Origin of the sequence: Paraburkholderia agricolaris, assembly GCF_009455635.1 — a bacterium.
Lineage (GTDB): Bacteria > Pseudomonadota > Gammaproteobacteria > Burkholderiales > Burkholderiaceae > Paraburkholderia > Paraburkholderia agricolaris.
The window spans coordinates 457,144-514,814 of the sequence record NZ_QPER01000001.1; the positions used below are offsets into that span (position 1 = coordinate 457,144).

Consider the following 57,671-nt stretch of genomic DNA (forward strand, 5'->3'; position numbering starts at 1 on the left):
GGCGAGAACGTTGTGCAGGCGTCACGTATGGGCAACACGCCGTGCGTGGCGGCTTTCAGGCATTCTGCTGTTTCAGTCTCAGTCAGTGCGGCGCCAGGGCGTGCTGTCCGCCGCCGCTTTTGCCCGCAATTGTCGGAATTTGCCGGGTTTTACCCCTTTCGAACCCTCGTAGCCATGAAAATTGCCATTGCTGGCGCATCGGGCCGTATGGGCCGGATGCTCATCGAAACCGTCCTCAACGATTCCGGCGCGACGCTGTCCGGCGCGCTCGACCGTGCGGGCTCCCCGCAACTTGGTCAGGACGCCGGCGCGTTTCTCGGCAAACAGACCGGCGTGCTGCTGACGGACGATGTCGAACGCGTGTTCGCCGAATCCGACTACCTGATCGACTTCACGCGTCCCGAAGGCACGCTGATGCATCTGGAAGCCGCGCAGCGCCACAACGTCAAAATGGTGATCGGCACCACCGGTTTCGACAACGAGCAGAAAGCGCAACTGCGCGCCGCGGCGGACAAGATCGCGATCATGTTTGCGTCGAACATGAGCGTGGGCGTCAACGTTACGCTCAAGCTGCTCGAGTACGCCGCAAAGCATTTCGCGACTGGCTACGACATCGAAATCATCGAGGCCCATCACCGTCACAAGGTCGACGCACCGTCCGGCACGGCGCTGACCATGGGCGAAGTGATCGCTCATGCGCTCGGCCGCAATCTCGATGAGTGCGCGGTCTATAGCCGCGAAGGCGTGACCGGCGAACGCGATCCGTCCACGATCGGCTTTTCGGCGATTCGCGGCGGCGACATTGTCGGCGACCATACGGTGCTGTTTGCCGGTATCGGCGAGCGCATCGAAATCACGCACAAATCGGCGAGCCGCCTGTCGTATGCGCAAGGCGCGCTTCGTGCGGTACGTTTCCTCGAAGGCCACAAAAACGGCTTCTTCGACATGCAGGACGTGCTCGGCCTGCGCTGAGCGTGTCATGAGGCCACGGGGCCGGTTACGGCCCCGATCGCTCTTTTGCAGCACCCCTGTAATCACTTTCCATCGGCGAGATCAGATGACAGGCAGCAGCGGCATCCTCCATTACCTGGAAACCAGCGACGCAATCACGCATGGCGTCGCGTATGTGCTGCTGGCTATGTCGATTGCGAGCTGGTGCTTTCTGATTGTCAAAAGCTGGATCCTCACACGCGCGAAACGCCAGGCCACCCCGGCCATCACGCAGTTCTGGCAGGCACCCACATTGGCCGAAGGCGTTGCCGCACTGAAGCGCGTGGACCGCGAGCGCGTTTTCACGCCGCTTGCCGAGACTGCGTTGCATGCAGCCGAAGTGGACATTCCCGGTGCGCTGCTCGCTCGCGTCGAACGCGGCGAGCGGGTGCTGCGGGCGCTGCGTCAGGCGCTCAACGTGTCGCAGCGGCGGCTCGAGTTCGGCCAGGTGCTGCTGGCTTCGGTGGGCAGCACGGCGCCCTTCGTTGGCCTGCTCGGCACGGTTTGGGGCATCTATCACGCGCTCGGCAGCATTGCGGCGAGCGGGCAGGCGCAGATCGAGAACGTCGCCGGACCGGTCGGCGAGGCGCTGATCATGACGGCCTTCGGCCTCGTGGTCGCGATTCCGGCGGTGCTTGCCTATAACGTGCTGGGGCGGATGGTGCGGCAGTTGTCGGAAGAACTCGACGGCTTCGCGCACGATCTGCACGCCTATGTGTGCGCGCCGGCGGATCAACCCCGGCCCCAATCCCCGGCGCAGCAAGCTCAGGCTTGGACTCCCGAGGCGCAGCGCTGAGACCGGACGACGGAAGGAGGCGACATGGCATTCGGCGGACTCGAGAAAAAGCAGACGGCCGCGCCGATGGCCGAGATCAACATGACGCCGTTAATCGACGTGATGCTGGTGTTGCTGGTGATTTTCATCATTACCGCGCCTTTATTCACGCACGCGATCCGGCTCGATTTGCCTAAAGTCGCGGCGGCGCCCGCGCGGCAAACGCCGCAAACCATTTCTCTTTCAATCGATGCCGCCGGCAAGCTGTACTGGAACGGCACCGTCATTACGCTGCAGCAGATGCGCGCGCGCTTCGTTGAGGCAGGCAAAGCGGGGCAGGCCGACCAGCCGGAAATCCAGCTGCGCGCCGAGCGCTCCACGCGCTACGAGGTGATCGCGCAGGTGATGGGCGCGGCGCAACAGGCCGGGCTCGAGCGGATCGGTTTCGTGACGGACCCGCCGCCACCGGGCGCGAAGCCATAGCGGTCCTGGCAACACTGCTCCCGCCCAGGCGCAACCCAGCCGAACCCAGGCACCACGCCGCGCGGCGCACCCGTCCGCGAACGGTATAATCAGCCCTTTCCCCCGCAAAAGGGGAAACGAAGCCATTTCATCCAGCAGAGCACCAAAGCGGCCGGTGCGAAAGCACCGAACCAGCGATTCCATCACACCATGCACGAAAAATACGTTCCCTCCGACGTCGAATCCGCCGCGCAAGGGCAATGGCGCGCCATCGACGCGTACAAGACATCGGAAACCACTGACAAGCCCAAGTTCTATTGCGTCTCGATGCTGCCGTACCCGTCGGGCAAGCTGCACATGGGGCACGTGCGGAACTACACGATCAACGACGTGATGTACCGCTATCTGCGGATGAACGGCTACAACGTGCTGATGCCAATGGGTTGGGACGCGTTCGGCATGCCGGCGGAAAACGCCGCGATGGCCAATAACGTGCCGCCCGCGCAGTGGACCTACGACAACATCGCTTACATGAAGAAGCAGATGCAGTCGATGGGCCTCGCGATCGACTGGTCGCGCGAAGTCGCGACCTGCAGCCCGGACTACTACAAGTGGAACCAGTGGCTGTTCCTGAAAATGCTCGAAAAGGGCATCGCGTACAAGAAAACCGGCACCGTCAACTGGGACCCGGTCGATCAGACCGTGCTCGCCAACGAGCAGGTGATCGACGGCCGCGGCTGGCGTTCGGGCGCGCTGATCGAAAAGCGCGAAATCCCGATGTACTACATGCGCATCACGCAGTACGCGGATGAGTTGCTGAACGACCTCGAAGGCCTCGGCTGGCCCGAGCGCGTCAAGATCATGCAGCAGAACTGGATCGGCAAGAGCTTCGGCGTGAACTTCGGTTTCCCGTATGAAATCGACGGCGAACAGAAGCTGCTGCGCGTGTTCACCACGCGCGCCGACACGATCATGGGCGTGACCTTCTGCGCGGTTGCCGCCGAGCATCCGCTCGCCACGCGTCTCGCGCAAGACAAGCCGGAACTGCAGGCCTTCATCGAAGAATGCAAGCGCGGCGGCGTCGCCGAAGCCGACATGGCGACGATGGAAAAGAAGGGCATGGCCACCGGCTTCACCGTCACGCATCCGCTGACGCAGGAACAGGTCGAAGTGTGGATCGGCAACTACGTGCTGATGAGCTACGGCGAAGGCGCGGTGATGGGCGTGCCTTCGCACGACGAGCGCGACTTCGCGTTCGCGAAGAAATACAGCCTGCCGATCAAGCAGGTGGTCGCTGTTGAAGGCAAGGATTACTCGACTGACGTCTGGCAGGAATGGTACGGCGACAAGGACGGCACGCTCGTCAACAGCGGTAAGTACGACGGCCTGAACTACACGCAGGCAGTCGATGCGATTGCGGCCGATCTGAAGGAACTTGGCCTCGGCGACAAGCAGATCACGTGGCGTCTGCGCGACTGGGGCGTGTCGCGCCAGCGGTACTGGGGCACGCCGATTCCGATCATTCACTGCCCGACCTGCGGCGACGTGCCAGTGCCGGAAAAGGACCTGCCGGTGGTGCTGCCGGAAGACCTCGTGCCGGACGGCACGGGCAATCCGCTTGCGAAGTCCGAAGCGTTCGTGAACTGCACCTGCCCGACCTGCGGCGGCGCGGCCAGGCGTGAAACCGACACGATGGACACCTTCGTCGATTCGTCCTGGTACTTCTACCGCTATGCGGCGCCGGACGCGAAAACCATGGTCGACGAGCGCACCGATTACTGGGCGCCGATGGATCAGTACATCGGCGGCATCGAGCACGCGATTCTGCACCTGTTGTACTCGCGTTTCTGGGCGAAGGTGATGCGTGACATGGGCTTGATCGAGTTCGGCGAGCCGGCAAAGAACCTGCTCACGCAGGGCATGGTGCTCAACGAAACCTATTACCGCGAGAACGAAGCGGGTAAGAAGACCTGGTACAACCCGGCCGACGTGACCGTGTCGTTCGACGACAAAGGCCGCCCGGTTGGCGCCGTGCTGAACTCGGACGGCCAGCCGGTGGTGCTCGGCGGCGTCGAGAAAATGTCGAAGTCGAAGAACAACGGCGTCGATCCGCAACTGCTGATCGATCAACACGGCGCGGATACCGCGCGTCTGTTCGTGATGTTCGCCGCACCGCCCGAGCAGCAGCTCGAATGGTCGGGTTCGGGCGTGGAAGGCGCGAGCCGCTTCCTGCGTCGCGTGTGGGGCTTCGGTCACACGAACGAAGCCGCGCTGCGTGCCGGCGGCAAGATCGACCTCGCGCAACTCGGCGAAGTCGACAAGGTGCTGCGCCGCGAGATCTACAGCGTGCTGAAGCAGGCCGATTTCGACTATCAGCGTTTGCAATACAACACGGTGGTGTCGGCGGCGATGAAGATGCTTAACGCGCTCGACAGCGCGAAGGGCGCGCAACCGGCGGTGCTGCGCGAGACGTACAGCGTGATGCTGCGTGTGCTGTATCCGGTCGTGCCGCACCAGACCTTCCAGTTGTGGCAGGAACTCGGTTACGCCGACGAATTTGGCTCGCTGCTCGACGCAGCGTGGCCGAAGGTCGACGAGCAGGCGCTGGAACAGGCCGAAATCGAACTCGTGCTGCAGGTGAACGGCAAAGTGCGCGGCGCACTCACGGTGGCGAAAGATGTGACGCGTGAAGCGATCGAACAGCTCGCCGCCGCGCATGAAGCGGTCGAGAAGTTCAGCGAAGGCAAGGCGCCGAAGAAGATCGTCGTGGTGCCGGGCCGTCTGGTGAATGTGGTCGTTTGAAGCCCTTTGACAGTTTGACAGCCCACCGGGACATGACAGCAGACAAGCGCCGCCGCCTGCGGCAGTGCTTGTCTCTCGCTGCGGAATCTACTGCGAACCAGGAGCCAATGTGACTCGCAGATCGTTATTGACGCTGGTGTGCAGCGTGCTGATGTTGTCCGCCTGCGGCTTCCAGCTGCGCGGCCAGCAGGACTACGCATTCAAACGACTCTATATCTCCGGCGGTTCGGCAGCGGCCGGCGCGCGGCTGACCCGCATCGTGCAGGGCGGCAGCGACACGGTGGTGGTCAGTTCCGTCGCGAATGCCGACGCAACCTTGCAGATCACCGAAGGGCGCGCCGTCAATTCGCTCACGCTGAATTCGCTCGGTGTCGTCGAAGAGTATGCGATGAATCTCTCGATGACCTACACGCTGGTCGGCAAGGACGGGACCGTGCTGATTCCGCCGAGTGTGATTGCGCTGAACCGTGCAATGACCTACAGCGACCAGTACTCGCAGGCCAAGGCCGCCGAAGCCGATATTCTGTTCGCGGACATGGAGAACGACGCGATCGACCAGCTCACGCGCCGTCTGTCGCTGGTGCGCTCGCTGCATCCGGCGCCGGGTCAGCAGGTGCCGGCAGTTGCGCCGCGCGCGCCGTTGCCGCCGCCGCCGTTGTGAGCGTCACGCGTTCGTTTATGCACTCAATCAATCTTGCCGATCGGTAGCCATGCAACTGCGACTTGACGCGCTCGAAGCGCATCTCGCCAAGGGACTCGCTGGACTGTACGTTGTGTACGGCGACGAGCATCTGCTTGCGCAGGAAGCGTGCGACCGGATTCGCGCAACGGCGCGCGCGGCCGGTTTTACCGATCGCTCGGTGTTCACAGTCGAGCGCGGTTTCGACTGGAGTTCGCTGCTTGGCGCGAGTCAGTCGATGTCGCTGTTCGGCGACCGTCAACTGGTCGAGTTGCGCATTCCGTCGGGCAAGCCCGGCAAAGAAGGCGCGGATGCGCTGAAGGCGCTTGCCGCCGCTGTGAATGACGACGTGCTGACGATGATCACGCTGCCGCGGCTCGATGCGGCGACGCAAAAGTCTGCATGGTTCACCGCGCTGTCCGATGCCGGCGTAGCGCTGAAGATCGATCCGGTGGAGCGTGCGCAGTTGCCGAATTGGGTCGGTCAACGGCTCGCGGCGCAGGGCCAGCGGGTTGTGGCCGGCGAAGAAGGGCGTCGCGCGTTGGCGTTCATTGCCGAGCGGGTTGAAGGCAATCTGCTGGCGGCGCATCAGGAAATCCAGAAGCTCGGGCTGCTGTATCCGGCGGGTTCATTGAGCTTCGAACAGATTCAGGACGCGGTGCTGAACGTCGCCCGTTACGACGTTTTCAAGCTGAACGAGGCGATGCTGGCGGGTGATGTCGGCCGCTTATCGCGCATGCTCGATGGTTTGCGCGGCGAAGGCGAGGCTGCGGTGCTGGTGCTGTGGGCGGTTGTTGAAGAAGTGCGGACGCTGTTGCGGATCAAGCGCGGCGTCGCGGCGGGCAAGCCGCTTGCGATGCTGGTGCGTGAGAACCGTGTCTGGGGTCCGCGTGAGCGGCTGATTGGGCCGGCGCTGTCGCGCGTCACGGAAAGCGCGCTTGAGAAGGCGCTCGCTTTAGCCGCGCGGCTGGATCGGCAGGTGAAGGGATTGTCGGGCGGCACGCCGGGCAATCATCGCAACGATCCGCCGCCCGATCCGTGGGATGGTCTGTTTGAGCTGGCGATGACGGTGGCTTCGCCGTCCAAAGCGGCGCCCGTGCCGCCGCCGCGACCTCGTTCGGCGGCAACTGCGCCGGTGCGAAGGCCAGTCTGATCTGGGCGATCGACGTCGGCGGCGCTAAGGATCTCACCTCAGCCACTCGCCCACGTGACAAGCAAAGCTCCGCCACCCGACTTACAATCGTTTCATCTTTTTGCTAATTCTGCCTGTCCGCTGCACTTCGATGTGCGCGGCATCATGAGAATCACCATGGATATCGACCAGTACATGACCGACCTCGGTCGTCGCGCCCGCCACGCTTCGCGCGCGATGGCACGTGCGTCGACTGCGGCGAAGAATGCTGCGCTCGCGGCCGTTGCCGAGGCGATCGAGCGCGATGCCGCGTTGTTGAAAGATGCCAACGCGCGTGATGTCGCTCGCGCTCGCGACAAAGGTCTCGACGCTGCGTTTATCGATCGCTTGACGCTGTCGGACAAGGCGCTGAAGACGATGGTCGAAGGTTTGCGGCAAGTCGCCGCGCTGGCCGATCCGATTGGTGAGATCAGCAATCTGAAGTACCGGCCAAGCGGCATTCAGGTCGGTCAGATGCGCGTGCCGCTCGGCGTGATCGGCATCATCTATGAATCGCGTCCGAACGTGACGATCGACGCCGCCGCGTTGTGCCTGAAGTCGGGCAACGCGACGATTCTGCGCGGCGGTTCGGAGGCGCTCGAATGCAACACGGCGCTGGCGAAGCTGATCGGCGAAGGGCTGGAGGCTGCAGGTTTGCCGCAGGACGCCGTGCAAGTGGTGGCTACTTCGGATCGGGCTGCGGTGGGCAAGCTGATTACGATGACCGAATACGTCGACGTGATCGTGCCTCGTGGCGGCAAGAGCCTGATCGAGCGGCTGATCAACGAAGCGCGCGTGCCGATGATCAAGCACCTCGACGGCATTTGCCACGTGTACGTGGACGATCGCGCCGACATTGCGAAGGCGCTGACCGTTTGCGACAACGCCAAGACGCATCGTTACGGCACCTGCAATACGATGGAAACGCTGCTGATCGCGCGAGGCATTGCCGCCGAAGTACTGCCGCCGCTGGGTAAGTTGTATCGCGACAAGGAGGTCGAGTTGCGAGTGGATGCCGCGGCGCGCACGGTGCTTGCTGACGCGGGTATTGGTCCGCTAGTGGATGCCACCGAAGAAGACTGGCGCACCGAATATCTCGCCCCGGTGCTCGCGATCAAGGTGGTCGACAACCTCGACGCGGCGATCGAACATATTAACGAGTACAGTTCGCATCACACGGATGCGATCGTCACCGAAGATCACGACCGCGCCATGCGGTTCCTGCGTGAAGTGGATTCGGCGAGTGTAATGGTGAACGCCTCGACGCGTTTCGCTGATGGCTTTGAATTCGGGCTGGGCGCGGAGATCGGTATTTCCAACGATAAGTTGCATGCGCGTGGACCGGTGGGGCTGGAAGGGCTGACGTCGCTGAAGTATGTTGTGCTTGGGCACGGTGAGGGTCGGCAGTAGGCAGTAACGGACCGACGGCGGACCAGCGGTGGACATGAGCTGCCGCCAACAGTCGCATTTTTTCGGGAGTGCGCCGACCGGAGGGCGACCTGATACGCCGTCAATACGTTGCAAAAGCTTGAACAAGGATCGCTGATGCTTTGGGTAAAGACGTTTCACATCGTTCTGATTGCCTCCTGGTTTGCCGGCCTGTTCTACCTGCCGCGCATTTTCGTCAATCTGGCGATGGAAACGGAGCCCGCCGCGACGGCGCGACTGTTGATCATGGCGCGCAAGCTGTTCCGGTTTATGACGTTCATCGCGGTGCCGGCGTTGGCCTGTGGGCTCTGGCTGTGGCTTGCGGTTGGCATTGGTCGCGGGCAAGGCTGGATTCACGCGAAGGTGGGCGTGGTTGTACTGCTGATCATCTATCACGCGTATTGCGGCGTGCTGCTGCGGACGTTCGAGCGCGGCGAGAACAAGCGCACGGACAAGTGGTATCGGATGTTCAATGAACTGCCGGTGTTGGGGATGTTGGCTGCGGTGGCGTTGGTGGTGATCAAGCCGTTTTAAGAATAAGAAATCTCTTATTTACTTTTTGCTGATTTATTAATTGTTTCGCGCGGTATGTATCAGTCGCGCTGAAATTAATCTTGTAGTCAGTTATCCTGGCGACTTTGATCGTCGGCGATTCCGGGTTGGCGCATTTCTACGCTAACTATTCTTCCGAAAAAAATCGCGATGTGTTTGACCGGTGCGTTCAGATTGTCTGAATCCGCATGCAGGGCCAATGGCGCGTCAATTGTTGCTTGCGCCAGGTGCGCTTGGCATTGAAGGTTCCGGGTCTTGACACTCGGTGCGGCGATACCTCATCAATCTCGTGTTTATAAAGCGAATCCTCTTACGGACCAATCCGGTTTAAGAGTCATCTGATTCATCGTCCGACAGATAAATCCTACATTGACGTCATCCCAGAAGGATTAATGGGATGGTCCGAGAATCCTTATCGAAACGACCACTTTTTCAATCCTTCTGTTACCGGCTGACGTATGCAGATTTCCTGGTACGCGCCTCTTCAAACACAGATCCTGTTATCAGGAAGGATGAAAACGTGAACAAGTCGTATAAAAGCGTATGGAATGAAGCTACTGGCACCTATGTCGCTGCGCCGGAAGGGGCGAGAAGTCGTGGGAAGAAAGGCTCGAGCAAGATAGCGCTGGTTTTGGCGATGCTCGCGACGGGCTGTGCTGCGGATGCTTTTGCTGCAACGGGGACAGCCATAGGCGGCTGCACCACCAGTACTGTCGATTCCAATATTGCAATCGACGGCGCGAATTCTGCCTATTGCACGAAGGCGACGGGGACGAGTTCTATTGCCATTGGGCCGTCCGCAACGGCTGGTGGAGCGGGAACAGGCACTTCGGTCAACGGTGCCGCAGCGGGAGACTACAATCAGGTCGCCCTGGGGGTGAGCGCCACGGCTTCCGCTGCCAACGCGGTGGCTCTCGGCGCATCGTCGACGGTCAGCGGAATCGGTGCGGTCGGTTTGGGGGGGCTCGCATCCGCGACGGCAAACTCGACTGTCGCCATCGGCGAAGCCGCGGTCGCCTCGCAGCTTGGAGCGATCGCCGTCGGCGCGACGGCAATCGCTCAGGCTGCCAACGCTGTCGCTTTGGGCGCTGGCGCAGTGGTAAGCGGAATCAATTCGGTTGCTTTGGGCGCCAATACGGTTGCCGACCGTGCTAACACCGTCTCGGTCGGTTCGACGACCGCACAACGTCAAATTGTGAACGTGGCGGCGGGTACGCAGAACACGGACGCCGTGAACGTTGCACAGTTGAAGGCAGCAGGCCTGACGACGGACACCAGCGGCAACGTGACGAACGCGTTCGTGGCGTATGACGACAGCACGAAGGCGAAGATCAGCTTGGGCGGAGGTGTGGCGGGCACGACGATCACGAACGTGAAGGCGGGCGCGCTGGGCGCGTCGAGCACGGACGCGGTGAACGGCTCACAGCTGTTCGCGACAAATACGAACGTGACGAATCTCACCAGCACTGTGAACAGCATGGCCACCGGTAATGCGGTGATCAATTCTGCTTATATCAAGACGAATGGCGCCAACGATGGTACGGACAATGCCGTGAACAATGTGTCGGATGGCGTCGTAATCGGTGCAAATGCGAAAGCGGACACTGCTGGCGGGGGTGTTGGAGTGATTGCGATCGGCTCCGGCGCTCACGCGGGAAGCTATGGTTTGACGGGGGCGACGGCGCTGGGTGCCGGGTCGAGCGGCTTGTATAACGGTACCGCGATCGGCTACGGCGCCAAGTCTACTGCACGACAGACCGTGGCCGTGGGGATGAATTCCGCAGCTTCCCAGTCGGAATCCACCGCACTGGGTTTTAATGCCAGCGCAAGCGCTATTGGTTCGAGTGCTTTCGGCAAGGACTCCAGTGCAACCGCGGATCTCGCGGTTGCACTGGGTAAGGGGTCTGTTGCAGATCGTGTGAGCACGGTATCAGTAGGCACCGAAACGGCGCAGCGCCAGATCGTAAACGTGGCTGCCGGTACGGCAGACACGGATGCGGTGAACCTGAAGCAGCTAAAGACAGTGGGTCTGAACGTGGACACGTCTGGCAACGTAACGAACGCTTTCGTGGCATACGACGACAGCACGAAGGCGAAGATCAGCCTGGGCGGTGGTGTGGCAGGCACGACGATCACGAACGTGAACGCGGGCGCGATAGGCGCGTCGAGCACCGACGCGGTGAACGGCTCACAGCTGTACGGCACGGCCAGCAGCGTCGCAACGGCGCTGGGTGGCAATGCATCGGTGAACGCGGACGGCACTGTCCACGCACCGTCGTACGTGGTACAGGGCGGAACATTTAGCGACGTTGGCTCGGCGCTGAGCAAGCTCGATACGGCGACAGCGATGAACACCGGTGACATCACGACGCTGAACACGACGGTCAACAACATCAGCAGCGGCACGGTTGGACTGGTCCAGCAGGACGCGACGACCAAAGCGATAGCGGTGGCAGGTACGACGGCTGGCACGACGGTGGACTTCACCGGCACGGCAGGCGCACGTCAACTGAAGGGTGTAGCAGCGGGAACGCAGAATACGGATGCAGTGAACGTGGCGCAACTGAAGGCAGCGGGCTTGTCGACAGACACGTCGGGCAACGTGACGAACGCGTTCGTGGCATATGACGACAGCACGAAGGACAAGGTAACGCTCGGCGGCGCGGCTGGCGCGACCCTCACGAATCTGAAAGCCGGCGCGTTGTCTGCATCGAGCACCGATGCCGTCGTCGGCTCGCAGTTGTACACGACGAACCAGAACATTACTCAGAACACCGCCGCGATCGCGCAAAACACGACCGACATCGCGAAGAACGCCGGCGATATCACGAATATCGATTCGCGTGTGTCAACTGTCGAAGGTTCGGTGACGAACATCACGAATCAGATCAACAGCGGTGAACTCGGTCTCGTGCAGCAGGACCAGACTTCGCGCAACCTGACCGTAGCTGCGGCGACGGACGGCACACAGATCAGCGTGGCCGGCACGGCTGGCAATCGTGCGGTGACAGGTGTAGCTGCCGGTAGCCTCACCGCGTCGAGCAATGATGCCGTGAACGGTTCGCAGCTCTACGCGACGAACCAGAATGTCGCGCAGAACGCCGCCGCTATTGCACAGAACACCAGCGATATCGCGGAGAATGCAAGCGCCATCACGACGCTCAATACGACGGTCAATAACATCAACAGCGGATCGGTAGGCCTCGTGCAACAGGATGCGACGAGCCATAAAATTACTGTCGCGAACGCGACCGCCGGCACGACCGTGGACTTTGCCGGCACCGCCGGCGCACGCCAGTTGAAGGGTGTGGCAACCGGTATCGCCGACACCGACGCAGTCAACGTTGCGCAGTTGAAGGCAGCGGGTCTGTCCACTGACGCAAGCGGCAATGTGACCAATGCTTTCGTCGCGTATGACGACAACACGAAGGATGCGTTGACCTTGGGTGGCGGCGTGGTGGGTACGTCGATCACGAACCTGAAGGCCGGTGTCCTTTCCGCGTCCAGCACGGATGCAGTTAATGGTTCGCAGCTTTACACGACGAACCAGAATGTCGCGCAGAACACCGCCGCAATCACGCAAAACGAGAGCGACATCGCCCAGAACACGAGCGACATCGCGAAGAATGCTGGAGACATCACGAGCATCGATTCGCGTGTCACGAATGTTGAAGGCTCGATGACCAATATCACGAACCAGATCAACAGCGGCGAATTGGGTCTCGTGCAACAGGATCAGACGTCACGCGATCTGACTGTCGCAAAGAATACGGACGGTACTCATGTCGATTTCGCCGGGACAGCGGGTGCACGTGAACTGCTCGGCGTCGCAGCCGGCACGACCCTCGGCTCGGCTGTGAATCTGGGCCAGTTGAGTCCGGTCGTGGCAGCTCTCGGCGGCGGCGCGCAGGTGAACGCGGACGGTTCGATCATCAGCCCGACGTACCACATGCAGGGCGGCACGCAGACCACCGTCGGCGGCGCACTGGATGCGTTGAACACCAATCTGTCCTCGCTGACCTCGCAGATCAATACCGGCAGCATCGGCATGGTCACGCAGGACAGCACGTCGCGTGATCTGCGCGTTGGCGCGAGCACCGATGGCCTGCGCATCAGCATGGCGGGCACCGCTGGAAATCGCGTTGTGACCGGCGTGGCAGCGGGCGCGGTCAATGCATCGAGCAGCGACGTGATGAACGGTTCGCAGTTGTACGCGAATGCAGGCAGCACGGCCTCCGCACTGGGTGGCGGTTCGGTCGTCAATGCGGACGGCACGATTTCGGCGCCGACCTATAGCGTGGGCGGCACGACTGTGAACAACGTCGGCGCGGCGATCAGCAATATCGATGGCCGCGTCAGCCAGAACACTTCGGACATCGCCAGTCTGCAAACTACGGTCGGCACGATGAGCGGTTCGGTGGCGAACGCGGTGCAGTACGATTCCGCCGCGCACGACAAGGTGACGCTGGGTGGCGTGGACAGCGCGTCGAAGGTGGCGCTGACGAACCTGCAGGATGGCGAAGTATCGGCAACCAGCACGGACGCCGTGACCGGTGCGCAGTTGTGGAACACCAATCAGCAGATCTCCGATCTGAATCAGACGGTGCAGAACTATCAGACCACCGGCGCTGCCGGCATGTCGATCGATAACGGCGGCGCACCAGCGGCCGCCGCGACCGGCAGCGGTTCGATGGCGATGGGTGGCGGTTCACAGGCGAGCGGTGATAATTCGATGGCCATGGGTAGCGGCGCGAACGCAAGCGGCAGCGGCTCGATGGCGATGGGCGCAGGTGCGCAAGCCAGCGCGGACAATTCCGTCGCGCTTGGCGCGGGCTCGGTGGCAGATCAGGCGAACACCGTGTCGGTCGGTTCGCCAGGTAACGAGCGCCGCATCACGAACGTTGCCGACGGCAAGGCGCCGACGGACGCTGTGAACATGCGCCAGTTCCAGTCGGGCATGGGCGCTGTGGCACGCAATGCTTACAGCGGTGTGGCAGCAGCTACTGCATTGACGATGATTCCCGAAGTCGATCCGGCCAAGACCCTGGCGGTCGGTGTGGCAGGTGGCAGCTACAAGGGTTATCAGGCTGCGGCGATTGGTGCTTCGGCGCGTATCACCGCGAACCTGAAGGTCAAAGTGGGCGCGGGTATCAGCGCGGCCGACACGACCTACGGTGTCGGTGCGTCGTACCAGTGGTAAGCCGATGAGGATGGCGGGAAGCGGTGTGGGTGGGCCGCGATTCGCCAGCCAGCCTCAACTATAGCGTTGTGCTGAAGTAGAAAACAAGACGGGCTCCCATCAGGGAGCCCGTCTTGTTTTGCACGCCGATTCAAGAACGACAGACAGATGCTGAGCCGGTTGCCGCGCAAACCAGGCTACTGGCGCGTGGTGCAGCTCGACTACGCGCCTGGATCGATCCGCCGCCGGGTGATCACTTCCTTCGCCTGCGCCATTTTTTCCACCAACTCCGGTCCCCGGCTCAGCGCGACCCCCACCGCCAGAATATCGCCGATCGCGAGGTGCGAAACGCGCGAGGTCATCGGCGAAAAAATATCCGTGTCTTCGTCGACGTTGGCGAACAGGCCGACCGTAGCCAGCCGCGCCAACGGCGAATTGCCGTGCGTGATTGCAATCACCTTGGCGCCGGTCGCAAGCGCGGACTTCACCGCGTCCACGATGTCGCGTGTGCGGCCCGTGTTCGAGATCGCCACCACCACGTCACCCTCTCCAAGCAATGCGGCCGACATCAAAAACGTATGCGGGTCCGAATACGCGACGCTCGGCATTCCCAGCCGGAAGAACTTGTGCTGCACGTCCAGCGCGGCGATGCCCGAGCCCCCCGCGCCATAAAACTCGATTCGCCGTGCGCGGGCCAGCAATTCGATCGCCGCCGCCACGCTGTCCGAAGAAAGGTTGTTGCGCACCTGGATCAGCGCGCCAATGGTCCGGTCCAGCACCTTCGCGGCAACGCCCGGCGCCGGCTCGTCCGGCCGCACGTCGCGATAGACAGCCGGTACTTCCGCGGCAATTCCCTGCGCGAGCCGGATCTTGAACTCGCGGAAACCCGAAAATCCGAGTGCATGACAGAACCGCGCGATGGTCGGCTGGCTGACGCCCGCGCGTGCGGCCACCTCGGTCATCGAAAGATCGAGCACCTCGCGCGGCGCTTCGATCACGTAATCGGCCAGCTTGCGCTCGGACGGGCGCAACTGGTCGCGCATCTCTTCCACCTGAGACAGCATCATCGGAAAACTCGCACTATGCTGAAGAATGCGTGGACTATATCTGATTGCAGAAGAAGGTACAAAAACTACATATTAGAGGCTAGGTGTATTCCCTAGGTTTTGGTGCTTGTGCCGCCAAGGTAAAGCCAGTAAGGAAGTGAGGCTGTTCCGAGATGCCGTGACGCAGCATGGATCGTCGTTGCGATCGTGTAGTTTTTCTACTAAGATTGCGTCGTCGACTGATTCGACATCCCCGCGATACCTGCCTGGCATAGTGCGTGCGCGCCTCAAGCCAGCGACGAAGGAGCTCCGATGGTTTCCCCGCATTCGCAATTGTTGAAGGTCACGCAACGCGTGATCGAGCGCAGCAAACCCACCCGCGAGTCATATCTGGCGCGCATCGAGCATGCCCAAGGCAAATTTCCGGCGCGCGGCGCGCTCTCCTGCGCCAATCTGGCCCACGGTTTTGCCGGTCTCGTCGGCAACGACAAGCTCGTGATCAAGCAGATTCGTGAACCGAACATCGGCATCGTGTCGTCGTATAACGAAATGCTGTCCGCGCACGCGCCGTACAAAAACTACCCGGACATCATCAAAGAGGCCGCGCGGGAAAACGGCGGCGTCGCCCAATTCGCGGGCGGCGTGCCGGCCATGTGCGACGGCGTCACGCAGGGCAACGCGGGCATGGAACTGTCGTTGTTCTCGCGCGAAGTGATCGCGATGAGCACGGCGGTCGCCCTCACGCACAACATGTTCGACGCGGCCCTGTGCCTGGGCATCTGCGACAAGATCGTGCCGGGTCTGCTGATCGGCGCGCTGCAATTCGGCCATCTGCCGACGATTTTCGTGCCGGCCGGCCCGATGGGCAGCGGCCTGTCGAACGACGACAAAGCCAAGACCCGCCAACTCTTCGCCACCGGCCAGTGCGGCCGCGACGCGCTGCTTGAAGCGGAAGCCGCGGCGTATCACAGCCAGGGCACCTGCACGTTCTACGGCACGGCGAACAGCAATCAGATGCTGATGGAAGTCATGGGCCTGCATCTGCCGGGCTCAGCCTTCGTGCATCCGCATACGGCGTTGCGCGACGCGCTGACCGCCCAGGCCGCACGCCGCGTGCTCGATCTGACGGTGGAGCGCGGCAACTACACGCCGATTGGCCATGTGGTCGACGAGAAAGCGGTCGTCAACGGCATCGTCGCGTTGCTGGCAACGGGCGGATCGACCAACCATACGCTGCACCTGGTGGCGATTGCGCGGGCGGCCGGCATCGTGATCGACTGGAACGACTTCGACACGTTGTCGCAAGCCGTGCCGCTGCTCGCGAAGATTTACCCGAACGGCAAAGCCGACGTGAATCACTTCCACGCGGCCGGCGGCGTTGCGTTCCTGGTTCGCAATCTGCTCGAAGGCGGTTTGCTGCATGAAGACGTAAACACTGTCGCGGGCAAGGGGCTCAAGCACTACACGGAAGAGCCGAAGCTGATCGACGGCAAGTTGCAATGGGTGCCGGGCGCGGACAAGAGCGAAGACACGGCGGTGCTGCGCGGCATCAAGGAGCCGTTCCAGCCGGATGGCGGCTTGCGTCTGATGCAGGGCAAGCTCGGTCGCGGCGTGATCAAGATTTCTGCGGTGGCGGCGCAGCATCGCAAGGTGAAGGCGCCGGCCATCGTGTTCGATTCGCAGGAAGCGGTGCAGGCCGCGTTCGACAACGGCGAACTGAAGCGCGATTTCATCGCGGTGGTGCGCTTCCAGGGCGCGCGCGCAAACGGCATGCCAGAGCTGCATCGTTTGACGCCGCTGCTCGGTGTGTTGCAGGATCAGGGTTTCCATGTCGCGCTGGTGACCGACGGCCGCATGTCGGGCGCTTCGGGCAAGGTGCCGGCGGTGATTCATCTGTCGCCGGAAGCGTTGCTGCAAGGCCCGATCGGCAAGGTTCGCACGGGCGACATGCTGGTGATCGACGCGGACGCCGGCGTGCTCGACATCGAGATCGACGCAGCCGAATGGGCGGCGCGGCCGGAAGCGGTGCCGCAGCATCAGGCGGAAAACGAAGTTGGTTTCGGCCGTGAACTGTTCGGCGTGTTTCGCGCGGCGGCGGCGCCGGCGGAGCTCGGTGCCTCGGTATTCGGTCCGATGGTGGGCGAGCGCGCGCTGCACCACGGTGAGCCGGCCCAGGCACGTACCGAAGCACACAGCAAAGCACATACAAGCACCACGCAAGCCAGCTAAACGCTGCAGAAATAAGGAGTCTGACTATGACGTCGAAAACAGTAAGCGAGATTGTGCGCCTCGGCCCGGTGATTCCGGTGCTCGCGTTCGATTCGGTCGAGCAGGGTGTGCACGTGTCGCGCGCCTTGCACGCGGGTGGCGTAAAAGTGCTGGAAATCACGCTGCGCACCGCAGCCGGTCTGGAAGCGATCGAACGCGCGAGCCAACTGGCGGAAGACATCGTGGTCGGCGTCGGCACGATCACGAAGCCCGAGCACTGCGCTCAGGCAAAGAAGGCCGGCGCGCAGTTCGGCGTTTCGCCCGGCCTCACGAAAGACATGCACAAGGCTGCGCAGGATGCGGGTTTGCCGCTGCTGCCGGGCGTGATGACGCCGTCCGACATCATCGCCGCGCTCGAACTCGGCTACGAGATCGTCAAGTTCTTCCCGGCGCAGCAGGCCGGTGGCGTGCCGATGCTGCAGGCATTTCATGGACCGTTCCCGGCACTGAAGTTCTGCCCGACCGGCGGCATTACCGCCGAAACGGCCCCTAACTTCCTCGCACTGCCAAACGTGGTGTGTGTCGGCGGCTCGTGGTTGACGCCGAAAGCCGCGCTCGCCGCGCAGAACTGGGACGAAGTCACGCGTCTCGCGCGTGCCGCAAGCCAGTTGGCTGCACCTGCCCATTGAATTGAAGCGGTCCGTACTTTAGTCCGGTAACCTGGCTCCAGGAAAAAGAGCCTCGTCGAAGCAGCCTGTCAGGTTGTCGCGGCGAGGCTCTTTTCGATATGTGCGCCGGATTCGCACGCGTTTAGCTGCAACAAACAGTAAAATTCAGCGTCCGCGCGGCTTGCCGGGTTTTCTGGCACCGCTGCAGGTCGCCGTGAGACAGGTGCCGGCCGTGTTCCGCACCGACATCAATAACGCAAAGGAGGAGCTTCATGGAAGCTGTCCACGGCAGCACGCTGCTGGTCTTCGCGGTGATCGCCATCGCACTTCTGATCCTGCTGATCACCCGCTACAAGGTTTATCCGTTCCTCGTCCTGATCATCGTTTCGCTGCTGCTGGGTCTCGCATCCGGCATGCCGATCGGCACGATCGTCAAATCATTCGAAACCGGCAACGGCAACACGCTCGGCCACATTGCGATCGTGGTTGGCCTCGGCACGATGCTCGGCAAAATGATGGCCGAATCGGGCGGCGCGGAGCGTATCGCGACCACGCTGATCGACAAGTTCGGCGAGAAGCACATTCACTGGGCGATGATGGTCGTGGCGATCATCGTCGGCTTGCCGGTGTTTTTTGAAGTCGGTTTCGTGCTGCTGATTCCGATCGCGTTCAACGTCGCCAAACGCACCAACAAATCGTTGCTACTGATCGGCTTGCCGATGGTCGCGGGTCTGTCCGTCGTGCACGGTCTGATTCCGCCGCACCCCGCTGCAATGCTGGCGGTGCAGGCGTATCACGCTGACATCGGCAAGACCATTGCGTACGGTCTGATCGTGGGCGTGCCGACGGCAATCGTCGCCGGTCCGTTGTTTTCGCTGCTGATCAGCCGTTACATCAAGCTGCCGGAAAACAATCCACTTTCCGCGCAGTTTCTAGGCGAGGCCAGCAAGCAAAAGGAAGCGCGCGAACTGCCGGGTTTCGGCATCACGCTGTTCACGATCCTGCTGCCGGTGATTCTGATGCTGATCGGCAGTTGGGCCGATCTCGTGTTCGAGCCGAAAACCCTCGCGAACGACCTGCTGCGTTTCGTCGGCAACTCGGACGTCGCGCTATTGATCGCCGTGCTGGTCAGTTTCTGGACCTTCGGCGCGAGCCGCGGCTTCAATCGTGAGCAGATTCAGAAGTTCTGCGGCGAATGTCTGGCGCCGATCGCAGGCATCACGCTGATCGTGGGCGCGGGCGGCGGTTTCGGGCGTGTGCTGATGGACAGCGGCATCTCGAAGGAAATCGTCAACGTCGCAACGGCCATGCATCTGTCGCCGCTGCTGTTCGGCTGGCTGGTGGCCGCGCTGATTCGTCTGGCTACGGGCTCGGCGACCGTGGCGATGACAACCGCCTGCGGCATCGTCGCGCCGATCGCCTCGGCTAGCGGTGTGCAGGTCACGCCGGAATTGCTGGTGCTCGCCACTGGTTCGGGCTCGCTGATTTTCTCGCATGTGAACGACGGCGGTTTCTGGCTGATCAAGGAATACTTTGGTATGACAGTGGGGCAGACCTTCAAGACCTGGTCGCTCCTCGAAACGATCATTTCGCTGATGGGCTTGGGTTTGACTTTCGCGCTCGCGACGGTCGTGTAAGGAGTTTTTGATGATTCTGATCGCAATGGGCGTGTCGGGCGCCGGCAAAACGAGGATTGGTGAAATGCTGGCGGAGCGCCTGCACTGCGCGTTCACTGACGGCGACGCGTTTCACAGCGCTGCCAACAAAGAGAAAATGCACCACGGCATTCCGCTTACCGACGAAGACCGTTGGCCGTGGTTGCAAACCATCCGTGCGGCGATCGAAGAGAAGCAGAGGGCTGGCGAGAAGGCGGTGTTCACGTGTTCGTCGCTGAAGCGTTCGTATCGCGACGTGTTGCGCGGCGGTAGTAATGGCGACAAAGGTGTTTGCTTCGTTTATCTGAAGGGCTCGTTTGAAGTGCTGCGCGAGCGGTTGACGACGCGTACCGGTCACTTCTTCGATCCTTCCCTGCTGCAAAGCCAGCTCGATACGCTCGAGGAGCCGGGTCCGGAGGAGGCGATCACGGTCAGTATCGAACTGTCGCCGGAACAGATCGTCGACGAGGTATTGAGGCAACTGGCAGTGCGCTAAGGCTTCACGGCTGACGCTGCAGATCGACGACCCGGCCGCGCAAGTGGCCGGGTCGTTTCAATTTGAGCGCGATGTGGTTTGTGCATGCGCACCGACGTTTCACTCAGGAAGCGGTGTGCTTTGGGATGTGTCCGATTCTCTTGTTTTCCGCGCTTTGATCCAATCGCAGTCTTTCTGACGGATCGAAACTCAAAGGCGGTGAACATGGTGCACATCGAGGGCGACAGGCTCGACCCAGTCGCAAGCATTTCAAGCTGCAAGATTTGCCGGGGCACGGCGCCGCTTTGCGGCGTGGTCGACTTCAACAAGAACTGCGAAGAACGCCGCGGCCATTTCTTGCCGCTTGCCGCGATCCCGATTTACTACCACCGCTGCGGCGAATGCGGGCTGGTTTTCACGCATGCGTTTGATCGATGGAGCAAGCATGCGTTCGCGAGGCACATTTACAACGCCGCTTATGCAGACGTCGATCCCGACTATATCGCGGCCCGTCCCGCAGCCAATGCAATGGCGATTGCGAATATGGTCGCGCGGGGCGACGGGCTCAAATGTCTCGACTACGGCGGCGGCAATGGGCGGCTGGCCGCGTTGTTGCGTGAACGTGGCGTGGATGCCCACAGTTGGGATCCGATGGAGCAAGCTGGTACCGAACCGTCGCCGGACTCATTCGACCTGGTGACGGCGTTCGAAGTGCTGGAACATACGCCTGAGCCGCGCGTGACGGTTGCGAACGCGCTCAGTAAGCTCAGGCCGCAGGGCGTGATGCTGTTTACAACTTTGACGATCGATACGCTGCCGCCGCGTGCGATGGACCATTGGTACATTGCGCCGCGCAACGGCCACATCACGATTCACACGTGCCGCTCACTGGATGCGCTCTTCGAGGCGTTCGGCTATCGCGTGCATCACCTCGACCAGAATACTCACCTCGCCTTGCGCGAAGTGCCGGACTGGTTGTCTTAACCCGTTTGCGGCGGCTCAAATGAAAAACGCCGTTCAGTGTTCAACTGAACGGCGTTAATTGCGCGGGAGGTTTCCGCGCCGCGGAGTGCTGCCTTAAGCCTTAAGCGATCCGCTTGGCCAGCTCCACAGCCTTGCCGATATACGAACCCGGCGTCATGGCGAGCAAACGGTCCTTCGCATCTTGCGGAATCGCGAGGCCGCTCACGAACGTTTGCAACGCTTCACGCGTGATGCCCTTGCCGCGCGTCAATTCCTTCAATTGCTCGTACGGGTTCTCGATGCCGTAACGGCGCATCACCGTTTGCACAGGTTCAGCCAGCACTTCCCAGCAGTTGTCGAGGTCTTCGTTCAGACGCTGCGCATTCACTTCAAGCTTGTCCAGACCGCGGATCAGCGAGTCGTACGCAAGCAGCGAGTAGCCGAACGCGACGCCGATATTGCGCAGCACCGTCGAGTCGGTCAGGTCACGCTGCCAGCGCGAAATCGGCAGCTTGTCGGCGAGGTGGCGCAGCGTGGCGTTGGCGAGACCGAGGTTGCCTTCCGAGTTTTCGAAATCGATCGGATTGACCTTGTGCGGCATCGTGGACGAACCGATTTCGCCGGCCTTCGTGCGTTGCTTGAAGTAACCGACGGAGATGTAGCCCCACACGTCGCGGTCCAGGTCCAGCAGGATCGTGTTGGCGCGCGACACGGCGTCGAACAGCTCAGCCATGTAGTCGTGCGGCTCGATCTGGATCGTGTACGGATTGAACGTGAGCTTCAGACGCTTCTCCACTACTTCGCGCGAGAACGCTTCCCAGTCGAATTCCGGATACGCGGACAGATGCGCATTGAAGTTGCCGACCGCGCCGTTCATCTTGCCCAGCAGTTCGACCTTCGCGATGCGCTCGATCGCACGTTCCAGACGCGCGGCGACGTTCGCGATTTCCTTGCCGAGCGTGGTGGGGCTGGCCGGCTGGCCGTGCGTGCGGGACAGCATCGGCTGTTCGGCTTGCGCGTGCGCCAGCGCCACGAGGCGTTGGTGCACCGAGCGCAGCGCCGGCAGGATCACGTGTTCGCGTGCGCCCGCCAGCATCAGGCCGTGTGACGTGTTGTTGATGTCTTCCGAGGTGCAGGCGAAATGGATGAACTCGCTGGCGCGTTCCAGTTCTTCCTGACCCTTGACCGATTCCTTCAGCCAGTATTCGACGGCTTTCACGTCGTGATTCGTTACGCGTTCGATGTCCTTGATGCGCGCGGCGTCGTGAGCGGTGAAACGCTCGGCCAGTTGCAGCAGGAATTGTTCTGACGCTTCGGAAAAGCGCGGCACTTCGGCGAAACCGGCGTGCGAGAGCGCAATCAGCCAGTGGATTTCGACCGTGACGCGATTGCGCATGAACGCGGCTTCCGAGAGCCAGTCGCGCAGGGCTTCGGTCTTCGAGGCGTAACGGCCGTCGAGCGGGGAGAGCGCGTTCAGCGCGAACAGGGTGTCGGGGCGGGTGTCGGACATGGTGGAGGCGCGAGTTGTGGCTGATTGGGGCGTTGAGCGTTCGGGGGGCGCTCAATGACCGGTTCTGGAACGGAGGGAAGCGCGAATTTTACCACTGTGCGGCGCGCGGCCCGAAGTTGGCGGCTTTGCCGGTGGTGATCGGAAGGGATTGGGACCGGTACGGGGCGTCGGCGCCTCGCTTGCCGTTCCGGCCGGCAGAATTCCGGGCAATCTTTACAGGTGAGTTCAGTGCAAGCCTGGCGCGGAACCCCGCGCCCTGGCCGCGCGGCTAGAATGCTGACTTCTTCCCTTCCGCTGGCAGCAGGCTTCGCATGGAACTGAAATGGCTCGAAGACTTCGTTTCGCTCGCGGAAACGCGTAGTTTCAGCCGCTCGGCCGAATCGCGCCACGTTACGCAGCCGGCGTTTTCGCGACGGATTCAGGCACTGGAAGCGTGGCTCGGCACGGAACTGATTGATCGTTCGGTGTACCCGACGCGGCTGACGGCAGCGGGACAGGTGTTCTACGAGCAGGCGCTCGCCATGCTGTCGCAGTTCCACGAGGCGCGTGCTCTGCTGCGCGGACACACGGCGACGCCGCAAGCGACCATCGAGTTCGCGGTGCCGCACACGCTGTCGCTCACGTACTTTCCGCGCTGGCTGCAACGCATCGAGGCTCAAATGGGCCCGATCCATACCCGGCTGCGGGCGCTGAACGTGCACGATGCGGCGCTGGCGCTGGTGGAAGGCGGCTGCGATCTGATGATGGCCTATCACCATCCGAGCCACCCCATCGCCCTCGATCCGGCACGCTACGACATGCTCACGCTCGGCAACGAGCCGATCAGTCCATTCTCGGCGCCAGGCCGCGCCGGCCGGCCGCGACACACGCTGCCGGGCACGGCGCAGAACCCGACGCCCTATCTGACCTACACACCGAACGCGTACCTGGGCCGGATGACCGAAGTGATCCTCGCCAATGCGCCAGAGCGTCTCTATCTCGACCGGCTGTACGAAACCGACATGGCCGAAGGGCTCAAGGCAATGGCGCTGGCCGGTCACGGCATCGCCTTTCTGCCCTACAGCGCGGTGGAAGACGCGGTTGCCGACGGCAAGCTGATTCGCCTCGATCGCGCCATGCGTGGCACGCCCGAGGGGCAGCTCACGCTGACCATGGAGATTCGCCTCTATCGCGACAAGCTGGCTGCGAAAGGCGACGATGCGCGGCAGATACTCGTGCGGCAGTTGTGGGATGTGGTGTCGGAGGAGTTGGCGCAGGGCACGGGTGCTACCTGAAAACCTGCGTCCCCACGACGTGAATTTGCGGCTTCTTGATGGTTATGCAAAAAAAACATAACCGGATAAGGAAACGGCATTGGATTTCAAAACGGCGTTTTTCGACAATGCTGTTATTCGATCAACGCCGGAGCGTTCATGTCATCCCAGCAACAAGCCGCACAATCCGCATCAACGTTGCAGTCCGTTCCTTCCTACCTCAATAAAGACGACCTCGGCCCGTGGGGCAACTACCTGCGTCAGGTCGACCGCGTCGCGCCGTACCTCGGCTCCCTGTCCCGCTGGCTCGAAACCCTGAAGCGCCCGAAGCGCATTCTGATCGTCGACGTGCCTATCGAACTCGATAACGGCACGGTGGCGCACTTCGAGGGCTATCGCGTGCAGCACAACGTGTCGCGCGGTCCGGGTAAGGGCGGCGTGCGCTATCACCAGGACGTGACGCTTTCGGAAGTGATGGCGCTGTCGGCGTGGATGTCGGTGAAGAACGCGGCTGTGAACGTGCCGTACGGCGGCGCGAAGGGCGGTATTCGTGTCGACCCGCGCACCTTGTCGCGTGGCGAGCTGGAGCGCGTGACGCGCCGCTACACGAGCGAAATCGGCATCATCATCGGACCGAACACCGACATCCCCGCGCCGGACGTGAACACGAACGAGCAGATCATGGCGTGGATGATGGACACGTACTCCATGAACCAGGGCCAAACGGCGACGGGCGTCGTGACCGGCAAGCCGATCGCGCTGGGCGGTTCGCTGGGCCGTCGTGAAGCGACGGGCCGCGGCGTGTTCGTGGTGGCTTCCGAAGCGGCGCGCCGCATCGGCGTCGACATTGAAGGCGCGCGTATTGCCGTGCAGGGCTTCGGCAACGTGGGCGGCATTGCCGCGCGTCTGTTCCAGGAAGCGGGTTCGAAGCTGGTGGCGGTGCAGGATCACACCGGCTCGCTGTACAAGTCGACCGGTATCGACGCGGTCGCGCTGGCGGATTACGTGGCGAAGAACGGCGGCGTGGGCGGTTTCCCGGAAGCCGATGCAGTCACGAACGAAGAATTCTGGACGGTCGAATCGGACATCCTGATTCCGGCCGCGCTGGAAAACCAGATCACCGAACAGAACGCCGGCAAGATCAAGACGAAGATCGTCGTGGAAGGCGCCAACGGCCCGACCACCACGGCAGCGGACGATATTCTGCACGACCGCGGCATCCTGGTGATTCCGGACGTGGTGGCCAATGCCGGCGGCGTGACGGTGTCGTACTTCGAGTGGGTGCAAGACTTCTCGAGCTTCTTCTGGACTGAAGACGAGATCAACCAGCGTCTCGAGCGCGTGATGCGCGAAGCATTTGCCGCCGTATGGCAAGTGTCGAGCGAACAGAAGGTGTCCGTGCGGACCGCGGCGTTTATCGTTGCGTGTAAGCGGATCCTCGAAGCGCGCGAACTGCGCGGCCTGTACCCCTGATCTGATTGCGTGAAACGGCGGGTCCGCTACCTCGCGGGCCTGACCGATCCTTGCTTCAACGCGGTTCAAAAGACCGCGTGTTCGACCCGGCGGGCGGCATCGTATCGATGCCGCCCGCCTTCGTATGTCCGGAAAGGTTGACCGACCGTCCCGGAAGCGCCGCCTGGAGCGACAAGCCGCGTAACGGCGCGCCGACGCGCAAGCGCTTTGGGCGACACACAACAACATGGTTTATAGCAATACTTTCAGAATAATTACTTTGCTAAACTGGCGCCGGTTCTTGCCAAGGAGATCACCACATGAAGGTTAAAAAAGCTGCGCTGCTGCTCGCGACTCTCGGACTGTTCACGGTCGGCGCGCACGCGCAAGACGCTGGTACGCTGAAAAAAATCAAGGACACGGGTGTCATTTCGCTGGGCCACCGCGAATCGTCGATCCCGTTCTCGTATTACGACGACAAGCAGAATGTCATCGGCTACTCGCAAGAATTCGCGCTGAAGGTGGTTGAGGCGGTCAAGCAGAAGCTGAATATGCCGAACCTGAAGGTCAAGCTGACGCCTGTCACGTCGCAAAACCGGATTCCGCTGGTGCAGAACGGCACCGTCGACATGGAATGCGGCTCGACCACGAATAACGCCGAGCGCCAGCAACAGGCTGCCTTCTCGAACACGATCTTCGTGATCGGTACGCGCCTGATGACCAAGAAAGACTCCGGCATCAAGGACTGGGCCGACCTGAAGGGCAAGACAGTCGTGACCACCGCCGGTACGACGTCCGAGCGCCTGCTTCGCAAGATGAATCAGGACAAGAGCATGGGCATGAACATCATCAGCGCGAAAGACCACGGCGAGTCGTTCCTGACGCTCTCCACCGGCCGCGCTGCCGCATTCATGATGGACGACGCGCTGCTCGCAGGCGAGCGCGCCAAGTCGAACAACCCGGGCGATTTCGTGATCGTCGGCACGCCGCAATCGCATGAAGCTTACGGCTGCATGATTCGCAAGAACGATCCGGAATTCAAGAAGGTGGTGGACGACGCGATCGCGAAGGTCGAAACTTCGGGCGAAGCCGATCAGATCTACAAGAAGTGGTTCGAATCGCCGATTCCGCCGAAGGGCCTGAACCTGAACTTCCCGGAAAGCGACGACATGAAGGCGCTCTTCAAGAGCCCGAATGACAAGGCAATCGATTAAACCTTAGCCGTTTTTTTGAAACGCTGAACGAAACGGAAGGGGCCACGCGCTTCTTCCGTTTCTTTTTGCTGGAGTCTTGGTCATGTCATATCACTGGAACTGGGGCATACTGCTGAGTCCCGTCTCCACCGGCGAGCCGACCACTTATCTGGGCTGGCTGATGTCCGGCTTCTGGGTGACGATTACCGTGTCGCTGTCGGCATGGGTGATCGCGCTGATCGTCGGCTCGTTTTTCGGTGTGCTGCGCACGGTGCCGAACAAATGGGCGTCAGGTATCGGCACGCTGTATGTCGCGATTTTCCGCAACATCCCCCTCATCGTGCAGTTCTTCATCTGGTATCTGGTGATACCGGAGTTGCTGCCGGTGTCGATCGGCAACTGGTTCAAGCAACTGCCGCCGGGCGCGCAGTTCTTCTCGTCGTCGATCCTCTGTCTTGGGCTGTTCACTGCCGCGCGCGTCTGCGAGCAGGTTCGCTCGGGCATCAACGCGCTGCCGAAGGGCCAGCGCGCCGCGGGTCTGGCCATGGGGTTCACGCAATGGCAGACGTATCGCTACGTGCTGCTGCCGGTGGCGTACCGGATCATCGTGCCGCCGCTTACGTCCGAGTTTCTGAACATCTTCAAGAACTCGGCGGTTGCGTCGACCATCGGTCTGCTGGACCTGTCCGCGCAGGCGCGGCAACTGGTCGACTACACGTCGCAGACGTATGAGTCGTTCATTGCGGTCACGCTGGCCTATGTGCTGATCAACCTGGTCGTGATGCAACTGATGCGCTGGGTCGAGCACAAGTCCCGGTTGCCCGGCTATATCGGAGGTAAGTGATGCATCATTTCGACTGGAGCGGTATTCCGGGCGCACTGCCTACGCTATGGACCGGCGCTATCGTCACCATCAAGATCACGCTGATCGCGATCGTGATCGGCATTATCTGGGGCACGATTCTCGCGATCATGCGGCTCTCGCCGTTCAAGCCGTTCGCATGGTTCGCGAAGGCTTACGTCACGATTTTCCGTTCGATCCCGCTGGTGATGGTGCTGCTGTGGTTCTTCCTGATCGTGCCGCAGGTGCTGCAGAACGTGCTGGGTTTGTCGCCGGATATCGACATCCGGCTGGCTTCGGCAATGGTCGCTTTCTCGCTGTTCGAGGCTGCGTACTATTCGGAGATCATCCGCGCCGGCATTCAGGCAGTGCCGCGCGGGCAGGTCAATGCCGCGTTTGCGCTCGGCATGAGCTACCCGCAGGCAATGCGCCTCATCGTGCTGCCGCAGGCGTTCCGCGCGATGGTGCCGCTGCTGCTTACGCAAGGTATCGTGCTGTTTCAGGATACGTCGCTCGTCTACGTGATCAGCCTCGCCGACTTCTTCCGCACCGCCACGAATATTGGCGACCGTGACGGTACGAATGTCGAAATGGTACTGTTCGCGGGCGCGTGTTATTTCGTGGTCTGCGTGATCGCGTCGAGCCTCGTCAAAGGTCTTCAGAAAAAGGTCGCAAGATGATCTCTATCAAGAATGTTTCGAAGTGGTACGGTCAGTTTCAAGTGCTGACCGACTGCACGACGGAAGTCAAAAAAGGTGAAGTGGTGGTGGTGTGCGGGCCGTCTGGCTCGGGCAAGTCCACTCTGATCAAAACCGTCAACGGCCTCGAGCCGTTCCAGAAGGGTGAGATCGTCATCAACGGTCAATCGCTGACCGATAAGAAAACCAATCTGTCGAAGCTGCGTGCGAAGGTCGGCATGGTATTCCAGCACTTCGAGCTGTTCCCGCATCTGTCGATTGTCGAGAATCTCACGCTGGCACAAATCAAGGTGCTCGGCCGCTCGAAAGACGAAGCTACGGCGAAGGGGCTGAAGCTGCTCGATCGCGTCGGTCTGCGCGCGCATGCGGATAAGTTTCCTGGGCAGTTGTCGGGTGGTCAGCAGCAGCGTGTGGCGATTGCGCGCGCATTGTCGATGGACCCGATCGCGATGCTGTTCGACGAACCGACTTCCGCTCTCGATCCGGAAATGATCAACGAAGTGCTCGACGTGATGGTCGAACTCGCACAGGAAGGCATGACGATGATGTGCGTCACGCACGAAATGGGCTTTGCCAGGAAGGTCGCGCACCGCGTGATCTTCATGGACAAGGGTTTGATCGTGGAAGACGACAAGAAGGAAGATTTCTTCGCGAATCCGAAGTCGGATCGCGCGAAAGACTTTCTGGCGAAGATCCTGCACTGAGCTTGTTGCTAGGTCACGTCGATTAGTTGGCGTGGTCTGGGCAGAAAAAAAGCCGCTTCGGAAGAGGCGGCTTTTTTTGTATCAATTTAGGATCAGGACTCGAACGCGGCGGTATCGTCCGCGGCTTCAAGGTCAAGCTCGGCCGCGCCTGTCGCCATTATCTCGACCGAAGCCGCGATCGTGGTTGCCGAAGCCGACGCGTCCAGCGCCGGATTGCGCAGCTTCTCCAGCACCGAAGCCGGCACCGGTACGTTGACCCGGCCAATCACTTCGCCGTGCTGGAACATCAACAGATCGCCCGGGTTGAAGGCGGACCACACTTCGTTATCGGTCAGCGGCTTGGTCGCGATTACGGCGACGCGGTCTTCCGGCGTGGTGTATTTGGCGAAATCGATCGACACGTCCGCATCGACCAGGTGCGCGGTCGAAAACGGCCAGCGCCGCACAATGTAATGCAGATGTGTCGAGCAATGCGCGAACAACGCCTGGCCGTTCGACATCAGAAAATTGAACACGCCGAATTGCGTGATCTCGCGCGTGAGCGTTTCGAGCGCCGCGAACAGTTCTTCCAGCGGCGGCTGGCAGCCCGGAAAAGCCTTGCGTAAGCCTTGCAGCAGCGCGCAGAACGCAAGCTCGCTATCGGTTGTGCCGACCGGTTGATAGACGCCGGTCAGCGCCGGCGAGTAGTCTTTCAGATCGCCGTTGTGGGCGAAGATCCAGTGGCGCCCCCACAGTTCGCGCATGAACGGATGGCAATTTTCGAGCAGGATGTGCCCTTGCGTCGCTTTGCGAATATGCGCGATCGTGTTCTTCGATTTGATCGGGTAGCGCTTGACCATCTCGGCGATCGGCGAGGTTGCCGAAGATTGATGGTCGATGAACAGGCGGCAGGCTTTATCTTCGAAGAAGGCGATGCCCCAGCCGTCTGCGTGGTGATCGGTGACGCCGCCGCGCGCCGCAAAGCCGGTGAACGAGAACGTGACGTCCGTTGGCGCGGCGCAGTTCATTCCGAGAAGTTGGCACATGTTGCAGGTAAGCCTGTGAACGGGGCGAGCCGTTACAATGATGATTTTCCAAGCATATCACCGAGCCAGAAGCGCCAAATAGCAAAATTGACGTGTGTTTAGGTCCTAGCGCTGCGATTTGCTGTGATTTGTACCGCTTTGAGCATGCTGATCTGCTTTTTTGCCGCCGAATCTCGCCCCCTTCTCGCCATGACCGCTTCCAACGCTCCTCTCGATTCCGTCGACTCCATCGACTCCGTTACGCTCGCCCGCCCGGACGACTGGCACCTGCACGTTCGCGACGGCGAGATGCTCGCTGCGGTGCTGCCGGACACCGCGCGCCAGTTCGGCCGCGCGATCATCATGCCTAACCTGAAGCCGCCGGTCACCACGACCGCGATGGCGCAGGCGTACCGCGAGCGCATCGTCGCCGCGATCCCGGCCGGGGCGAAGTTCGAACCGTTGATGACGCTGTACCTGACCGACAACACGCCGCCCGACGAAATCCGCCGCGCGCGTGAAAGCGGCTTCGTGCATGGCGTGAAGCTGTACCCGGCGGGCGCGACCACGAACTCGGACGCGGGCGTCACCGACATCATGAAGTGCGCCAAAACGCTCGAGGTGATGCAGGAAACCGGTATGCCGCTGCTGGTGCACGGCGAAGTGACGGATTCGTCGATCGACCTGTTCGACCGCGAGAAGGTGTTTATCGACCGCGTGATGACGCCGCTGCGCCGCGCGTTTCCGGCGCTGAAAGTAGTGTTCGAGCACATCACCACGAAGGATGCCGTCGACTACATCCGTGAAGCCGGCGTGGCGCCGGGGCTGCTGGGCGCGACGATCACCGCGCATCACCTGCTGTACAACCGCAACGCGATCTTCCAGGGCGGCATCCGTCCGCATTACTACTGCCTGCCGGTGTTGAAGCGTGAGACGCATCGCGTGGCGCTAGTCGATGCGGCGACCTCGGGCAATCCGCGCTTCTTCCTCGGCACCGATAGCGCGCCGCATCCGAAGGGTTTGAAGGAACACGCCTGCGGCTGTGCAGGTTGCTACACGGCGCTGCATGCGCTTGAGCTCTATACGGAAGCCTTCGACAAAGCCGGCGCGCTGGACAAGCTTGAAGGCTTCGCCAGCTTCTTCGGCGCGGATTTTTATGGTCTGCCGCGCAGCGAAGAGAAGGTCACGCTGCGTCGTGAGGAATGGACGCTGCCGGCTGAATTGCCGGTTGGCGACACGCCCGTGGTACCGCTGCGTGGCGGCGAGTCGATTGGCTGGCGGCTCGTTTGAGCTTGCGTTAGATGCAGGACCAAGAGGCGACGCGCGTGAGCTTTGGTTTCGCCGATATCGATTGGTCGAAGCCGTGGTTCGCGCAGTTCGCGGCACGCGGCGAACGCTGGCAGCAGGCCGCGCTTCAAAGCTATGCGGCCTTGCTTGCCGAGATGAATGCGGATGCGCACGCCATGCAGCAGCGTACCGGCCGTGGCCAGCGTCTCGCGTTCATCGCGCAGGACGATCTGCCGCCCGGCGCGGCTTACGAGGCACACATCGCATCGACCGGCTGCGTGCCTACGCGCCATAACCTGCATGACTTCTTCAACGGGTCGATGTGGTTCGCGTTTCCGCGCATCAAGGCGGCGCTGAATGCTCGGCAGTCAGCGGCAATCGACGTGTTGGGCGTTGGACCGACCCGCGGTGGGGTGCGCGACACGTTGACCTTATTCGACGAAAACGCGTTGTTGTTCGCCTGCGCCGACCCGGTTCTGAGCGCGGCATTGCGCGGATTCGACTGGCAGACGCTACTGGTGGCTCACCGTGATGCCTGGGGCAAGCGCTGCGAAGTTCGCTGCTTCGGTCACGCACTGCTGGAAAAGCTGATCGCGCCGTTCAAAGCCTGCACGGGGCATGCGTGGATCGTCGATGTTCCATCCGGGTACTTCGGCTGGGGCGTTGCGGCACGCGACGCGTGGCTCGACGAGTCTGTCAGCGCGGCACTCCTGAACACCGATGCATTGACCAGCCGCATGTTTGCCCCGCTGCCTGTGCTGGGAATTCCAGGCTGGTGCGGGGAGAACGAGTCCCCGACGTTTTACGACGACACTTCCGTCTTTCGCACGGGGCGGCGCGCGCGTTAAAGCTCTTCCCGATCCACCGCAGTGTTAAAATGCGCCCCAGCAAAGCAGGCCAGGCAGTCGCGGCCTCTGCGGTTTCGGCCAAAGAGGGCGAGGAAAGTCCGGACTCCATAGGGCAGGGTGATGGCTAACGGCCATCCGTGGCGACACGCGGAACAGGGCAACAGAAAGCAAACCGCCGATGGCCCGGCGCAAGCCGGGATCAGGTAAGGGTGAAACGGTGCGGTAAGAGCGCACCGCGGCTGCTGCAAGGCAGACCGGCACGGTAACCTCCACCCGGAGCAATTCCAAGTAGGCAGGCTAGCATCTTCGAGATGCAGGACGGGGCCCCCGTCACGTCTGCGGGTAGGAAGCTTGAGCGCGTCAGTAATGGCGTGCCTAGAGGAATGACTGCTACGCGCGTCACGTTTTCGGACGCGGCGCGTGCACAGAATCCGGCTTATCGGCTTGCTTTGCCACCTAATGAAAAAAGCCGGCGTCCAAACGGACGCCGGCTTTTTGTTTTTTGTGCGCGCTTCGGCTGCTTGCGCCGAGGCCGCCACCATGCCGGACTTAACCCGCGACGATATCGAACGAGTGCGACAGTTCGGCGGTCTTCGCGATCATGATCGACGCCGAGCAGTATTTGTCATGCGACAGATTGATCGCCCGTTCCACGGTAGCCGGGTTCAGATTCTTGCCGGTCACGGTGAAGTGGAAGTGGATCCTGGTGAACACCTTCGGATCTTCGCTGGCGCGTTCGGCCTTCAGCGTCACCGAGCAGCCGGCCACTTCCTGGCGACTTTTCTTCAGGATCATCACGACGTCGTAGGCCGTGCAGCCGCCCGTGCCGAGCAGAACCATTTCCATTGGACGTGGCGCGAGATTGCGGCCGCCGCCTTCCGGCGCGCCGTCCATCATGACCAGATGGCCGCTGCCCGTCTCGGCGGCGAACGCCATTCCGTCCTGCCCCATCCAGCTAACTTTGCATTCCATGCTGTGCTCCACCGCGCTGTGCTGATATCGAAACGGCATTGTAGCCCGGTGTTTGCGTGTCCGCCCGGAGGGACTTTCGCCGGAACTTATGCGCGATGGCTGCTTGCGTGTTGCGGTGCGGCATGTTCCGCCGATTCGGGAATGCCCCGACTGCTTTAGGGGTTTTACTCTAGTTGATGTCCACTTTCGCCGTCACTTACGCACATATTTGATATTGATTTCAAAGGGAATTTTATGATTTTTCATCCATAGTGCTAATTGCCACATTGTAAAATCACATTTCACAATGCAAATGTTCTTGCGTCGCACAAGGGTGCCTCATATAATCAGTTCCATCGGTTGCAGCAGTTCTGCAACCTCCGCTGTCTCCTCCACCTCCTCCTTTGGTGGATTAAACCCGAACCGCTCGTTCGGGTTTTTTTTCGTCCGTGGATTGCCGGGCAATGCCCTCTACCTGGAGTCCAGTCCAGGCATTTTCTGCGGATGAATCGGCACGTAGAGCACCGAGCCGGATACCGGCGCGACCTCCCGGAGCAGGGAGCCGTAGTCGAGGTCTTCACCGGCCGTCAGGCTGTCCAGACCCACCCGGTTCACCCGATACGGCGTCAGATAAGAGATGATCGCGCGACCGCGGGCGTCGGTGCGGGTGGACAACTGACCGTCCACGCTGGCATCCGCGTAACCGGGCGCGTCGACCACGGCAATCGTGTCGCCCAGCGACTGACCGAGCACGATGCCTTTCGCCGCCCGGTCGTCGCGGCTGTGAAAACCCACCACGCTTCCCGCCACCGCCATGTCCACTTTCCGGTAGCCGCGGCCTTGTCCGTAGCCGGCATCGATGCGCCCGCCGTCGCCCTGATAGGAAACGTGGCCAGTCCCTTCGCTGCCCACAGCGCTGGAATGCTGCTGGGTCAGCGCGTAATTGAGCCGGTAGTCACGGAGCGCGGAGCCGGACAGGCTATTGCTCCAGACCAGCGCGCCGTCGTCGTCGCGGCTGGCAGCAAGGCCGTAGCGCAGGCTGCCCGTTTTGCTGCCCAGCGAAAGCGGGATCGAGAGCGTGGCCTGAAACGATTTGCTGCGCGTGCCGCCAATCTGCCGGATGCCGGCCTGCAGATCGACGTCGAATTTGTCGCCGTACCAGGTCGCGCCCAGTTGCAGCGTCCCGCGCGCGGGATGGCTGCTGGCGTAATTATTCGCGCTCAGGGTGGCGTAGACGTTGCCGGTGTCGCCCACGTTCTGTTGAACGTTGAGGCGGATCTGCCGACGCGGCACGGATTCATTGAATGGCACGCCATCCGTGTCGCCGAACAGATCGCGCCAGAATGCGGCGTCCGCATCGCGCTGCAACATGTCTTCCATTGTGCGGAAATGGCCGCCGCCGAATTGCCTCCAATCGACGCTCATGCCGGTCCCGGTCGACGCGAACGACTTCGCGTAGCGCGTGCGAAAGCGCACGCCGCTGGGCATCGTCACGGATGGCGCGTCGACTTGCGAGCGCGCGAGGTCGAAAGAAAGCGCGCCGGCTTCGCCCAGGTCCCAGCCGAGTCCGGCCGCCATGCTACGGTAGCCGCGCGCCTGCAGCGCGCCCCCGAATGCGCTCAGACGGTGCGGCAGTCCGATGCCGAGCGTGGCCTGCACGAATGGCGGCTGGTCGAAAGCCGCGTTCATGCTCGCGCGACGGTAGCGTCCGGCGTTGAACGCGTACTTGATCGCATCCTGATGTACGAGCAACGGCATCGCGATAAACGGCACGACCGACACATGTTCGGTGCCGTCCGCCTCGCGCACCGTCACGCTGAGGTCGCCGCTACTGGAAGGCGGCCGCACGTCGTAGAACGCAAACGGGCCGGGCGCGACCACCGCGTGATAGAAGAGCAGCCCGCGCTGGCGAATGAACACTTCGGCGCTGCCGAGCGCGTTGCCTCGCACCACGGGCGGCGCGGCGCTCAGATGGTCGGGCAGGAGATTGTCGTCGGAGGCGAGCTGCGCGCCGGAGAAAGGGATGCTGTCGAACAGAAGACTGTCTGTTGCGCCGTCGCCCAGCAGTAACTTGCCCCGCACGCGTCGCACGTCGCGCTGCACGTAGGTTTCGAGGCGCTCCCATTCGGGTTTGCCGATCGTGGGGCTCGAGTAGACGTGGTTCGAACGGAACTGCCACACGCCGACGTTCGCGCCGGCGTTGAGCGTGGCGAATGCGGACGTGCGGCGGCTGTAGTCGAGCGCGTTCGCGCCTTCGGTATGTGACGCGCTCAACTGGTAGTCGAACCGCACGGCGTCGACGCCGTTATCGAGTCGCGCGGGCGCAACGTAACCGCGCGCGCGGCTCATCAACGGATCGACGATGCGCACGTTGAGTTGCTGCTGATGCTCATCGTATCGCACGCGCGCCGCCGGCTCGGCCGCTTCCTCCAGGGCTTCCTCGGCCGCTTCGCGTTCCTCGGGTGTAGCGTCGTCTGGGATGTCCGGCGGCGCGGCGTCGGCGTCGTGCGGGTGTTGTGAACGCTGCGGCATCACGCAACGCGCGTCGCCGGCGTCCGCTTGAGCCGCGAACTCGGCCGCCGGCATGACGCCCCACTCGAGCCAATCGGCCACTTCAGCGCAAGGTTTGCCGTCCGCGCCCGTCGCGAGCCATGAGAAGCCGCTCCAGTGTCCATTGACCACCACGGCGTACCGTTTGAACTCGCGCTGCGGCGCACCTTCGTCTCCAGGCGGCGCTACTTCTGCGCCGGGCTCCGGCTCACCCTTCAAGGCGCCCAGCACCGCCGCCCGAAAGGGCGCATCGGCAAGGCGTGCACCGTCGGCGGGGCCGTCGTCCGCGCTGGACGAGCGTGCTTCATTGGCAAAGGCGAAGGCCGGGGCAAGCCAGGCCAGGCTCCAGGCGGAAGAGAGTAGGCGCTTGCGCAAAATGATCCGTCGGACGCGAAAAACAAAAAACAGGGGCGAGAGGCCCCTGTTGGCTCCGAAACGAAGCGCCGCGCGCGGCGCTTCTGGCGTTTAGCCCTTCAGTGCGGCGAGATCGGCTTGCGCGCTGCGCAGGTCGTCCATTTTTTCGCGCAGTTTGTCCTGCTTGTCGCTGACTTTTTCCTGGGCCTTCTGGATCTTCTTGGCGTCATTGCGTGCCTGTGCTTCACGCAGCCTGGCTTCGGCGTCGCGCACTTCGTCCTGCGCCTTGCGCACGTCGTTCTGCTTATCCTGAACCTTGCGCTCGGCGCGCTGCACCTGGCCTGCGTCGGTACAATGCGCCTGCACTTCGGCGAGCGCGCCTTGCAGCGCACGGACCTTTTGCGTGTTGCCGAATTGTTGGGCCGTCTGGATCTCGGACTTGAGGGCGCTGACGCGCGTCGCGCAGTCCTGCGTGCCGGCGAAAGCAGTCGTGCTCAGGAGGACGAAAGGAATAACAGCGGCGATCAAAGTCTTTTTCATTGGGATACCTTTCTACTTCAGGTTAAGAGCGGCGGGGTGTGCCGTTCGATGACACTTTGCCCGGCCGCGAGGGCGCCTGCCATCGTATAGATTCGAAAGTGCAGGCCGTTTCTTTTAGAGATGGCCTGCGTTCACGACGGCGACGTGACGTTGCAGCAGCGCTTCGAGCCGCGCGTACTGCGCGTTCAATGCGGTGGCGACATCCGGCGCACGTCGGCAGGCCTGCATCTCCAGAACGATGCAGGCGTGATCGACGGCTTCATCGGGCGACGCACAGGCGATCACGCCGCGCATCCGATGCGCGTAGTCGGCGGCGGTTTGCCATGCGCCGCGATCAATCGAGGCCTTCAGCGCAGCGAGATCTTCCGCGAGGCTGGCGGCGAGTTCAGGTGTGACCGGTTGCGGCGCCGCATCGCATTCGGGAGGCTCGTGCGTCTCGCTCATCACGAAGCGCGCCGGCAACCAGCGCGCCAACGCAGCCGCGAGTTGCCCCAGCGCAAGTGGCTTCACCAGCACCTGATCCATGCCCGCAGCAAGGCAATCGGCATGCGCGTTGGGCAGCGCGTTGGCGGTGTAGCCGAGAATCGGCAGGCGAGGGCGAGCGGCGCCGTTTTCGGCGGCGCGAATGAGGCGCGTGAGTTCGAGGCCCGACATGCCCGGCATGTTGCAATCGGTGAACATCAGGTCCACGCCGGAGTCGAGTGCGGCCAGCGAGGCCAGCGCGGCGTCTGCGTCGCAGGCCTCGACGGGCGTGCAACCCAGTTCCCTCAACTGGTCCGCCAGAATGCGCAGGTTCAACGGATGATCGTCGACCGCGAGGACGCGCAACGAAGCGCCCGCGCGCGGCCTCGCCGGCGTGCCTGACGAACCGGACTCGAACGCGTCGCCGGATGCCACAGTCGGCGGATCGCACGCCATGCACGGCAGGCGCAGCAGGACGCAGGTACCGCGTCCTGCTGCGCTGGTAACGTCCACGCTGCCGTTCATCAGCGCGACCAGCCGCTTGACGACCACGAGGCCCAGGCCCGTCCCCACGCGCACCGCCGCCGCCGACGTCTGTCTGAACGGTTCGAACAGACGGTCGAGTTCGTCGGGCGCGATGCCTTCGCCGGTGTCGCGGATGTCGATGCACAAGATTGGCTTGCCATCAGGATCGACCTCGAGCGAGGCGTGCAGCACGACCTCGCCGCGCTCGGTGAACTTCACCGCGTTCGACAGCACGTTGCCGATCACCTGGCGAAGCCGGAGCGGATCGAAGCGGGCGCCGTGCGGCACATCGGGCGCCGTCTCTGCGCGCAGTTCGATGCCTTTCTCATGCGCGGCGGCGGCGAAAAGCGTCGCGGTCTCGGCGAGCAGGGCGCGCAGATCGACGGCGCGCGGCGTGACGCGCAGCTCGCCGGCCTCGGACTTGTGCACGTCGAGCAGATCGCCGACCAGTTCCAGCAGACCAAGCGCGGAGCGGCGCGCGATCGCCAGCGGCGCGGGGTCGGCGATGCCCGCTGCCGCGCGCCGTTGTGCCTGTTCCAGCAGGCCGAGCACGGCGCTCATCGGCGTGCGGATTTCGTGGCTCATCAGCGCGAGAAATTCGCTCTTGTCCGCGCTCGCCCGTTCGGCAGCATCGCGCGCCGCTCGAAGTTCGCGCTCCACTTGGCGCCGTCGGCGGATCTGGTATTGCAGCAGGCTGTTCCACACTACCGCGAGCGCCAGCGCCGCGAGCCCCCACGGCAGCCAGCGGAATACCGAGCGGCGCAGACTGTCCCACGTGCCGCTCGGATAGTTGATGTGCGCGAGCCAGCGTGATGCGATCGCGGCGCGCTCGGCCGGCGTGATCGCGGCAAGCGCCTTGTCGAGGATGCCGAGCAGTTCGGGCGCCGCGGGCGAGACACCGAACCGGACCTGATCGGGGTCGTCGAACGCGGTGCCGGCGATGCGCAGCCGGTCGGGGAAAAATCGCTCGATCGAATAACTCGCGCCGCCCATGGTTTGCAGCGTGGCGTCCGCGCCGCCCCGGGCGACCAGATCGAGCGCGTCGGCGGCGGTGCGCACGAACACGAGCCGGATCGATGGATGCACGGCCAGCACGATGCTCGCAAGCGCATGTCCGGTGACCAGCGCGAGCCGTTTGCCGTGCAGACTGCGCAGACTCGTGATGGACGCGTCGCCTTCGCGCGCGACGATTGCCCAGATCAGCGGCATGACGGGGTCGGAAAATGTCATGAAGGCGTTGCGCGCGGGTGTGGGCATGAGCGTCGTGACGAGCGCGGTGTGTCCGGCGCGCAGATCGGCCTCTAGTGCCGGCAGGGTGTCCCGCGCGACGACCTCGAAGCGCAGCCCCGTGCGCCGGCCGATCAACTTGAGCAATTCCGCGTGCACGCCCGAGAATTCGCCGGCCGAATCCACGAAGGTGTACGGCGCGTCGGCCGTATCGACGCCCACCGGCACGACCGGGTGCGCTGCGATCCAGGCGCGCTCGGCCGGACTCAACGGCAGCGGGCCGTCCTGCATATCTTGCGCCGCGCCGGCCGCCCAGCGGCGCAGCACGCTCGCTTCGAGCCACGCGGGGAGTGCGCCGAAGGAGGTCTCGACGGCGTCTTTCAAGGCCGGCCGGTCGGACGCCACGGCGACGGAAAACGCGGTTTGCGTACTGTCGACTCGCGCCACGCGGAGGTTGAGATACATCCCTTGCTCCACGCAAAACGTCGCGGAGACCAGGTCGCCGATGTAATAGTCCGCTTCGCCGAGCGAGACGGCGGCGAGCGCCCGGTACAGCGATGGTTCGTCGAGCGGTGGGGCCGCTGCGGGCTGATGGCGCCGCAGCACCGCAAGGGCGTCCCGCTGATCTTCGATGACGGCCGCGCGCCCATGCCACGCGCCGTCTGTGTCCAGCGCGGGGCCGGCGCGACGCACGATTGCGAGGGGCATGCGCAGATACGGCACGCGCTCGACGTCGTCGAACGCCTGGGCGCCCGGCGAGCCAATCACGCTGAGCAGGTCGATATCGTGCGACTTGAGGGCCGCGAGCGCAGCCGCCTGGCTCGCGAACCAGCGGACGCGGATCGGCGTGTCGAGCGAATTGGCCAGCAGGTGCAGGTAGTCCGCGGCAATGCCGGCCATCGTGTTGTTGCCTGGGCGGAACTGGACCGGCGCGTAGTCGTTGCCCCACACGCCCACGGTCAGCATGCGGTGACTGGCGAGCCATTGACGGGACGCGAGCGTCAGCGGCGCGGCGAATCGGGTGGGCGCCAGTTGACTGCCGAGACGCAGCAGCGCGGCGGAGGGCGCGCTCTGGCGGCCGGGCGCCCGAGCCAGCAGCGCCGGACTGGCGCGCTCCGACGCCTCAGCGCCGGACGCGATGCCAGCGGCGCTGAGGCGGGGAGCCGCCGCCAGCATCGTGACGCAGGCCGCCGCCCCGAGAGCCCGCCGCAACCGGGTTGTCGTGCACCTGATTGCGCCCGGGTCTCGCACGTCAGGCAATGCCGAGCTCGTAGGCGTAGCGGACCAGTTCCGCGTTGCTCGTGAGCCCGAGCTTCTGCATGGCGTTCTGTTTGTGCGTGGCCACGGTAGTTTTGGCGCGATTCAGACTGGTCGCGATCTCGTCGAGCGAGTGGCCTTGAGCGAACAACCGGACCACGTCGGTTTCTCGTTGGCTGAGCGGCTGCGGCGCGCGGCTCCTGCGCGCGCCGATCGACGCCCGCACGCCGGGCGATAGAATAGGCGGCTCGCCGCCGGCTGATAGCGCGCGCATGGCGGCCAGCACTTCGGCGCGGTCGTCGCTCTTGCTGACGATCCCATGCACGCCGAGCGCGGCGAGCTGTTCGCAAAGCGCCGGATTGGCGAGCATGGTGAAGACGATAACCCGCACGGTGGGAAACTGGCGCAGCAACTGCGCGATTAGCGCGAGACCGTCGCCGCCGGACATGCCTTGGGCCATGGAGTAATCCGTGACCACGGCGTCGCAGGGCTGGGCGCGCAGCGCCTCGATCAACTGGGCGCCGGTGCGCGCCTTGAACACGACGCTGAATCCGCCCGCTTCGACAAAGGCCGATTCGAGCGCGTCCATGATCACGGGATGGTCGTCCGCCAGACCGATCCGGAGCATTGGAGATCCTTACGGAGTGAAAGTCGGACAACCTTAGCAAACCCGGGCTATCGATTTGTGCGCTTTGATGTCGCAATGGGCGCAGTTCGTGACGTGGAACGCCGTTTTCGATGAAGAAAATTCACTTTCACGGGCGGTCATCAGCATTCACGCCGGGCCGTCGCGCCACGTTAGGCGCCACTTTTGACTTGCGCCTTGATTTTCCTTTATAATTCAGAGCTTTTCCGCATCCGCGCCCGCGGAGGAAGAACCAGGGAGAGCCTGCACGCGCCTCGATGCGCACACTACAAGCAGGAAAAAACACATTGGGCGCAGCAATTTTTTTGGATCGATCATGAAGACGTTTTCCGCAAAAGCCCATGAGGTTACGCGTGAATGGTACGTGATTGACGCGACGGATAAGGTTCTCGGGCGTGTCGCCAGCGAAGTGGCACACCGTCTTCGCGGCAAGCACAAGCCTGAATTCACTCCGCACGTCGACACCGGTGATTTCATCATCGTTATCAACGCCGGCAAGCTGCGTGTCACGGGCAACAAGGCTACTGACAAGAAGTACTACCGTCACTCGGGCTACCCGGGCGGTATCTATGAAACGACGTTCGGCAAGATGCAAGAACGCTTCCCGGGCCGTGCGCTCGAGAAAGCGGTCAAGGGCATGCTGCCGAAGGGCCCGCTCGGCTACGCGATGATCAAGAAGCTGAAGGTCTACGCTGAAGCAACGCATCCGCATTCGGCACAACAGCCGAAAGCGCTCGAGATCTAAGGGGAGCCCACATGATCGGTAACTGGAATTACGGCACGGGCCGCCGCAAGAGCGCCGTCGCACGCGTCTTCATCAAGGCTGGCAAGGGCGAGATCATTGTAAACGGCAAGCCTATCGCCGACTACTTCTCGCGCGAAACGTCGCTGATGATCGTGCGTCAGCCGCTGGAACTCACGAACCATGGCGTCACGTTCGACATCAAAGTCAACGTGAACGGTGGCGGTGAAACGGGTCAAGCCGGTGCGGTTCGCCACGGCATCACCCGCGCGCTGATGGACTACGACGCAACGCTGAAGCCGGAACTGTCGAAGGCTGGCTTCGTTACGCGTGATGCTCGTGAAGTCGAACGTAAGAAGGTCGGCTTCCACAAGGCACGTCGCAGGAAGCAATTCTCGAAGCGTTAATCGCTTCGGGTGCGATTCGGCTTTCGGGCTGGAGCGCTGCAAAAGCCGCCAACGCTTTCGCGAAGGCGGCTTTTTTTATGGTTTTCCACGTCGGTTGGCGGCAACGGTTTTTTCGCTTTGGCGGCGGGGTAAGCCGCTCAGGCAGGCTGACGGCGGCTAGCGCCCCGATCGCTCGTGTTTCCTGGAAGAACCCATTGATTTTGTGGGCTTCAGCACGATATTGAGATCAGCCCTACAATAGCGGTTAGAAGCTTTTTGGAGAGTTCGAATGAACGCAGTCACCGATACACCCGTGACCGAGATGCCCGCCCCCTTCGTTTTTACCGACGCAGCGGCTGACAAGGTCAAGCAACTGATCGAAGAAGAAGGCAATGCGGACCTCAAACTGCGCGTTTTCGTGCAGGGCGGCGGCTGCTCGGGCTTTCAGTACGGTTTTACGTTCGACGAAGCCGTCAATGAAGACGACACCGTCATGAACAAGAGCGGCGTCCAGCTGCTGATCGATTCGATGAGCTACCAGTACCTGGTCGGCGCTGAGATCGATTATAAGGACGACATCAACGGCGCCCAGTTTGTCATCAAGAACCCGAATGCGACCACGACCTGTGGTTGCGGCTCGTCGTTCTCGGTTTGATGGCTGTCTAGGCGGCAGGTTGTAGAAGAAAACGGGGCTGCTTTCGGCCCCGTTTTTTATTGCTTGAGCTAAAACCCAGATACCCGGCTTAGCGTGGGTAGATCGCGCCCAGCACGCGCTCCGCCGCAGCACCGGTGACGGCCGGTAAATTGCCCGGCAAGCGCGCCACGCAGCGCATGGCGAGCCATGCAAACGCCAGCGGCTCGACCTGGCTCGGCGGGACGCCGAGCGCGTCGGTCGTCATCACGGGCACGCCGCTTACGCCGCTGTCCTCCAGCGCCTGCTGCAGGGCTTTCATAATCTCCGCATTGCGCGCGCCGCCACCACACACATAGACCGCCTTGGCGTCCGATGCATGCCGTTCGATTTCGCGAGCAACCGTTACCGCGGTCAGCGCGACCAATGTGGCTTGGACATCGGCGGGCGCGAGCGCGGCGAACGGCTGGAGTTTGGCATCCAGCCATTGCGCATTGAACAGGTCGCGACCTGTGCTTTTCGGCGGTTGTTGCGAGAAAAAGGGCTCATCGAGCAGCGCGTTCAGCAATGTCCGGTCGACCTGTCCGCTCGCGGCGAAATGGCCGTTTTCATCGAACGGCTTGCCGAGATGGCGCTGCGCCCATTCGTCGAGCAGCGCGTTCGCCGGTCCGCAGTCGAACCCGCGCACGCCGCCGGTCGCGTTCAGGATCGTGATGTTGCTGATGCCGCCGAGATTGCAGACCACCCGCGTTTCGTCTTTCGCGCCGAACACCGTGGCGTGAAACGCCGGCACGAGCGGCGCGCCCTGACCGCCAGCCGCGACGTCGCGGCTGCGGAAGTCGGCCACCACGTCGATGTGCAACATTTCCGCGAGCAGCGCGGGGTTGTTGATCTGCCGCGTGTAACCCTTTTCGGGCCTATGCCGCACCGTCTGGCCATGGACGCCGACCGCACGGACTTCCGCGGCCGGCACGCGGCTGGCTTGCAGCAATTCGTGGCAGCACACCGTGTAGCGCGTGGCGAGCGCATTGGCGGCCAGCGCTTCGCGTTCGATCTCGTTGTCTCCCGGCTGTTGAAGCGCGAATAGCGCTTCGCGCAAACCTGCCGCGAAGCCGACAAACGCTTCGGCCAGCACCACCGGCGGCTTGCCTTGGGCAAATCGGACCGCCACACCGTCGACACCGTCCATGCTCGTGCCGGACATCAATCCAAAGTAGACGCCGTCTGCTGGGTCTTGCGCCACGTTGCTGCTCCTCTCGATGACTCATTGCGATCTGTTTTAGCAGATTATCGACGCAAGCGCGGCCGAATATAAAGCGTCACGACGCCAATGGCGCGGCCGGCCAGCCGAAATCATGCGCCGCCAGGGGGCTTATGGCCGAGTCAGTGGGCGCGGCGGCGCGCATCTATGGGACAATCTCCTTTTTTCGCGACTTCACGTTTCCAGCATGACCACCGAGTCCACCAAGCCTAACCCCGCTGCCGCCTTCCCGATCACCGACGAAGTCCGTCACGCGCTCGCCGTTACCAAGCGCGGCGTCGACGAACTGCTGATCGAAGACGAATTCGCGCAAAAGCTCGCGAAGAGCGCGGCAACAGGCAAGCCGCTGCGTATCAAGCTCGGCCTCGATCCGACCGCGCCTGACATCCACATCGGCCACACGGTCGTGCTGAACAAGATGCGCCAGTTGCAGGATCTGGGCCATACGGTGATTTTCCTGATCGGCGACTTCACGTCGCTGATTGGCGACCCGTCGGGGCGCAACGCCACGCGCCCGCCGCTTACGCGCGAGCAGATCGAATCGAACGCGAAAACGTATTTCGAGCAGGCCGCGCTGGTGCTCGACCGCGACAAGACCGAAATCCGCTACAACAGCGAATGGTCGATGCCGCTCGGTGCCGACGGCATGATCAAGCTGGCATCGCGCTACACCGTGGCGCGTATTCTCGAGCGCGAAGATTTCACCAAGCGCTTCCAGGGCGGTGTGCCGATCTCGATCCATGAATTCCTGTACCCGCTGATGCAAGGCTACGACTCGGTCGCGCTCAATGCGGATCTGGAACTGGGCGGCACGGACCAGAAGTTCAACCTGCTGGTGGGACGTGAGTTGCAGAAGCAGTATGGCCAGGAGCAGCAGTGCATCTTGACGATGCCCTTGCTCGAAGGCCTCGACGGCGTCGAGAAGATGTCGAAGTCGAAGAACAACTACATCGGCATCAGCGAAAAGCCGACGGACATGTTCGGCAAGCTGATGAGCATCTCCGACGTCCTGATGTGGCGCTACTTCGAACTGCTGTCGTTCCGTCCGATGGATGAGATCGCCGGCTTCAGGAAAGAGATCGAAGCAGGGCGCAATCCGCGCGATTTCAAAGTGATGCTCGGCCAGGAAATCGTCGCGCGCTTTCACTCGCAAGCCGACGCCGAGCGCGCGCTCGAAGACTTCAATCATCGCGCGAAGGGCGGCGTGCCGGACGACATTCCGGCGGTGACGCTCGCGGGCGCGCCGCTCGCGATCGGCCAGTTGCTCAAGCAGGCCAACCTCGTGCCGTCGACCAGCGAGGCGTTGCGCAACATCGAGCAGGGCGGCGTGAAGATCGACGGCGTGACCGTGTCCGACAAGGGCTTGAAGATTGAAGCCGGCGAGTACGTCGTGCAGGTCGGTAAGCGTCGTTTTGCGCGCGTCACGCTGACCGCTTGACCGCGCGGCCATAGCACGATGAGCACGATGGTGACGCGAGCGTCGTTGCATCCGGAGTCGAGCGCATGATCGCGCTGATCCAGCGCGTTCGGCGCGCGGAAGTGCGCGTGGGCGAGCGCGTGACCGGCGCGATCGAGACGGGCCTGCTCGCGCTCGTCTGCGCCGAACGCGGCGACACCGAAGCCGCCGCCGACCGCTTGCTCGCCAAGATGCTCGGCTACCGTGTCTTCAGCGATGCAGCCGGCAAGATGAATCTCTCCGTGCAGAATCTCGACGGCGCCGGGCGCGCAGGCGGCTTGCTGCTCGTTTCGCAGTTCACGCTGGCTGCGGACACCAACAGCGGCCTGCGTCCCAGCTTTACGCCCGCCGCACCGCCCGACGAGGGCAAGCGGCTATTCGACTACTTCGTCTCAGCAGCCCGCGCCAGGCACCCGATCGTCGAGACCGGCGAATTCGGCGCCGATATGCAGGTATCGCTCGTCAACGACGGGCCGGTCACGTTCTGGCTGCAGACCAACGCCTGAATTTCAACTACCGTCGCCTGGCGCACGCGGCGGCACGCTTCTACTTCTGCAGCCGCTTTTTGCGACAATAGCGGCTCGGCATAAACCGGCTACTGGCGCCCACTCATCCCATGACCACGCAGATTCTGTTCATCCGCCACGGCGAGACCGACTGGAACCAGATCAAGCGCATTCAAGGCCACATCGACATCCCACTCGCGACGACCGGCCTAGCGCAGGCACAACGCCTTGCGCGCCGTATCGCGAATGAGGCGAAAGAGGGCGCGCGGCTCGATGCGATTTATTCGAGCGATCTGCAACGCGCGCAGCAGACCGCCCAGCCGATCGCCGACGCGCTCGGCCTGCCGCTGCAACTGCGTGAAGGCTTGCGCGAGCGTTCATACGGCGCGTTCCAGGGGCATGATAGCGACGAGATCGCCGTCCGTTTCCCTGATGAATACGCGCACTGGCAAACCCGCGATCCGGGTTTCGCACCACCCGAGGGAGAATCGCAGCGCGTGTTTTACCATCGCGTGCTGCATGCGGTCGAACCTTTGGTGGCGGCACATCCGGGCGGACGGATCGCTGTCGTCGCGCATGGCGGTGTGCTTGATTGCGTGCGCCGTTTTGCGTGCGGATTGTCACTCGAAGTGCCGCGCGATTACGCGCTGCTGAACACGAGCGTCAACGTGGTGGACTACGCCGACGACGGCAGCAAGGCAACGGTGACCGCGTGGGCGGATGTGTCGCATCTCGATGCGCCCAGCGCGGACGATAGCTTCAAGCGGGTGCCGGAACCGGGCCGTTAAGCGGCGCGCTTCCAGAGCTCTGCGGTGTGGGGTTGTTGCCGGTGGTCAGATGCGCGACGTTCAGGTCGCGGCCGAATCCCACAGGCCGGGTATTGGGCTCGAAGCGTCCGGCGCGGCGAGGCCGAAATGCCGGTACGTAAGCAGCGTGGCGACGCGGCCGCGCGGGGTGCGCTGCAGGAAGCCTTGCTGGATCAGATACGGTTCGAGCACGTCTTCGATCGTGTCGCGTTCTTCGCCGATTGCCGCTGCCAGGTTGTCGACGCCGACCGGGCCGCCGTCGAACTTGTGCAGGATCGCCTCAAGCAGCTTGCGGTCCATCAGGTCGAAACCGACCGCGTCCACGTCGAGCATTTTGAGCGCGGCGTCGGCCACCTGCGCGGTGATATTGCCGTCCGCTTTCACCTCGGCGAAATCGCGCACACGGCGCAGCAGCCGGTTCGCGATCCGCGGCGTGCCGCGCGCGCGCTTGGCGATTTCGAACGCGCCGTCCGGGTGAATCTGCGCATTTAGCAGCGACGCCGAACGGGTGACGATGCGCGCCAGTTCTTCGGCGTTATAAAACTCGAGCCGCGCGACGATGCCGAAGCGATCGCGCAACGGATTGGTCAGCATGCCCGCGCGAGTGGTGGCACCGACTAGCGTGAAAGGTTGCAGATCCAGCTTCACGCTGCGCGCGGCCGGTCCTTCGCCAATCATGATGTCGATCTGATAATCCTCCAACGCCGGATACAGAATTTCTTCGACGACCGGCGAGAGCCGGTGGATTTCGTCGATGAACAGGACGTCGTTGGCTTCGAGATTAGTGAGCAACGCGGCAAGGTCGCCAGCGCGTTCGAGCACCGGGCCGGAGGTTTGCCGCAGATTGACACCCATTTCCCGCGCGATGATGTGCGCGAGCGTGGTTTTGCCGAGACCCGGCGGCCCGAACAGCAGCACGTGGTCGAGCGATTCCGAGCGGCGCTTGGCGGCTTCGATGAAGATTTCCAGCTGACCGCGCACTTTTTCCTGCCCGACATACTCGTCGAGCTGGCGCGGGCGCAGCGCGCGCTCGAACGCTTCTTCGTTCGGCGAGACGGGCGTGGCCGCGATGATGCGCTCGGCGGCGAGTTTGTCGGTTTCGATCATGCGGTCATTGTACCGCGCCCCGCCCATTGCGAAACCCGGCCGAACGGCCAGGGTGTGCGTCGCGCAGCCGTGTGCGAAGCTCTACGTATCGCACGCAGCGCCACCGTCACGGCATGAGCTATTAACCCTTGGAGAGCGCCTTCAGCGCGAGCTTGATCCCTTCGGAAACGCCGGTGCCCGCCGGCACGTTCTTGACGGCCGCCAGCGCTTCTTTTTCGGAGTAGCCCAACGAGATCAGTGCGTTCAGGATGTCGGAGGCGTGATCGGAGGCCGATACCGTGCCCGCCATCGCGCCCAGGTCGGCGCCGATCTTGCCCTTCAATTCGAGAAGCAGACGCTCTGCCGTTTTCTTGCCGATACCGGGCACGCGTGTCAGGCGCGCAGCGTCCTGCATCGTGACCGTCTGCGCCAGTTCATGCACGCTCATGCCGGAGAGCACGGCGAGCGCCATGCGTGCGCCGATGCCGGTGATTTTCAGCAATTCGCGGAAGGTCGAGCGTTCCTCGGCCGTGCCGAAGCCATAGAGCAGATGCGCATCTTCACGCACGATCATTTGCGTGAGCAGCACGACGCGCTCGCCGGTCGAGGGCAGGTTGTAGAACGTGCTCATCGGTACATCGACTTCGTAACCCACGCCGTTGCAGTCGATGAGCAGATGTGGCGGGTTTTTTTCCAGCAGAACGCCGGCAATGCGACCGATCATGGCGGATTCAATCTCGAGAGAAAGGGCGAGTGTAGCGCAGCGAGTGAGCGGCGGGCGTGGTAGCGCGATGGCGCGCCGGCAAGCTGCGCAGTGGCGCGCTGCATTATGCGTGATCGCGGTTGACCAGCGTGTTGCGGCCCCCTAGACTGAGATCCCTTTTGGCGGGTTCTCGCCCGGCACAACCAGAAGGAGCTTCCATGCTGAGCCTTACCACTCTCGCGCTGTTTGCCGGCGCGTGTCTCGCGTTGACCGCCACACCCGGCCCCGACATGCTGCTAATCGCTTCGCGCAGTGTGAGCCAGGGACGTCCCGCTGGTTTCGCCTCGTTGGCGGGTATTCTGGTCGGCACTTACTGTCATGCGCTGGCTGCCGCATTCGGCCTGTCGCAACTGTTTCTGGCCGTGCCCACGGCCTATGACGTCGTGCGTTTCGCCGGCGCCGCTTATCTGCTGTACCTCGCCTGGAAGACCTTCCGCACGCAAGGCACGGTGCTGTCGCCGAATGCCTCGATGAGCCGTTATCCGGTCGGCCGCATCTTCCGGCAGGGTCTCTTCACCAATTTGCTGAACCCCAAAGTCGCGCTGTTCGTACTCGCGCTATTTCCGCAGTTCGTGCGGCCCGAAGCGGGCTCGGTGGCGTTGCAGATCATGGTGCTCGCGACCGTGCTGAATCTGATCGGCTTCTGTGTGAACGGCGCGGTGATTCTGATGGCGAGCAAGCTGAGCCGTAAGCTCAGTGCCGGGCGCCGGCCGTCGCGTCTGCCGCAGTATCTGCTGGGAACCGTGTTCGCCGGGCTGGCTTGCCGGCTGGCGCTGGCAAGCCGGAACTGAGGGCCTAGCCCACCAGCCGTCCACGCCGCACACGCAAGCCTTTCTTCGCGAGCGACGGTGCAATACCACCCAGCGTACTAAGCGTCGAGCCCCCATGTGCGTGGCAGATCGCCATGCCGAGGGCGTCGGCGGCGTCAGTGCCGGGCACGCCGGAGAGGTTGAGCAGCCGTACCACCATCTGCTGCATCTGCTCTTTGGTTGCGCGGCCGTAGCCGACCACGGCCTGCTTCAACTGCAAGGCCGTGTATTCGGCAACCGGCACGCCGCCTGCCACCAGCCCACAGATCGCCGCGCCGCGTGCCTGGCCGAGCAGCAGAGTGGATTGCGGATTGACGTTGACGAACACCTTTTCGATCGCCGACTGATCCGGTGAATGCTGACGGATCAGTGTCGAAATGCCTTCGAAAATAGTGCCGAGACGCGAGGGCAGATCGGCGTCGGCGGTTTTAATCGTGCCGCTCGCGACGTAGCTGAGCTTGTGGCCGTGTTGATCGATCACGCCGAAGCCGGTCACGCGCAAGCCGGGGTCGATACCGAGAATTCTCATGAGGTGCCGCATAAGCGGTTAAAAGCAGGTGCTTGCGATACTACAACGAACGCGCTGCGTGGCGGTCGGTGAGCAGCGATGCAGGCGGAATAAAAACGGGCGCATGCGTCGAAAAGAGATCGCGTAGACACGCGAAAGAAAACGGCCCGGCGGAAAACTCCGCCGGGCCGTTTCACTCAAGCCACGCTGGCGAGCATCGCATCACAAAGACGCCGCCCGCGAAGCCGAAATCAATGCCGGAAGTGACGCACGCCGGTCAACACCATCGCGATGTTGTGCTCGTCCGCCGCGCCGACCACTTCGTCGTCACGCATCGAACCGCCCGGTTGAATCACGCAGGTTGCGCCTGCTGCGACCACCACATCCAGACCGTCGCGGAACGGGAAGAACGCGTCCGACGCCACGGCCGAACCCGTCAGCGTCAGCCCGGCGTTCTGCGCCTTGATGCTGGCGATACGCGCCGAGTCCACGCGGCTCATCTGGCCCGCGCCGACGCCGAGCGTCATGCCGTTGCCGCAGAAGACGATCGCGTTCGACTTCACGTACTTCGCGACGCGCCATGCGAACAGCAGGTCGTCCATTTCCTTCGGCGTCGGGTGACGCTTCGTGACCACGCGCAATTCGCGCGGCTGCACGTTCTTCGAATCGAGCGATTGCACCAGCAGGCCGCCGCCGACGCGCTTCAGATCGAACGCGTTATGGCCTTCGCCCAAAGCGATTTCCAGGAGACGCACGTTCTGCTTGGCCGCGAACACCTGGCGGGCCGCCGCGCTGAACGACGGGGCGATCAGCACTTCGACGAACTGTTTGGCCACTGCCTGGGCGGTCGTTTCGTCGACTTCACGGTTGAACGCGATGATGCCGCCGAACGCCGAGGTCGGATCGGTCTGGAACGCCTTTGCATACGCTTCGTTCGCGTCCGCGCCGACTGCCACGCCGCACGGATTCGCGTGCTTGACGATCACGCAGGCCGGCACGTCGAACGTCTTCACGCATTCCCACGCTGCATCGGAATCGGCGATGTTGTTGTACGACAGTTCCTTGCCTTGCAACTGGTTGTAGTTCGCCAGCGCGCCCGGCTGCACCGCCAGGTCGCGGTAGAACGCGGCGCTCTGGTGCGGGTTTTCGCCGTAGCGCAGGTCCTGCACCTTGCTGAACGCCAGATTGAAGGTTGCCGGATACGTGTTGCGCGACGAGTGTTGCAGTTCGTCGGTCAGGCTCGTCAGGTAGTTCGTGATCGCGCCGTCGTACTGCGCGGTGTGCGCGAACACTTTGGTGGCGAGGCGGAAGTTCGTCTTGTACGAAACGGCGTTGCTGTTCGCGCGCATTTCGTCGAGCACGACCGCGTAATCCGCCGGATCGACCACCACGGTCACGTCGCGATGATTCTTCGCGGCCGAGCGAAGCATGGTCGGGCCGCCGATGTCGATGTTCTCGATCGCGTCTTCCAGCGAGCACTCTTCTTTCGACACGGTCTGCACGAACGGATACAGATTCACGACCAGCAGGTCGATCGTCGGGATGTCGTGCTTTTCAAGCGCTGCCATGTGTTCCGGCAGGTCGCGGCGCGCCAGAATGCCGCCGTGCACCTTCGGATGCAGCGTTTTCACGCGCCCGTCCAGCATTTCCGGGAAGCCCGTGTAGTCGGCGACCTCGGTGACGGAGAGGCCCGCGTCCGCGAGCAGTTTCGCGGTGCCGCCGGTCGACAGGATCTTGACGCCGAGGTCCGACAGCGACTTGGCGAAGTCGACGATGCCGGACTTGTCGGAAACGGAGATGAGCGCTTGCTTGATCATGATGAAGACGAAAAGCCGAAGGGAAACGTGGCAGGGCGCCTGAAACTACAACGAACTACAACAGACCGTGCTGTTGCAGTTTCTTGCGCAGCGTATTGCGGTTGATGCCGAGATACTCGGCGGCCAGCGACTGATTGCCACCGGCCTGCTCGAGCACCACTTCGAGCAAAGGTTTTTCCACGCATGAAATGACCATGTCGTAGACGTCATGCGGATTGGAGCCGTCGAGATCCTGGAAATACATCCCCAGGCTGTCGCGGACAGATTGTTCGATATTGTTCTTGCTCATGCTGCTAGTCGGTCGGTATGGTCCGGCTCGCCGTCGTTCTTGCTGAGCGTCTCGTCGACGTAGACGAGGCGGTCGGAGATCGCCTTTTGGGCGTCGAAGAATTCGTTGACGGCGAGGAGTTGTTCGCGCGTGGTGTCCAGCGTATTCATACGGTGCCGGAACACGTTGGCGCCAGAAAGGCCGCGAGTGTACCAGCCGATATGCTTACGCGCAGTGCGCACGCCCGTAAATTCGCCGTAGAACGCGTAGTGATCTTCGAGATGTTCGTTCATCACCTGCTGGATTTCATCGATGCGCGGCGGCGGCAGCAGCTCACCCGTTTGCAGGAAATACTCGATCTCGCGGAACAGCCACGGCCGCCCCTGTGCGGCGCGGCCGATCATGATGGCGTCGGCGCCGGTGGCGGCGAGCACCTCGCGGGCTTTTTGCGGCGACGTAATGTCGCCATTGGCGACCACCGGAATGCGTACCGCTGCTTTGACGGCAGCGATGGTCTCGTATTCGGCGTCGCCGTGATACAGATCGGCGCGAGTGCGGCCGTGCACGGTCAGCATGGCAATGCCGGCGGCTTCGGCCAGACGGGCGACCGTCAAAGCGTTTTTATTGTCGCGATCCCAGCCGGTGCGGATTTTCAGCGTGACGGGCACAGCATCGGGCCCGACGCCCACCGCGCCCACCACGGCCTCGACGATGCGCTGCACCAGCGGTTCGTTCTGCAGCAACGCAGAACCCGCGGCCACGTTACACACCTTCTTGGCCGGGCAGCCCATGTTGATGTCGATGATCTGCGCGCCGTTCGCTACGTTGTAGCGCGCGGCTTCAGCCATCATGGCCGGATCGGCGCCGGCGATCTGCACGGCAATCGGTTCGACCTCGCCCGTGTGATTGGCACGGCGCATGGTCTTTTCGCTTTTCCACAACTGCGCATTCGAGGCGACCATTTCCGACACCGCATAGCCTGCGCCCAGCCGTTTGCACAATTGCCGGAACGGACGGTCGGTCACGCCGGCCATGGGGGCGACGAACAGGTTATTACGCAGATTGTGGGAGCCGAGAGTGGGCATGACTTGGACGCGCCTGCGACCGATTGCTTCAGTTTCTTTTCAGATTCTGTCAATCGGAGCGTTCGCGAAATGCGAGGGAAAACCGCTATTTTAGCGTTAACGGATAGCCGGCACCCGACTTGAATCCGTCGTAACTTGTTAAATCTTCTATGAAAGTGGTCCGGTTCATAGAATCGACACCGCTCGCGCGGCGCCGTGGACGCTGCCTAAAAAGGCTGCAGCGGCCGTGGGCCGCGAGCGGGGAGTGCGCTCAGCGGCGTTGGCCGAACATCATTTGCCGGGCCAGCGCGGTTTTCACCGGCGGCACGAATTCGAGCGCGGTGAGGGCGAGACCGCGCAAGGCGGCGAGCGGTGGGAAGTCGACGGTGAAAAGGCGGGCGAGCGTGTCGGTCGCGCCGATTGTCAGGCGCCGGTCGAGCGCGCGGCGTTGTGCGAACGTGGCGAGAGCGAGCGGCGTGGGGCCTTCCGCCGACAGGGCGTCGGCGAGTGCGTGCGCGTCACGCAGACCGAGATTGAGACCCTGACCCGCCACCGGATGCAGCGTCTGCGCCGCATTGCCGATGGCGACGACATGACCCTTCACGAGCGTGTCGGCGGCGTTCAACCCCAGCGGAAACGACGCGCGCCCCTTGATTTGCGTAAAGCTACCCATGCGGCTGCCGAAGGCGGCGCCGAGTTCGCGCAGGAATTCGGCGTCCGGGAGCTGGGCGCGCCGCGCGGCTTCGTCGGGGGCGCAGCACCACACCAGGGCGTAATCCGCGCCACGCACGCCGCCCATTGGCAGCAGCGCGATGGGTCCTTGCGACGTGAAACGCTCCCACGCCACATGCGGTTGCGGCGCCGACACCGTGACCGTGCCGAGCAGCGCGGTTTGTCCGTAATCGCGTGTACCGCCGCCGGCGCTGTTGCCCGCGCGCCCGGCGGTTTTCTGGTCGCCGAACAGGCCGCCCTCGGCATTCACCAGAATCCGCGTGCGCAGATTGCGTGTGACACCCGCAGTTTCGATCGGCAGCGTGACGCCGTCGAGTTCCTGAGTCGGCGCCGAGGCGGCGGTGGAGCGGAACCAGTGCACCGCGCTCGCGTGAACCGCTTCGGCGAGACCGTGCACGATCGCGCCATAACGCAGCACGTAGCCGAGCGCCGGCAAGCCGTGCTCGCTGTGGTCGATCAAGGTGCGGCCGAAATGGCCGCGCTGCGATACGTGGATGCGGTGGATCGCGGTGGCATCGGCAGGCCAGCGCAGCGGCTCGAGAATCATCCGGCTACCCTGCGAGACGGCGATCGCGCGTGGATCGGCAATCGAATCTTCCGGCTCGCGTGCGTCGATCAACGCGATTTTCAGCGCCTGAGTCGCGCTGCGGCGTGCCAGCCAGCCGGCCAGCGCGAGCCCGACCGGTCCGGCGCCGACGATCGTCACGTCAAAATCGAAGGCGCGGTCGGCCGCGGCGGGTTTCAGAATCACCGTCGACTGGGAAACGTCGTTCATTGCGGGTTGCTTCCTTCGCTTACTTCCTGAATTACTGCCGAGTTGGCTGGGCCGCGCGGGCTTCCTGCATCAACGCTTCGATCTCGTCGGCGGCCGCCGGCACGTCGCGCGTGATCAACTCGCAGCCGGCCGGTGTGACGATCGCGTCGTCTTCGATGCGGATACCGATGTTCCAGTAGCGCTCGGGCACGCCTTCGGCCGGACGAATGTACAAGCCGGGCTCGATGGTCAGTGTCATCCCTGCCTGCAGCGTGCGCCACGGCAGTGCGCCTGCCTCGTCGCGCGGCGCGCCGCGTTCGCGGTAGTCGCCGACGTCGTGCACGTCCATGCCGAGCCAGTGGCCGGTGCGGTGCATATAGAACGGCGAGTAGGCGCGCTCGGCGATCACCTCGTCGACCGAGGCGAATCTGGTTCGATCGAGGATGCCGGTATCGAGCAAGCCTTGCGACAGCACGCGCACAGCAGCCTGGTGCGGATCGTCGAACGTGGCGCCGACGCGTGTGGCGTCGACGGCAGCCTGCTGCGCGGCCAGCACGATGTCGTACAGCTCGCGCTGCGCCGGCGTAAAGCGGCCGCTCGCCGGGAAGGTACGCGTGATGTCGGACGCATAGCCGTCGAGTTCGCAGGCGGCGTCGATAAGGATCAGGTCGCCGTCCCGGGCAATCGCGTTGCCGGCCGGGTAGTGCAGCACGCAAGCGTTGGCGCCCGCCGCGACGATCGAGGTGTATGCCGGCGCCTGCGCGCCGAACTTGCGGAACGTGTAGAGCAGTTCGGCTTCGAGTTCGTACTCGCGCACGCCGGGGTGGCAGGCGGCCATGGCACGGCGATGCGCCTGCGCTGAAATCTGTCCGGCGCGGCGCATGATGGCGAGTTCGTGATGATCCTTGACGAGCCGCATGTCGTCGAGCAAGGGGATCAGGTCTCGCGCGACGGCGGGCGGGGCGACGCCGCTGCGGCCCTGCGCGCGCACGGTATCGAGCCAGCCACGTACCTGTTCGTCCAGTTCCGCCGACGTGCCAAGCGCGTAGTGCAGCGCCGGCTTGTCGGCAAGAATCGGCGGCAGCCGCGTATCGAGTTCGCCCACGGCGAAGGCGGCGTCGAAGCCGAACGCCTCGCGCGCGCCGTCCGGTCCGAAACGGAAGCCTTCCCACGTCTCGCGCTCGACATTCTTGTCGCGGCAGAACAGGATCGAAGCCGGCTCGCCGGGCGCCGCGCTCGCATCGAGCACCAGCCAAGCCTCGGGTTCGGTGAAACCCGTCAGATAGTAAAAGTAGCTATCGTGCCGGTAGGGGTAGTCGGCGTCCCGGTTGCGCAGCTTTTCCGGCGCGGTGGGGACGATGGCGACGCCCCCGCCCGCTGCGCGCAACGCGGCGAGTACGCGCTCGCGGCGCGTGCGGTAGACGTCAACGGCGATGGTGGGTTCGGTCGGCTGGTTCATGTCGCGATTGTAGCGCCCAATGCGCAGACTTATTTTGCGCGGATACTGACGGGGAGAAGGTGGTTGTCCCGGCCGCATTGGCCATTCGGCCGGGTAGACGGCGTGCGGGCGCTGCGGCAATGTTGCAATCCATCCACAGCGAGCATCCATGCGGCTTGCGAAGCGGCCCCGCCGTGTTCGGGAAGGCCGCCGACCACTTATACTTTCGCCGAATTCAAGAAAAGGCAGATGGTCATGATGAAACTCATCGGTTCGCTCGCCAGCCCGTTCGTGCGTAAAGCGCGGATCGTTCTGGCCGACAAGAAGATCGACTACGAACTCGTGCCCGAGAACGTCTGGGCGCCGGAGACCACGATTCACACCTTCAATCCGCTCGGCAAAGTGCCGTGCCTTGTGATGGAAGACGGCGAAGCAGTGTTCGACTCGCGGGTGATCTGCGAATACGTGGATACGCTGTCGCCGGTCGGCAAGCTGATTCCGCCGTCGGGTCGCGAGCGCGTCGAGGTGCGGTGCTGGGAGGCGCTCGCCGACGGCATCCTGGACGCGGCGGTGCTGATTCGTCTCGAAGGCACGCAGCGCACGCCCGAGCAGCGCGTGGAAGCGTGGGTCGCGCGGCAGCAACGCAAGATCGACGAAGGCCTGATCGCGATGTCGCAGGGCCTCGGCAGCAAACCCTGGTGCACGGGCAATCACTACACGCTGGCGGACATCGCGGTGGGCTGCGCGCTGGGCTACCTCGATTTCCGCATGCCTGAGTTGAACTGGCGCGAAGGGTATCCGAATCTGGATAAGCATTTCCAGAAGCTGTCGTTGCGCCAGTCATTCATTGATACGGTGCCGGCGGATTGAGTGAGGTACTCGTTGCCGCGTGGCGGTGAGGTTGTCTGGAATCGCCCCGCCCGCCATCCTCGTTAAATTGCAAAATGAGGTTATCCATGCTTTCATAAGTATGAATATAAGCTTACGTTTGTGGTAAAAATGCGCCTGCCCGTCAGGCGCATTTTTTTGTCTGCCGCGTGGTGCAATGGTTTATTCAATCGACATACGCGGGGGCTTTTCCCCGTGATATGCGGCCATTGTGAATGGGCGGTGCATTACAACGCGCCGCCGATATTAATAACGTCCGCAAAAGAGACTTCCACATGAACCCGTACCGCTTTGTTATTGCCGCTTCTGCCTGTGGGCTGTTTGCTGCGTGCTCGAGCGTCAGCGACGTTAATCCGACTGCGCTGATCCAGTCCGGCCAGCAGGCCGCTCAGGCCGCCACACTCAGCGACGCCGACGTGCGCGCGCTGACCGACAAGTCGTGCGCGCAACTGGATAGCGAAAACCAGATTGCCGCCGCGAACAGCAAGTATCAGAAACGCCTGAACAAGATCGCCGCGCAACTGGGCAACAACATCAACGGCGTGCCGGTGAACTACAAGGTGTACGTGACCAAGGACGTCAATGCATGGGCGATGGCCAACGGCTGCGTGCGTGTCTACAGCGGCCTGATGGACATGATGAACGACAACGAAGTGCGCGGTGTGGTCGGCCACGAAATGGGCCACGTTGCGCTCGGCCATACGAAGAAGGCGATGCAGGTCGCGTATGCGGCCTCGGCGGCGCGCTCGGTCGCTTCATCGGCAGGTGGCGTGGCGGGGGCGTTGTCCAGTTCGCAGCTTGGTGACTTTTCGGAGAAGCTGATTAACGCGCAGTTCTCGCAAACCCAGGAAAGCGCCGCCGACGATTATTCATTCGATTTGCAGAAAAAGAAGAATCTCGATCCGTCGGGATTGGTGACGGCATTCAACAAGCTCTCGCAACTGGACGGCGGCAAGTCGAGTATGCTGAGTTCGCATCCGTCATCGCCTGCCCGTGCGCAGCATATTCAGCAGCGGATCGCATCGAATCAGTAAGACCTGATTCTTGATAAAGCGCGCTCGCGGTTTTCCGGAGCGCGCTTTATTTTTTGCCGTTTTGCCGCCGTGTAATCGCCGGACCGAACGCTAAACCGAACGCCAGCAGCAGTAACGAAATCGCCAGCACGGTATTGTTGCCGCTCGTCACATAGGGCGTGCTGCCCGAGGTTCCTTGTACCGTCACGTCGAGCGAGCCGATCGTGTACGGCGTCAGACGCCCGATCACCCGGCCGTTGGCATCGATCGCGGCGGTCATGCCGGTGTTGGTGGCGCGCAGCATCGGCCGGCCGGTTTCCAGCGAGCGCATGCGTGCAATCTGCAGGTGCTGATCCAGTGCGATGGTGTCGCCGAACCAGGCAAGATT

The 57,671-nt window shown here is 62.7% G+C and carries 49 protein-coding genes and 1 other RNA gene (1 of these 50 running past the window's edge); 32 read left to right on the plus strand and 18 right to left on the minus strand.

Annotation, left to right across the window (positions count from 1 at the left end):
- Nucleotides 1-174 precede the first annotated feature (174 nt).
- The 9 genes from dapB to GH665_RS38915 all read left to right on the plus strand — a co-directional run bounded on the left by dapB (nt 175) and on the right by GH665_RS38915 (nt 14,059).
- Complete coding sequence (dapB, locus tag GH665_RS02065) at nt 175-972, plus strand: 4-hydroxy-tetrahydrodipicolinate reductase (RefSeq protein WP_153134463.1); 798 nt, start codon at nt 175-177, stop codon at nt 970-972.
- Nucleotides 973-1,057: 85 nt separating this feature from the next.
- Nucleotides 1,058-1,786 carry a MotA/TolQ/ExbB proton channel family protein gene (locus GH665_RS02070; RefSeq protein ID WP_153134464.1) on the plus strand — a complete coding sequence of 243 codons (729 nt, stop codon included), beginning with the start codon at nt 1,058-1,060 and terminating at the stop codon, nt 1,784-1,786.
- A 24-nt stretch (nt 1,787-1,810) separates the two neighbouring features.
- The gene (locus tag GH665_RS02075; RefSeq protein WP_153134465.1) at nt 1,811-2,248 is read left to right on the plus strand and encodes an ExbD/TolR family protein; all 438 of its coding nucleotides are present in this window, start codon (nt 1,811-1,813) and stop codon (nt 2,246-2,248) included.
- A 189-nt stretch (nt 2,249-2,437) separates the two neighbouring features.
- Nucleotides 2,438-5,029: a leucine--tRNA ligase gene (gene leuS / locus GH665_RS02080; RefSeq protein WP_153134466.1), complete on the plus strand. Its 2,592-nt coding sequence runs from the start codon at nt 2,438-2,440 to the stop codon at nt 5,027-5,029.
- A gap of 109 nt (nt 5,030-5,138) precedes the next feature.
- The gene (locus tag GH665_RS02085) at nt 5,139-5,690 is read left to right on the plus strand and encodes an LPS-assembly lipoprotein LptE (RefSeq protein WP_153134467.1); all 552 of its coding nucleotides are present in this window, start codon (nt 5,139-5,141) and stop codon (nt 5,688-5,690) included.
- A 49-nt stretch (nt 5,691-5,739) separates the two neighbouring features.
- On the plus strand, nt 5,740-6,861 hold the full coding sequence (gene holA, locus GH665_RS02090; protein ID WP_153134468.1) for a DNA polymerase III subunit delta: 1,122 nt from the start codon (nt 5,740-5,742) through the stop codon (nt 6,859-6,861).
- 156 nt (nt 6,862-7,017) lie between these two features.
- Nucleotides 7,018-8,289, plus strand: coding sequence for a glutamate-5-semialdehyde dehydrogenase (locus GH665_RS02095; RefSeq protein WP_153134469.1), 1,272 nt, complete (start codon nt 7,018-7,020; stop codon nt 8,287-8,289).
- 135 nt (nt 8,290-8,424) lie between these two features.
- Entirely contained in the window at nt 8,425-8,841 is a 417-nt protein-coding gene (locus GH665_RS02100; RefSeq protein WP_153134470.1) for a CopD family protein, read from the plus strand.
- 538 nt (nt 8,842-9,379) lie between these two features.
- Nucleotides 9,380-14,059, plus strand: a complete 4,680-nt coding sequence (locus tag GH665_RS38915) for a YadA-like family protein (RefSeq protein WP_167530893.1) — start codon at nt 9,380-9,382, stop codon at nt 14,057-14,059.
- A 200-nt stretch (nt 14,060-14,259) separates the two neighbouring features.
- Here the strand turns inward: GH665_RS38915 and GH665_RS02110 are convergent, their stop codons facing one another.
- Nucleotides 14,260-15,105, minus strand: coding sequence for a MurR/RpiR family transcriptional regulator (locus GH665_RS02110; protein ID WP_153134472.1), 846 nt, complete (start codon nt 15,103-15,105; stop codon nt 14,260-14,262).
- A gap of 291 nt (nt 15,106-15,396) precedes the next feature.
- On the opposite strand from GH665_RS02110, the gene edd reads away from it, so the two are divergent.
- From edd to GH665_RS02135, 5 genes are all read left to right on the plus strand, one after another.
- The gene (edd, locus tag GH665_RS02115) at nt 15,397-17,313 is read left to right on the plus strand and encodes a phosphogluconate dehydratase (RefSeq protein WP_153134473.1); all 1,917 of its coding nucleotides are present in this window, start codon (nt 15,397-15,399) and stop codon (nt 17,311-17,313) included.
- Between the two features lie 26 nt (nt 17,314-17,339).
- Nucleotides 17,340-17,981: a bifunctional 4-hydroxy-2-oxoglutarate aldolase/2-dehydro-3-deoxy-phosphogluconate aldolase gene (gene eda / locus GH665_RS02120; RefSeq protein ID WP_153134474.1), complete on the plus strand. Its 642-nt coding sequence runs from the start codon at nt 17,340-17,342 to the stop codon at nt 17,979-17,981.
- Between the two features lie 251 nt (nt 17,982-18,232).
- Complete coding sequence (locus GH665_RS02125; protein ID WP_153134475.1) at nt 18,233-19,597, plus strand: GntP family permease; 1,365 nt, start codon at nt 18,233-18,235, stop codon at nt 19,595-19,597.
- Nucleotides 19,598-19,607: 10 nt separating this feature from the next.
- Complete coding sequence (locus tag GH665_RS02130) at nt 19,608-20,111, plus strand: gluconokinase (RefSeq protein WP_153134476.1); 504 nt, start codon at nt 19,608-19,610, stop codon at nt 20,109-20,111.
- Between the two features lie 204 nt (nt 20,112-20,315).
- Nucleotides 20,316-21,074, plus strand: a complete 759-nt coding sequence (locus GH665_RS02135) for a class I SAM-dependent methyltransferase (protein ID WP_167530894.1) — start codon at nt 20,316-20,318, stop codon at nt 21,072-21,074.
- 100 nt (nt 21,075-21,174) lie between these two features.
- Here the strand turns inward: GH665_RS02135 and purB are convergent, their stop codons facing one another.
- Nucleotides 21,175-22,563 (minus strand): adenylosuccinate lyase, encoded by a 1,389-nt coding sequence (gene purB / locus GH665_RS02140; RefSeq protein ID WP_153134478.1) that lies wholly within the window; start codon nt 22,561-22,563, stop codon nt 21,175-21,177.
- A 311-nt stretch (nt 22,564-22,874) separates the two neighbouring features.
- Between purB and GH665_RS02145 the strand changes: the two genes are divergently transcribed.
- The 6 genes from GH665_RS02145 to GH665_RS02170 all read left to right on the plus strand — a co-directional run bounded on the left by GH665_RS02145 (nt 22,875) and on the right by GH665_RS02170 (nt 28,704).
- Nucleotides 22,875-23,837 (plus strand): LysR family transcriptional regulator, encoded by a 963-nt coding sequence (locus GH665_RS02145; RefSeq protein ID WP_153134479.1) that lies wholly within the window; start codon nt 22,875-22,877, stop codon nt 23,835-23,837.
- Between the two features lie 138 nt (nt 23,838-23,975).
- On the plus strand, nt 23,976-25,289 hold the full coding sequence (locus GH665_RS02150; RefSeq protein ID WP_153134480.1) for a Glu/Leu/Phe/Val family dehydrogenase: 1,314 nt from the start codon (nt 23,976-23,978) through the stop codon (nt 25,287-25,289).
- 299 nt (nt 25,290-25,588) lie between these two features.
- A complete protein-coding gene (locus GH665_RS02155; protein WP_028196397.1) occupies nt 25,589-26,482 on the plus strand; it encodes a glutamate/aspartate ABC transporter substrate-binding protein in 894 nt (297 codons plus the stop codon).
- An 82-nt stretch (nt 26,483-26,564) separates the two neighbouring features.
- Nucleotides 26,565-27,305: an amino acid ABC transporter permease gene (locus GH665_RS02160; protein WP_028196396.1), complete on the plus strand. Its 741-nt coding sequence runs from the start codon at nt 26,565-26,567 to the stop codon at nt 27,303-27,305.
- Nucleotides 27,305-27,982: a glutamate/aspartate ABC transporter permease GltK gene (gene gltK / locus GH665_RS02165; RefSeq protein ID WP_153134481.1), complete on the plus strand. Its 678-nt coding sequence runs from the start codon at nt 27,305-27,307 to the stop codon at nt 27,980-27,982. The genes GH665_RS02160 and gltK overlap by 1 nt, the downstream gene beginning before the upstream one ends.
- Nucleotides 27,979-28,704, plus strand: coding sequence for an amino acid ABC transporter ATP-binding protein (locus GH665_RS02170; RefSeq protein WP_153134482.1), 726 nt, complete (start codon nt 27,979-27,981; stop codon nt 28,702-28,704). Before gltK ends, GH665_RS02170 begins: the two co-directional genes overlap by 4 nt.
- 92 nt (nt 28,705-28,796) lie before the next feature.
- Here GH665_RS02170 and GH665_RS02175 read toward each other — a convergent pair whose 3' ends face one another.
- Nucleotides 28,797-29,729 (minus strand): class II glutamine amidotransferase, encoded by a 933-nt coding sequence (locus GH665_RS02175; RefSeq protein WP_153134483.1) that lies wholly within the window; start codon nt 29,727-29,729, stop codon nt 28,797-28,799.
- A 189-nt stretch (nt 29,730-29,918) separates the two neighbouring features.
- Between GH665_RS02175 and pyrC the strand changes: the two genes are divergently transcribed.
- The 3 genes from pyrC to rnpB all read left to right on the plus strand — a co-directional run bounded on the left by pyrC (nt 29,919) and on the right by rnpB (nt 32,298).
- The gene (pyrC, locus tag GH665_RS02180) at nt 29,919-30,998 is read left to right on the plus strand and encodes a dihydroorotase (protein ID WP_153134484.1); all 1,080 of its coding nucleotides are present in this window, start codon (nt 29,919-29,921) and stop codon (nt 30,996-30,998) included.
- A gap of 11 nt (nt 30,999-31,009) precedes the next feature.
- Entirely contained in the window at nt 31,010-31,843 is an 834-nt protein-coding gene (locus tag GH665_RS02185) for a DUF3025 domain-containing protein (RefSeq protein ID WP_153134485.1), read from the plus strand.
- Nucleotides 31,844-31,884: 41 nt separating this feature from the next.
- Nucleotides 31,885-32,298, plus strand: an RNA gene (rnpB, locus tag GH665_RS02190) — RNase P RNA component class A.
- A 94-nt stretch (nt 32,299-32,392) separates the two neighbouring features.
- Here the strand turns inward: rnpB and GH665_RS02195 are convergent.
- The 5 genes from GH665_RS02195 to GH665_RS02215 form a co-directional block, all read right to left on the minus strand.
- Nucleotides 32,393-32,815, minus strand: a complete 423-nt coding sequence (locus tag GH665_RS02195) for an OsmC family protein (protein ID WP_153134486.1) — start codon at nt 32,813-32,815, stop codon at nt 32,393-32,395.
- Nucleotides 32,816-33,265: 450 nt separating this feature from the next.
- Complete coding sequence (locus GH665_RS02200; protein ID WP_153134487.1) at nt 33,266-35,719, minus strand: fimbria/pilus outer membrane usher protein; 2,454 nt, start codon at nt 35,717-35,719, stop codon at nt 33,266-33,268.
- 90 nt (nt 35,720-35,809) lie between these two features.
- Nucleotides 35,810-36,238 carry a DUF1090 family protein gene (locus tag GH665_RS02205; protein WP_153134488.1) on the minus strand — a complete coding sequence of 143 codons (429 nt, stop codon included), beginning with the start codon at nt 36,236-36,238 and terminating at the stop codon, nt 35,810-35,812.
- 114 nt (nt 36,239-36,352) lie between these two features.
- On the minus strand, nt 36,353-39,664 hold the full coding sequence (locus GH665_RS02210; protein ID WP_153134489.1) for an ATP-binding protein: 3,312 nt from the start codon (nt 39,662-39,664) through the stop codon (nt 36,353-36,355).
- A 40-nt stretch (nt 39,665-39,704) separates the two neighbouring features.
- Complete coding sequence (locus GH665_RS02215; RefSeq protein WP_153134490.1) at nt 39,705-40,337, minus strand: response regulator; 633 nt, start codon at nt 40,335-40,337, stop codon at nt 39,705-39,707.
- 334 nt (nt 40,338-40,671) lie between these two features.
- Between GH665_RS02215 and rplM the strand changes: the two genes are divergently transcribed.
- The 3 genes from rplM to erpA all read left to right on the plus strand — a co-directional run bounded on the left by rplM (nt 40,672) and on the right by erpA (nt 42,138).
- Entirely contained in the window at nt 40,672-41,100 is a 429-nt protein-coding gene (gene rplM, locus GH665_RS02220; protein ID WP_007180422.1) for a 50S ribosomal protein L13, read from the plus strand.
- Between the two features lie 11 nt (nt 41,101-41,111).
- On the plus strand, nt 41,112-41,504 hold the full coding sequence (gene rpsI / locus GH665_RS02225; RefSeq protein ID WP_007180423.1) for a 30S ribosomal protein S9: 393 nt from the start codon (nt 41,112-41,114) through the stop codon (nt 41,502-41,504).
- Between the two features lie 268 nt (nt 41,505-41,772).
- Entirely contained in the window at nt 41,773-42,138 is a 366-nt protein-coding gene (gene erpA / locus GH665_RS02230) for an iron-sulfur cluster insertion protein ErpA (RefSeq protein WP_007180424.1), read from the plus strand.
- A gap of 88 nt (nt 42,139-42,226) precedes the next feature.
- On the opposite strand, the gene GH665_RS02235 is transcribed toward erpA, so the two are convergent.
- A complete protein-coding gene (locus GH665_RS02235; RefSeq protein WP_153134491.1) occupies nt 42,227-43,357 on the minus strand; it encodes an anhydro-N-acetylmuramic acid kinase in 1,131 nt (376 codons plus the stop codon).
- 205 nt (nt 43,358-43,562) lie between these two features.
- Between GH665_RS02235 and tyrS the strand changes: the two genes are divergently transcribed.
- The 3 genes from tyrS to GH665_RS02250 all read left to right on the plus strand — a co-directional run bounded on the left by tyrS (nt 43,563) and on the right by GH665_RS02250 (nt 46,125).
- The gene (tyrS, locus tag GH665_RS02240; protein WP_153134492.1) at nt 43,563-44,813 is read left to right on the plus strand and encodes a tyrosine--tRNA ligase; all 1,251 of its coding nucleotides are present in this window, start codon (nt 43,563-43,565) and stop codon (nt 44,811-44,813) included.
- Between the two features lie 65 nt (nt 44,814-44,878).
- Nucleotides 44,879-45,337: a D-aminoacyl-tRNA deacylase gene (gene dtd / locus GH665_RS02245; RefSeq protein WP_153134493.1), complete on the plus strand. Its 459-nt coding sequence runs from the start codon at nt 44,879-44,881 to the stop codon at nt 45,335-45,337.
- A 110-nt stretch (nt 45,338-45,447) separates the two neighbouring features.
- Nucleotides 45,448-46,125 (plus strand): histidine phosphatase family protein, encoded by a 678-nt coding sequence (locus tag GH665_RS02250; RefSeq protein ID WP_153134494.1) that lies wholly within the window; start codon nt 45,448-45,450, stop codon nt 46,123-46,125.
- Nucleotides 46,126-46,185: 60 nt separating this feature from the next.
- Here the strand turns inward: GH665_RS02250 and ruvB are convergent, their stop codons facing one another.
- The gene (gene ruvB / locus GH665_RS02255; RefSeq protein WP_153134495.1) at nt 46,186-47,250 is read right to left on the minus strand and encodes a Holliday junction branch migration DNA helicase RuvB; all 1,065 of its coding nucleotides are present in this window, start codon (nt 47,248-47,250) and stop codon (nt 46,186-46,188) included.
- Between the two features lie 121 nt (nt 47,251-47,371).
- Nucleotides 47,372-47,953 (minus strand): Holliday junction branch migration protein RuvA, encoded by a 582-nt coding sequence (ruvA, locus tag GH665_RS02260; RefSeq protein WP_153134496.1) that lies wholly within the window; start codon nt 47,951-47,953, stop codon nt 47,372-47,374.
- A 197-nt stretch (nt 47,954-48,150) separates the two neighbouring features.
- Between ruvA and GH665_RS02265 the strand changes: the two genes are divergently transcribed.
- A complete protein-coding gene (locus GH665_RS02265; protein ID WP_153134497.1) occupies nt 48,151-48,783 on the plus strand; it encodes a LysE family translocator in 633 nt (210 codons plus the stop codon).
- 4 nt (nt 48,784-48,787) lie between these two features.
- On the opposite strand, the gene ruvC is transcribed toward GH665_RS02265, so the two are convergent.
- The 6 genes from ruvC to GH665_RS02295 form a co-directional block, all read right to left on the minus strand.
- Entirely contained in the window at nt 48,788-49,330 is a 543-nt protein-coding gene (gene ruvC, locus GH665_RS02270) for a crossover junction endodeoxyribonuclease RuvC (RefSeq protein WP_093635488.1), read from the minus strand.
- Nucleotides 49,331-49,560: 230 nt separating this feature from the next.
- Nucleotides 49,561-51,126: a bifunctional phosphoribosylaminoimidazolecarboxamide formyltransferase/IMP cyclohydrolase gene (purH, locus tag GH665_RS02275; protein ID WP_153134498.1), complete on the minus strand. Its 1,566-nt coding sequence runs from the start codon at nt 51,124-51,126 to the stop codon at nt 49,561-49,563.
- A gap of 55 nt (nt 51,127-51,181) precedes the next feature.
- Nucleotides 51,182-51,415 (minus strand): Fis family transcriptional regulator, encoded by a 234-nt coding sequence (locus GH665_RS02280; protein ID WP_007180440.1) that lies wholly within the window; start codon nt 51,413-51,415, stop codon nt 51,182-51,184.
- Nucleotides 51,412-52,479 (minus strand): tRNA dihydrouridine synthase DusB, encoded by a 1,068-nt coding sequence (gene dusB, locus GH665_RS02285; protein WP_153134499.1) that lies wholly within the window; start codon nt 52,477-52,479, stop codon nt 51,412-51,414. The genes GH665_RS02280 and dusB overlap by 4 nt, the downstream gene beginning before the upstream one ends.
- Before the next feature lie 250 nt (nt 52,480-52,729).
- Nucleotides 52,730-53,965: a UbiH/UbiF/VisC/COQ6 family ubiquinone biosynthesis hydroxylase gene (locus GH665_RS02290; protein ID WP_153134500.1), complete on the minus strand. Its 1,236-nt coding sequence runs from the start codon at nt 53,963-53,965 to the stop codon at nt 52,730-52,732.
- Nucleotides 53,966-53,996: 31 nt separating this feature from the next.
- Nucleotides 53,997-55,403: an aminopeptidase P N-terminal domain-containing protein gene (locus GH665_RS02295; protein WP_153134501.1), complete on the minus strand. Its 1,407-nt coding sequence runs from the start codon at nt 55,401-55,403 to the stop codon at nt 53,997-53,999.
- A gap of 234 nt (nt 55,404-55,637) precedes the next feature.
- Between GH665_RS02295 and GH665_RS02300 the strand changes: the two genes are divergently transcribed.
- Together GH665_RS02300 and loiP are read left to right on the plus strand one after the other, a co-directional pair.
- A complete protein-coding gene (locus GH665_RS02300; protein ID WP_028196372.1) occupies nt 55,638-56,252 on the plus strand; it encodes a glutathione S-transferase C-terminal domain-containing protein in 615 nt (204 codons plus the stop codon).
- A gap of 293 nt (nt 56,253-56,545) precedes the next feature.
- A complete protein-coding gene (gene loiP / locus GH665_RS02305) occupies nt 56,546-57,304 on the plus strand; it encodes a metalloprotease LoiP (RefSeq protein ID WP_153134502.1) in 759 nt (252 codons plus the stop codon).
- A 46-nt stretch (nt 57,305-57,350) separates the two neighbouring features.
- Here loiP and lnt read toward each other — a convergent pair whose 3' ends face one another.
- Nucleotides 57,351-57,671: the 3' portion of an apolipoprotein N-acyltransferase gene (gene lnt / locus GH665_RS02310; RefSeq protein ID WP_153134503.1), read on the minus strand. The gene runs 1,398 nt beyond the window's last position; only the last 321 of its 1,719 coding nucleotides appear in the window; its start codon lies off the right edge, out of view; it ends in the stop codon at nt 57,351-57,353.

Coding starts and splice junctions, on each gene's coding strand:
- dapB (WP_153134463.1), top strand. CDS start 175: ATGAAAATTGCCATTGCTGGCGCATCGGGCCGTATGGGCCGGATGCTC.
- GH665_RS02070 (WP_153134464.1), top strand. CDS start 1,058: ATGACAGGCAGCAGCGGCATCCTCCATTACCTGGAAACCAGCGACGCA.
- GH665_RS02075 (WP_153134465.1), top strand. CDS start 1,811: ATGGCATTCGGCGGACTCGAGAAAAAGCAGACGGCCGCGCCGATGGCC.
- leuS (WP_153134466.1), top strand. CDS start 2,438: ATGCACGAAAAATACGTTCCCTCCGACGTCGAATCCGCCGCGCAAGGG.
- holA (WP_153134468.1), top strand. CDS start 5,740: ATGCAACTGCGACTTGACGCGCTCGAAGCGCATCTCGCCAAGGGACTC.
- GH665_RS02095 (WP_153134469.1), top strand. CDS start 7,018: ATGGATATCGACCAGTACATGACCGACCTCGGTCGTCGCGCCCGCCAC.
- GH665_RS02100 (WP_153134470.1), top strand. CDS start 8,425: ATGCTTTGGGTAAAGACGTTTCACATCGTTCTGATTGCCTCCTGGTTT.
- GH665_RS02110 (WP_153134472.1), bottom strand. CDS start 15,105: ATGATGCTGTCTCAGGTGGAAGAGATGCGCGACCAGTTGCGCCCGTCC.
- edd (WP_153134473.1), top strand. CDS start 15,397: ATGGTTTCCCCGCATTCGCAATTGTTGAAGGTCACGCAACGCGTGATC.
- eda (WP_153134474.1), top strand. CDS start 17,340: ATGACGTCGAAAACAGTAAGCGAGATTGTGCGCCTCGGCCCGGTGATT.
- GH665_RS02125 (WP_153134475.1), top strand. CDS start 18,233: ATGGAAGCTGTCCACGGCAGCACGCTGCTGGTCTTCGCGGTGATCGCC.
- GH665_RS02130 (WP_153134476.1), top strand. CDS start 19,608: ATGATTCTGATCGCAATGGGCGTGTCGGGCGCCGGCAAAACGAGGATT.
- GH665_RS02135 (WP_167530894.1), top strand. CDS start 20,316: ATGGTGCACATCGAGGGCGACAGGCTCGACCCAGTCGCAAGCATTTCA.
- purB (WP_153134478.1), bottom strand. CDS start 22,563: ATGTCCGACACCCGCCCCGACACCCTGTTCGCGCTGAACGCGCTCTCC.
- GH665_RS02145 (WP_153134479.1), top strand. CDS start 22,875: ATGGAACTGAAATGGCTCGAAGACTTCGTTTCGCTCGCGGAAACGCGT.
- GH665_RS02150 (WP_153134480.1), top strand. CDS start 23,976: ATGTCATCCCAGCAACAAGCCGCACAATCCGCATCAACGTTGCAGTCC.
- GH665_RS02155 (WP_028196397.1), top strand. CDS start 25,589: ATGAAGGTTAAAAAAGCTGCGCTGCTGCTCGCGACTCTCGGACTGTTC.
- GH665_RS02160 (WP_028196396.1), top strand. CDS start 26,565: ATGTCATATCACTGGAACTGGGGCATACTGCTGAGTCCCGTCTCCACC.
- gltK (WP_153134481.1), top strand. CDS start 27,305: ATGCATCATTTCGACTGGAGCGGTATTCCGGGCGCACTGCCTACGCTA.
- GH665_RS02170 (WP_153134482.1), top strand. CDS start 27,979: ATGATCTCTATCAAGAATGTTTCGAAGTGGTACGGTCAGTTTCAAGTG.
- GH665_RS02175 (WP_153134483.1), bottom strand. CDS start 29,729: ATGTGCCAACTTCTCGGAATGAACTGCGCCGCGCCAACGGACGTCACG.
- pyrC (WP_153134484.1), top strand. CDS start 29,919: ATGACCGCTTCCAACGCTCCTCTCGATTCCGTCGACTCCATCGACTCC.
- GH665_RS02185 (WP_153134485.1), top strand. CDS start 31,010: ATGCAGGACCAAGAGGCGACGCGCGTGAGCTTTGGTTTCGCCGATATC.
- GH665_RS02195 (WP_153134486.1), bottom strand. CDS start 32,815: ATGGAATGCAAAGTTAGCTGGATGGGGCAGGACGGAATGGCGTTCGCC.
- GH665_RS02205 (WP_153134488.1), bottom strand. CDS start 36,238: ATGAAAAAGACTTTGATCGCCGCTGTTATTCCTTTCGTCCTCCTGAGC.
- GH665_RS02215 (WP_153134490.1), bottom strand. CDS start 40,337: ATGCTCCGGATCGGTCTGGCGGACGACCATCCCGTGATCATGGACGCG.
- rplM (WP_007180422.1), top strand. CDS start 40,672: ATGAAGACGTTTTCCGCAAAAGCCCATGAGGTTACGCGTGAATGGTAC.
- rpsI (WP_007180423.1), top strand. CDS start 41,112: ATGATCGGTAACTGGAATTACGGCACGGGCCGCCGCAAGAGCGCCGTC.
- erpA (WP_007180424.1), top strand. CDS start 41,773: ATGAACGCAGTCACCGATACACCCGTGACCGAGATGCCCGCCCCCTTC.
- tyrS (WP_153134492.1), top strand. CDS start 43,563: ATGACCACCGAGTCCACCAAGCCTAACCCCGCTGCCGCCTTCCCGATC.
- dtd (WP_153134493.1), top strand. CDS start 44,879: ATGATCGCGCTGATCCAGCGCGTTCGGCGCGCGGAAGTGCGCGTGGGC.
- GH665_RS02250 (WP_153134494.1), top strand. CDS start 45,448: ATGACCACGCAGATTCTGTTCATCCGCCACGGCGAGACCGACTGGAAC.
- ruvB (WP_153134495.1), bottom strand. CDS start 47,250: ATGATCGAAACCGACAAACTCGCCGCCGAGCGCATCATCGCGGCCACG.
- ruvA (WP_153134496.1), bottom strand. CDS start 47,953: ATGATCGGTCGCATTGCCGGCGTTCTGCTGGAAAAAAACCCGCCACAT.
- GH665_RS02265 (WP_153134497.1), top strand. CDS start 48,151: ATGCTGAGCCTTACCACTCTCGCGCTGTTTGCCGGCGCGTGTCTCGCG.
- ruvC (WP_093635488.1), bottom strand. CDS start 49,330: ATGAGAATTCTCGGTATCGACCCCGGCTTGCGCGTGACCGGCTTCGGC.
- purH (WP_153134498.1), bottom strand. CDS start 51,126: ATGATCAAGCAAGCGCTCATCTCCGTTTCCGACAAGTCCGGCATCGTC.
- GH665_RS02280 (WP_007180440.1), bottom strand. CDS start 51,415: ATGAGCAAGAACAATATCGAACAATCTGTCCGCGACAGCCTGGGGATG.
- dusB (WP_153134499.1), bottom strand. CDS start 52,479: ATGCCCACTCTCGGCTCCCACAATCTGCGTAATAACCTGTTCGTCGCC.
- GH665_RS02290 (WP_153134500.1), bottom strand. CDS start 53,965: ATGAACGACGTTTCCCAGTCGACGGTGATTCTGAAACCCGCCGCGGCC.
- GH665_RS02295 (WP_153134501.1), bottom strand. CDS start 55,403: ATGAACCAGCCGACCGAACCCACCATCGCCGTTGACGTCTACCGCACG.
- GH665_RS02300 (WP_028196372.1), top strand. CDS start 55,638: ATGATGAAACTCATCGGTTCGCTCGCCAGCCCGTTCGTGCGTAAAGCG.
- loiP (WP_153134502.1), top strand. CDS start 56,546: ATGAACCCGTACCGCTTTGTTATTGCCGCTTCTGCCTGTGGGCTGTTT.